This window comes from Armatimonadota bacterium (genome assembly GCA_017993055.1).
In the GTDB taxonomy this organism is placed as follows: domain Bacteria; phylum Armatimonadota; class UBA5829; order DTJY01; family DTJY01; genus JAGONM01.
Map to the genome: position 1 here is coordinate 1 of JAGONM010000032.1, position 44,062 is coordinate 44,062.

The 44,062-nt window shown below is 62.1% G+C and carries 39 protein-coding genes and 1 tRNA gene; 26 read left to right on the forward strand and 14 right to left on the reverse strand.

Translation table 11 applies throughout. From position 1 onward, the window contains the following. The first annotated feature begins 132 nt into the window (after positions 1-132). A complete protein-coding gene (locus tag KBC96_11790; protein MBP6965077.1) occupies positions 133-819 on the forward strand; it encodes a matrixin family metalloprotease in 687 nt (228 codons plus the stop codon). Positions 820-858: 39 nt separating this feature from the next. Then, positions 859-1,863 carry a bifunctional metallophosphatase/5'-nucleotidase gene (locus KBC96_11795; protein MBP6965078.1) on the forward strand — a complete coding sequence of 335 codons (1,005 nt, stop codon included), beginning with the start codon at positions 859-861 and terminating at the stop codon, positions 1,861-1,863. Here KBC96_11795 and KBC96_11800 read toward each other — a convergent pair. From KBC96_11800 to KBC96_11825, 6 genes are all read right to left on the reverse strand, one after another. Beyond that, on the reverse strand, positions 1,860-3,236 hold the full coding sequence (locus KBC96_11800) for a sulfatase-like hydrolase/transferase (protein MBP6965079.1): 1,377 nt from the start codon (positions 3,234-3,236) through the stop codon (positions 1,860-1,862). The two genes, KBC96_11795 and KBC96_11800, sit on opposite strands and share 4 nt — an antisense overlap. 55 nt (positions 3,237-3,291) lie before the next feature. After that, on the reverse strand, positions 3,292-5,193 hold the full coding sequence (locus tag KBC96_11805) for a 1-deoxy-D-xylulose-5-phosphate synthase (protein ID MBP6965080.1): 1,902 nt from the start codon (positions 5,191-5,193) through the stop codon (positions 3,292-3,294). Positions 5,194-5,230: 37 nt separating this feature from the next. Beyond that, the gene (locus KBC96_11810; GenBank protein MBP6965081.1) at positions 5,231-5,995 is read right to left on the reverse strand and encodes a nucleotidyltransferase family protein; all 765 of its coding nucleotides are present in this window, start codon (positions 5,993-5,995) and stop codon (positions 5,231-5,233) included. After that, a complete protein-coding gene (gene ispE / locus KBC96_11815; GenBank protein ID MBP6965082.1) occupies positions 5,988-6,890 on the reverse strand; it encodes a 4-(cytidine 5'-diphospho)-2-C-methyl-D-erythritol kinase in 903 nt (300 codons plus the stop codon). The genes KBC96_11810 and ispE overlap by 8 nt, the downstream gene beginning before the upstream one ends. A gap of 83 nt (positions 6,891-6,973) precedes the next feature. After that, entirely contained in the window at positions 6,974-7,831 is an 858-nt protein-coding gene (rsmA, locus tag KBC96_11820) for a 16S rRNA (adenine(1518)-N(6)/adenine(1519)-N(6))-dimethyltransferase RsmA (protein ID MBP6965083.1), read from the reverse strand. An 82-nt stretch (positions 7,832-7,913) separates the two neighbouring features. After that, a complete protein-coding gene (locus KBC96_11825; protein ID MBP6965084.1) occupies positions 7,914-8,714 on the reverse strand; it encodes a G5 domain-containing protein in 801 nt (266 codons plus the stop codon). A gap of 473 nt (positions 8,715-9,187) precedes the next feature. Between KBC96_11825 and KBC96_11830 the strand changes: the two genes are divergently transcribed. The 4 genes from KBC96_11830 (at position 9,188) to KBC96_11845 (ending at position 13,964) form a co-directional block, all read left to right on the forward strand. Beyond that, positions 9,188-11,923 carry an insulinase family protein gene (locus KBC96_11830; GenBank protein ID MBP6965085.1) on the forward strand — a complete coding sequence of 912 codons (2,736 nt, stop codon included), beginning with the start codon at positions 9,188-9,190 and terminating at the stop codon, positions 11,921-11,923. Between the two features lie 151 nt (positions 11,924-12,074). Then, entirely contained in the window at positions 12,075-12,506 is a 432-nt protein-coding gene (locus tag KBC96_11835; protein MBP6965086.1) for a hypothetical protein, read from the forward strand. Between the two features lie 5 nt (positions 12,507-12,511). Then, complete coding sequence (locus tag KBC96_11840; GenBank protein MBP6965087.1) at positions 12,512-13,252, forward strand: M48 family metalloprotease; 741 nt, start codon at positions 12,512-12,514, stop codon at positions 13,250-13,252. Positions 13,253-13,283: 31 nt separating this feature from the next. After that, entirely contained in the window at positions 13,284-13,964 is a 681-nt protein-coding gene (locus KBC96_11845; protein MBP6965088.1) for a glycosyltransferase family 2 protein, read from the forward strand. Between the two features lie 13 nt (positions 13,965-13,977). On the opposite strand, the gene KBC96_11850 is transcribed toward KBC96_11845, so the two are convergent. Beyond that, positions 13,978-14,715: an NTP transferase domain-containing protein gene (locus KBC96_11850; GenBank protein ID MBP6965089.1), complete on the reverse strand. Its 738-nt coding sequence runs from the start codon at positions 14,713-14,715 to the stop codon at positions 13,978-13,980. A gap of 193 nt (positions 14,716-14,908) precedes the next feature. On the opposite strand from KBC96_11850, the gene KBC96_11855 reads away from it, so the two are divergent. Then, on the forward strand, positions 14,909-15,328 hold the full coding sequence (locus tag KBC96_11855) for a hypothetical protein (GenBank protein MBP6965090.1): 420 nt from the start codon (positions 14,909-14,911) through the stop codon (positions 15,326-15,328). A gap of 20 nt (positions 15,329-15,348) precedes the next feature. Beyond that, positions 15,349-16,107, forward strand: a complete 759-nt coding sequence (locus tag KBC96_11860; GenBank protein MBP6965091.1) for a hypothetical protein — start codon at positions 15,349-15,351, stop codon at positions 16,105-16,107. Between the two features lie 55 nt (positions 16,108-16,162). Here the strand turns inward: KBC96_11860 and KBC96_11865 are convergent, their stop codons facing one another. The 3 genes from KBC96_11865 to KBC96_11875 all read right to left on the reverse strand — a co-directional run bounded on the left by KBC96_11865 (position 16,163) and on the right by KBC96_11875 (position 19,498). Beyond that, positions 16,163-17,254 carry a hypothetical protein gene (locus KBC96_11865; protein MBP6965092.1) on the reverse strand — a complete coding sequence of 364 codons (1,092 nt, stop codon included), beginning with the start codon at positions 17,252-17,254 and terminating at the stop codon, positions 16,163-16,165. A 59-nt stretch (positions 17,255-17,313) separates the two neighbouring features. Continuing rightward, entirely contained in the window at positions 17,314-18,837 is a 1,524-nt protein-coding gene (locus KBC96_11870) for a right-handed parallel beta-helix repeat-containing protein (protein ID MBP6965093.1), read from the reverse strand. 79 nt (positions 18,838-18,916) lie between these two features. Beyond that, the gene (locus tag KBC96_11875; GenBank protein ID MBP6965094.1) at positions 18,917-19,498 is read right to left on the reverse strand and encodes a hypothetical protein; all 582 of its coding nucleotides are present in this window, start codon (positions 19,496-19,498) and stop codon (positions 18,917-18,919) included. 140 nt (positions 19,499-19,638) lie between these two features. Here KBC96_11875 and KBC96_11880 point away from each other — a divergent pair, with 140 nt between their 5' ends. From KBC96_11880 to KBC96_11905, 6 genes are all read left to right on the forward strand, one after another. Beyond that, entirely contained in the window at positions 19,639-20,451 is an 813-nt protein-coding gene (locus KBC96_11880) for a ZIP family metal transporter (protein ID MBP6965095.1), read from the forward strand. Positions 20,452-20,744: 293 nt separating this feature from the next. Further along, positions 20,745-22,655, forward strand: a complete 1,911-nt coding sequence (locus KBC96_11885; GenBank protein ID MBP6965096.1) for a Na+:solute symporter — start codon at positions 20,745-20,747, stop codon at positions 22,653-22,655. A 176-nt stretch (positions 22,656-22,831) separates the two neighbouring features. Continuing rightward, positions 22,832-24,304, forward strand: coding sequence for a hypothetical protein (locus KBC96_11890; GenBank protein ID MBP6965097.1), 1,473 nt, complete (start codon positions 22,832-22,834; stop codon positions 24,302-24,304). Between the two features lie 13 nt (positions 24,305-24,317). After that, complete coding sequence (locus KBC96_11895) at positions 24,318-25,901, forward strand: twin-arginine translocation signal domain-containing protein (GenBank protein MBP6965098.1); 1,584 nt, start codon at positions 24,318-24,320, stop codon at positions 25,899-25,901. A gap of 174 nt (positions 25,902-26,075) precedes the next feature. After that, entirely contained in the window at positions 26,076-26,378 is a 303-nt protein-coding gene (locus tag KBC96_11900) for a DUF2089 family protein (GenBank protein ID MBP6965099.1), read from the forward strand. Position 26,379: 1 nt separating this feature from the next. Next, positions 26,380-26,829: a hypothetical protein gene (locus tag KBC96_11905; GenBank protein ID MBP6965100.1), complete on the forward strand. Its 450-nt coding sequence runs from the start codon at positions 26,380-26,382 to the stop codon at positions 26,827-26,829. Between the two features lie 27 nt (positions 26,830-26,856). On the opposite strand, the gene KBC96_11910 is transcribed toward KBC96_11905, so the two are convergent. The 4 genes from KBC96_11910 to KBC96_11925 are packed head-to-tail and all read right to left on the reverse strand — an operon-like array spanning position 26,857 to position 30,638. Further along, complete coding sequence (locus KBC96_11910; GenBank protein MBP6965101.1) at positions 26,857-28,092, reverse strand: hypothetical protein; 1,236 nt, start codon at positions 28,090-28,092, stop codon at positions 26,857-26,859. Positions 28,093-28,108: 16 nt separating this feature from the next. Further along, positions 28,109-28,921: a hypothetical protein gene (locus tag KBC96_11915; GenBank protein ID MBP6965102.1), complete on the reverse strand. Its 813-nt coding sequence runs from the start codon at positions 28,919-28,921 to the stop codon at positions 28,109-28,111. Positions 28,922-28,967: 46 nt separating this feature from the next. Then, a complete protein-coding gene (locus tag KBC96_11920) occupies positions 28,968-29,789 on the reverse strand; it encodes a hypothetical protein (GenBank protein ID MBP6965103.1) in 822 nt (273 codons plus the stop codon). Positions 29,790-29,825: 36 nt separating this feature from the next. Continuing rightward, on the reverse strand, positions 29,826-30,638 hold the full coding sequence (locus KBC96_11925; GenBank protein ID MBP6965104.1) for a hypothetical protein: 813 nt from the start codon (positions 30,636-30,638) through the stop codon (positions 29,826-29,828). A gap of 191 nt (positions 30,639-30,829) precedes the next feature. Between KBC96_11925 and KBC96_11930 the strand changes: the two genes are divergently transcribed. The 12 genes from KBC96_11930 to KBC96_11985 all read left to right on the forward strand — a co-directional run bounded on the left by KBC96_11930 (position 30,830) and on the right by KBC96_11985 (position 44,012). Beyond that, entirely contained in the window at positions 30,830-32,113 is a 1,284-nt protein-coding gene (locus KBC96_11930) for a neutral/alkaline non-lysosomal ceramidase N-terminal domain-containing protein (protein ID MBP6965105.1), read from the forward strand. An 18-nt stretch (positions 32,114-32,131) separates the two neighbouring features. Continuing rightward, complete coding sequence (locus KBC96_11935; protein MBP6965106.1) at positions 32,132-32,947, forward strand: sugar phosphate isomerase/epimerase; 816 nt, start codon at positions 32,132-32,134, stop codon at positions 32,945-32,947. Positions 32,948-32,984: 37 nt separating this feature from the next. Beyond that, positions 32,985-34,364, forward strand: a complete 1,380-nt coding sequence (gene cysS, locus KBC96_11940; protein MBP6965107.1) for a cysteine--tRNA ligase — start codon at positions 32,985-32,987, stop codon at positions 34,362-34,364. An 11-nt stretch (positions 34,365-34,375) separates the two neighbouring features. Then, positions 34,376-35,077 carry a PIG-L family deacetylase gene (locus KBC96_11945; protein ID MBP6965108.1) on the forward strand — a complete coding sequence of 234 codons (702 nt, stop codon included), beginning with the start codon at positions 34,376-34,378 and terminating at the stop codon, positions 35,075-35,077. Between the two features lie 60 nt (positions 35,078-35,137). Continuing rightward, positions 35,138-36,403, forward strand: a complete 1,266-nt coding sequence (locus KBC96_11950; GenBank protein MBP6965109.1) for a DegT/DnrJ/EryC1/StrS family aminotransferase — start codon at positions 35,138-35,140, stop codon at positions 36,401-36,403. Between the two features lie 103 nt (positions 36,404-36,506). Further along, positions 36,507-37,154, forward strand: a complete 648-nt coding sequence (locus KBC96_11955) for a hypothetical protein (protein MBP6965110.1) — start codon at positions 36,507-36,509, stop codon at positions 37,152-37,154. Between the two features lie 24 nt (positions 37,155-37,178). Beyond that, positions 37,179-38,195 (forward strand): Gfo/Idh/MocA family oxidoreductase, encoded by a 1,017-nt coding sequence (locus KBC96_11960; protein MBP6965111.1) that lies wholly within the window; start codon positions 37,179-37,181, stop codon positions 38,193-38,195. A gap of 200 nt (positions 38,196-38,395) precedes the next feature. After that, a complete protein-coding gene (locus tag KBC96_11965; GenBank protein ID MBP6965112.1) occupies positions 38,396-39,445 on the forward strand; it encodes a Gfo/Idh/MocA family oxidoreductase in 1,050 nt (349 codons plus the stop codon). Positions 39,446-39,693: 248 nt separating this feature from the next. After that, positions 39,694-40,719 (forward strand): zinc-binding alcohol dehydrogenase, encoded by a 1,026-nt coding sequence (locus tag KBC96_11970; GenBank protein ID MBP6965113.1) that lies wholly within the window; start codon positions 39,694-39,696, stop codon positions 40,717-40,719. Positions 40,720-40,830: 111 nt separating this feature from the next. Beyond that, positions 40,831-43,278 (forward strand): extracellular solute-binding protein, encoded by a 2,448-nt coding sequence (locus KBC96_11975; protein MBP6965114.1) that lies wholly within the window; start codon positions 40,831-40,833, stop codon positions 43,276-43,278. 13 nt (positions 43,279-43,291) lie between these two features. Continuing rightward, the gene (locus tag KBC96_11980; GenBank protein MBP6965115.1) at positions 43,292-43,903 is read left to right on the forward strand and encodes an XTP/dITP diphosphatase; all 612 of its coding nucleotides are present in this window, start codon (positions 43,292-43,294) and stop codon (positions 43,901-43,903) included. 41 nt (positions 43,904-43,944) lie between these two features. Further along, positions 43,945-44,012, forward strand: a tRNA-Pro gene (locus KBC96_11985). Positions 44,013-44,062 lie beyond the last annotated feature (50 nt).

Genomic DNA, 44,062 nt, shown 5'->3' on the forward strand with positions numbered 1-44,062 from the left:
GGGCCTGACTCTGCGAGCATCCCGCCGCGCCTGCGCTCAACGTTTGACCTCGCGGGTCTCCCATGGTAGACTGTGTTCGAAGGCATGTTGCCTTGACGCAACGGTGCGACCGGATACCCAGGGAGGCTCTCGTTGACCTCACGCATGACTCGGTACTTGCTTCTTCTCGTCGTCCTGGCGCTTCTCGCGGGATGCGGCGGCACGAACACCGATGGTTGGGTCATAGACGCGACTCTGTTCGTTCCGAACTACGTCGCCGATCTCGACGGACGCCTCTACCACTGGGGCGACCTGCCGATGACGGTTCATTTTGAACTGCCGGTCGCCTGGGCTGCGATATTCGGCTCCGACGCGGATCTCTACAGATGGGCCGCCGCCGAATGGAATGGCGAGCGGGAGATGATCAGAATCCTCTCTTCGTCGTCCAGTGCCGATGTCTCGGTCACATTCGTCAGCCAGGTCGCGCTCGGAGGCACTACATGGGGGCGGACCTCCTTCCACTACTACCCTAGCACCGGCGAGATGAGCGATGCGACCGTCCAGATCGCGCTCTGGGACAGGAGGGGCGATCCCATCGCCGCCGAGGATATACAGGCGATCATCGCACACGAACTCGGACACGCGCTCGGCATAGGCGGCCACAGCATGAATCCGGACGACCTCATGTACCTGACGCACACGTTCGGTTCGCCCAACTCTGTGGGCCTGCGCGACATGAACACCCTCAAGACCGCGTACTCGAGCTACTTCGGCCGCGCCCTGGTTGGTCAGGAAGTCGTTGGTTCGCCGGGGCCGCTCGCGCACGGCGTGATAGAGTAGACCTCCGCCCGCTTCGGGCAGGAGCAACTGAGGTGGTCGGTGAGATACGGGTGCATACTCCTGGCGGCGCTGCTGCTGGTTTCTTGCGCTGCGTCGGCCGAGAAGCCGGCGTACTTCGAGGTCACGTTCCTCAGCACCAACGATCTGCATGCCCACGATGTGCCCTTCACGTTTCCCGGAGACGCTTCCAGGAACGCTGCGCCGATCCGCGACGCGGGAGGGATGGCCCGAATCGCCGGCGTGGTCAAGCGCACCCGGGCCGACATGAAGACACCCGTCGTACTCGTTGACTCCGGTGATACGGCCCACGGCCACACAGCGCTTCCGAAGGCGTTCCGCGGTGAGTCAACCGTGGCCGCGATGAACGCGATGTGCTATACCGTCATGGTGCCGGGCAACCATGAGTTCGAGTGGCACTCCCCCGACACGGTGCGCAACTACAGCCGGTCGCGTTTTCCCTGGATCGCCGCCAACCTGGTAGACGTCGAGACCGGGGAGACGTGGCTTCCTCCATACATCATCAGGGAGATTGGCGGTGTGCGTGTGGCGTTCCTCGGACTGACGAACGACATCATACGCACCGACAAACGCTACGTGGCCGCGAGCGAGCTTGGACTGACGATCATCAACGCGACGGAGACTGCCGCAAGGCTGATACCCGAACTGAGGCGTCAGGCCGATATAGTGGTGGTGTTGAGCCACCTCGGTGTGAACGAGGACGCGAAGTTGGCTGGAGAAGTTCCGGGGATAGATGCGATCTTCGGCGGGCACACGCACACGAAGCTGTCTGTTCCGCGAATGGTGACCGTCGGTGAACGAACGGCCTTCTCGCTCGGTGCGGTGCCCGTCGTCCAGGCCGGCCTGCACGGCCTGCACGTCGGCCGTACCCGGTTGATATTCCGCCGGTCGTCGCACGATGGACGTTACACGCTGATGAGCTGCAGGGGCGATCTGGTGACTATTGACGCCTCGACCAAGAGTGATCCCGAAGTCGCCGGCATCATAGCGGACTTCGAGGCGCGCATTCCTTCGGCGAGCCCTTAGCCTGCGGGGGCCTGCTTCACCTGCCCGCACGGCCGCCGGTTCCTGCCGACCGCGCCGGTGAGGGCATCTCCGAGGTCCTCGCGGCACTTCCGGGCGAGCGTTTCCAGGCGCTTCACGATGCTCGGGTACTTCGCAGAGACGTCGGTGGTTTCCCCGATGTCCTTCTCCAGGTCGTATAGCGCCTGAGGCACGTCGGTCTTGCCGGGGCGGTCAATGTGCTCGAGAACCAGCTTCCACTTGCCGGACCTCACCGCCTGGAGTTCGTCCGCGCGGTAGTAGTAGAAAGCTTCGTGAGGCGACGCAGCGCCCGGCTCGCCCATCATCAAGGGCCGGATGTCCTTGCCGTCAACGATGCGGTCGGTCGGAGCCTTTGTTCCCGCAAGTGCGGCGATGGTGGGCAGGAGGTCCATCGTCGTCGCCATCTCGGAGCATGTCGTTCCCGCTGGGATTCGTCCCGGCCAGCGCATGATCGTCGGCTCGCGCATCCCGCCTTCCCATGTAGTGCCCTTACCGCTCCGAAGCGGTAGCGCGCTTCCACCGTCCTTGCCCTTGACGAGCCACGGCCCGTTGTCCGAGGTGAATACGACCAGCGTGTTGTCGTCGAGTCCCAGTTCCTTTAGCGTCTCCATGATCCGGCCGGCGCTCCAGTCAATGCACTCGACCACGTCGCCGTAGAGGCCGCCTCTGGACTTGCCGAGGAACTCCTCCGACGCGGCGAGCGGGGTGTGCGGGAAAGTGTGGGGCAGGTAGAGGAAGAACGGTTCATCGCTGTGCTTCCTGATGAACCTGATCGCCTCGTCGGTGTACCGCTCGGTGAGCGTCTCGAGCACGGCGGGCTGCTCGATGATCTCTTCGCCGCGGATCAGCGGCACCTTGTCGTCGCCGTACTTCATGTCGTTGCTGTACGGAAGGCCGTAGTAGTAGTCGAAACCGTGTCTGGTCGGCAGGAACTCCTTCTGCCACCCGAGGTGCCATTTCCCGATGCACGCCGTGGCGTATCCCTCACCCCTGAGCAGTTCAGCCAGAGTGATCTCCTTCGAACTGATGCCGATACTGTGGCTGTAGTTGATCACTTGTGGGAGGTTGACTCGCTGCGGATAGCAGCCCGTCAGGAGCGCAGCCCGGCTCGGTGTGCAGACGGGTGCGGCTGAGTAGAAGCTGGTGAATCTCATGCCCTCTGTCGCCATCTGATCGAGTTTCGGGGTCTTGATGTTCGGCGATCCGAAGCAGCCGACGTCCTGGTAACCGAGATCGTCGCAGAAGATTATCACGACGTTCGGTTTCTTCGCCCCGTACGCCGGGAGAGGCAACCCGCACAATCCGAGGCAGGCAGCTCCTGCCAGGGAGCCTCTCAGGAAATCGCGCCTGGTCATTGCATCGGACATCTCGCACCTCCGACCGTCCATGTGATCATCCCTGGCCGCCGTCTTAGGATGAAGCCAGCCGTGAAGCAGTTGCTGTCGCTTCGGCGGCGACTGCGGCGATATGCTCCGCGTCGAGCCCGTAATGTTCCCGCAGGACCGATATCTTGCCGTGGACCGCGAACTCGTCTGGCAGGCCGATAAGGCGTATCTCCACATCGTTGACGCCTGCCTCAGCGAGCAGTTCCATCACTGCCGAGCCGAATCCTCCGCTCGCGGAGTTCTCCTCGACGACGACCAGCCTGCGGCACTTGCGTGCGAATCGGGTGATCACCTCGGAGTCGAGTGGTTTTGCGTACCGGGCGTTCACCAGAGCCGCCGATGTGCCTGACTCGCGGAGTATCTCTCGCGCCTTCAGCGCTGGATGCACCATGGAACCGATCGCCACGATGCAGACGTCATCCCCGTCGCCGATCACTTCGGATAGCCCGAGCGCCAGCCCGCTGACGTCGTCATGGCTCGGGAGCATCGGGTTTGACCCCCGAGGGTATCGAATCGCGACAGGTCCGGGATGCTCCAGGGCCAGTACCAGCATCGCCCGGAGTTCCACCGGATCGGACGGGGCGGCGATCGTGAGGTTCGGCATGTGGCGCAGGTACGAGAGGTCGAAGACGCCGTGGTGGGTCGGGCCGTCCTCGCCAACCAGTCCAGCGCGGTCAATCGCGAAGACCACGGGCAGTCTCTGCAGGCAGACATCATGCAGCACCTGATCATACGCGCGCTGGAGGAAGGTGGAGTACACGGCCACGACCGGCCTCATGCCCGCCGCCGCGAGTCCAGCCGCGAAGGTGACCGCATGGGGCTCGGCGATGCCCACATCAAAGAACCGATCCGGGAACTGCTCCGCGAATGAACTCAAGCCCGTGCCGTCCGGCATGGCTGCGGTGACGGCGACTATGCGTTCGTCAGCGGTGGCCAGCTCGATCAGCGCGTCGGAAAATGCGCTCGTGTAAGTCTGATCGCCCGACGAGGGCTGAGCCTCTCCGTTCGTGATCTCGAAAGGCGGGGTGCCGTGCCAGAGGCGCGAGTCCTTTTCCGCGTGTTCGTAGCCTTTGCCTTTCGTGGTGAGGACGTGTACCATGACGGGGCCGTCCATCGTCTTCGCGGCGCTCAGTATCTCCATCATCAGCCCGATGTCGTGCCCGTCTATCGGTCCGAGGTAAGTGAATCCCATCTCCTCGAAGATGACGCCGGTTTCCGAGCCGATCAGCCTCGTGACGCCGTGCAGGATTCCCTCGGCGGTGCGCGAGAGAGTCCTGCCGCCTACCGGCAGGTTCTCGACGACGCTCTTTGCGCGGTCCTCGACCCTGCGGTAGAGGGGCAGGGCGCGGAGCTTGCTCAGGTGCATCGCCAGCGCGCCGACGTTCGGTGAGATTGACATCTCGTTGTCGTTCAAGATGACCAGCATCTTCGAGCCGAGCTGGCCCGCGTTGTTGAACGCCTCCATCGCCTGGCCGCCGGTTAGTGCGCCGTCGCCGATCACCGCCACGATCTTCTCGTCCGTGCCTCTGAGGTCGCGCGCCTTGGCGAATCCGAGCGCCGCCGAGATCGAAGTACTCGAGTGTCCCGCGCCGAAGGCGTCGTGCAGGCTCTCCGACCGCCGCGGGAACCCGCTTATGCCCTCGTACTGCCTGAGGCTGTCGAAGCAGGCGCACCGGCCGGTGAGCATCTTGTGGGCATATGCCTGATGGCCCACGTCCCAGATGATCCGGTCCTTCGGTGATTCGTATACCGAGTGCAGGGCTATCGTGAGATCCACAGCGCCGAGGCTCGAGGCGAGGTGGCCTCCCGTCCTGGAGACGACCTGGACTATCCGCTCGCGTATTTCCTCGGCGAGCTGCCTTAGTTCTTCGGCGGTCAACACCTTCAGGTCCGCCGGATACTGAATCCGTTCGATGAGTCTGGTCATTCAGATACAACGTTCCTGTCGCGGCAGTGGGTTGCAGTCACATGCATCGTTCGATGTCCGCTGCCTGCTCGAGGTTGTCAACGTCCGCCGCAATCTCCGCCATTGGCGTGGTCACGGCCTTGATCCGCGCGCCGAGTATTCTGCCGGCGACCTTCTCGAGATCCGCAAGGGTGATTGCTCCAGGCCAGACAGCCTGCGCGAGTACCACTCTCAGCAGCACGCCGATTCCGAGCAATCTCGCTAGCCCGACGATGCTCTTCCGATTCTGCGCGACGCTCCGGATCGTGTCGCCGTTCTCCAGAATGAAGCGCCTGCTGAACAGCATGATGTTTCCCCCGGTGAAGGTTCCCTCCGCCATCTTCGCGTAGGTGCGCTTTACTCCCGGGAAGCGCCGCTCGCTGTCTTCTTTCGTCACGATCGGGTAGAAGAAATCCGCGTCGTAGTCGGCGCACCGCCCGACGAAATCGTCTATCGTCTCAGCCGTCGCCGCAGGGATGTCCGACGTGCAGACCAGCATGCGAGCGGCCTCGGCGCAGGTCTCGGCGCCCGCGATCAGGTTGTCAATCAGTGACCCTCGCGACTCGATTCGCTTCAAATCTCCGGAGCATGCCGCATCGCCGATCACGACGATCTCCCCGACATTCGCGGAAGCGATCAGCGCGTCAACGATGCGCTGGATCATCGTCCGCCCGGCGATCGGCAAGTCCGCCCTGTTGACGATTCCGTGCATCTCCGCCATGTCCGGTTCGGCGGGTGCTCCGGCAAGGACGATCGCGGGCAGGCTGCCGTTGGGGCTAGTCAATATCCAGTGCCTCCTCGCGGCCGACCGTCCGGGCGACGAAAACCGCACTCCCGGATGCGTCCGACCTGTCGGACAGATCGCACTCGGCACTCCGCGCCTGCGACTCGTCCTCGAAAAGACCGAACACCGCAGAGCCGCTCCCGCACAACAGCGCCGCCCGAGCGCCGGATTCTCTCAGGGCGTCTCTCATCTCGGCTATATCGGGGTGCTGCTCCATGGCTGGTGGTTCGAGATCGTTATGGACCAGAGAGTGCAGACCGGAGACCGGAGACCCGGACCGGACACACTCTACCATACGCATTGATGCCGTCCCTCGTTCGCTGTCCGGTGTCGGTTGACCGCCTGCCGCCCGCACTTCATCGAGCCTGCGGTAAGCCCACGGCGTCGAAATGCCGAACGGAGGCTTGACGACCACGATCCACATCTCGGGAACCTCTGGCAGAGCATGCACGTATTCTCCTCGGCCGGAAACCTGCGCCGTGCCGCCGACCATGAAGAACGGCACGTCAGAGCCGACCTGCGCCGCAAGACCGAAGACATCGTCCCGGCTCAACTCCAGTAGTAGGCCAAGACCTCTCAGTACGGCCGCAGCGTTGCTGCTTCCCCCGCCCAGCCCGGCCTCGGCGGGAATCCGTTTCTCGATTGCGATCTCCAGTCCCGGCGACACTCCGCTCGCCTCGAAGACCGCCGACGCCGCCCGATGCGCCAGGTTGCGGGCGTCCGTCGGTATGCCGTCCGTATCGCAGGTAAGCCGTATGCCAGAAGAGCCTCCAAGGGAGAGCGAGACTGTGTCATGCAGGCTGACGGTCTGCATGACGCTCTCGATGGCGTGGTAGCCGTCAGGCCGTTTCCCGAGCACGTCCAGGGTCAGGTTGACCTTGGCGAATGACCGCACAACAACCGATTTGCCGTCCAAATCCACTGGTTCAGTATACGTTTACACGCGTGAAATGTCAAACCGCGGGTGGGACATAAGTGTCAGAGTGCCCTTGCGATCGTCGCGAAGTCCTCGAGCGATAGCCGCTCCGCGCGAAGCGCGGGGTCAATCCCCGCTTGGTTCAGTACGCGAGCGACCTCTTCCTTGGAGAGGCCGAGCGCCGGGCAATCCGAGAGACTGTTGAGCAGGGTCTTCCGCCGCTTGCCGAACGCGCAGTGGACGACGTCGAAGAAGGCTGTCTCGCTCGGCACCTCTACCGCCGGTCGCGTCCTCGGCGTCAGGCGCACGATAGCGCTCGAAACATCGGGAGGAGGAAGGAAGACGTTCCTCGACACATGGGCCACCGTCTCGACCTCGGCATGGAACTGCACGAAGATGCTCATCGAGCCGTAGTCCCTCGATCCCGGTGACGCCTGCAGTCGGTCGGCGACCTCTTGCTGGACCATCAGGATCGAACGCTCGATCTGCTCGCGAGATTCAATTATCCGGGCGATTATCGGGCTGGTAACGTAGTACGGAAGGTTGCCGATGACCTTCACTCTCTCGCCGTCGAATCTCTCTTCGAGGAATCCGGGAAGGTCAAGGCCAAGGAAGTCCGCGTTCACTATCTCGATGTTCGGATGGCTGGCCGTGACCTCGTCCAAGATCGGGACGAGCTTCCGGTCTATTTCGATCGCGAGAACCTTCGCTCCGCGCTCGGCTATCCCCTCGGTTAGCGTACCGGCGCCGGGGCCGATCTCGATCACGGCGTCGCCCGGTCGGATGTCGGAGGCATCCAGCACCCGGTTGACGATGTTTCGATCCACCAGAAAGTTCTGGCCGAATCGCTTCCGCGCGTGGAAGCCGTGGCGGTTCAGGAGGTCCTTCAGTTGCGCGGGCGATGTGAGGTCAATGGTCATGGCTGGATGCAGAGCGGGCCGGAGTACGACTCCGGCCCGGAAAGTGCGGTTCGTATAGGGTCCATCCCCATCCGTCCAGCGCTCACTTCAGGATGTGCACGGTCACGTACCTGCGCCCGAAGCGGATTGCTTCGCCGTAGGTGTCGTAACAAAGGTCAATCTTGTTGCCCTTTATCGCGCCGCCGGTATCCGCCGCGACGCAGTAACCGTAGCCCTCCACATAAAGCTTCGTCCCAAGAGGGATGACTCGCGGGTCTACGGCTGCGACCCCCCTTCCGGCCCTCATTCCGGTGGCCGTTCGCCCAGTCGCATAGCGTCCGCAACTCCGTGGGCCGGGCTCGTATGCCGTTGCCATCATTCGCAGCGTCCTGACTCTGGCGCCTCCGCGCGACGCCAGGCTCGCACCCTGGGAAGTTACGACGATCTGATCCTTCGGTTGCCTGGTGATCCTGGTGTCAACTACCCGGCAGGAAGACTGAGCCCCGTCCTTGTAGTAGACCAGCAGTTTGATTTCCTTCTCGCCCGCCTCGCCGGTCTGGATCACGGAATCCTCTCCGCGGTGCCTGACGTCGTATCGGTAAGTGGTCTTGAGAGCGATCGGTTTGGTCTGGACTACGGTCTTCGTGGTGACTCTGGTGATGCGGATGGTCATGCTCGGGGTAGGCTTCACATCCATCTTATGGCTGCATCGGTCGAGCTTCCCGAATGAGACACCCGCCTCCTTCAGGATTCCGCCGACCGTAGCCTGAGTGGAGACATACTCCCACTCCTGACCGTCCGCGATGATCGTGACGGTGACGGCGGGTCCGCTCTGGCTCTGAGCGGTCACTACGATGCACAGGACCATCAGCGCGGCGAGCAGAGCCGCGATCGCTATGCGCAATTTCGTCTTACCTTTGTTGTCAAAAGTCAAAATATCGCCCCCCTCGGCGGTCGAAATACCCACAATGAGGCCCGGACGAAACATTGCCTCTCGGAGCAATACCTGGAAAACTGGACGCCGTGTTTCCGTGTCGGGTGACATCCGGCGTCGAACGGGCCTGTGGAAAAGGCTGTATCTGCTGCTGACTTGTGGATATTGTGTGTCGGCGATCCGACAGCCGTCTGAGTGTACCACAAGTCGTCGGCTAAGTCAACAGCCGCGATGAGTTGTGAGGATAGTCGAGTCCCTTGCCATGGATTGACGGCCGCCGGTCAGTCTCTCGGCGCCCGCCGCTCTCCTTCATTATGGGCATATTATTGCGCATCTGCAGGTCGCCCGGCCGCGGGTATGTGTAACGCGGGCTGCGAAGACCGCCTGGTTCGTGTATAATGGCCTCGGCACTCCATAGATCAGCCGAGTGAGGGAAGAAGACCATGAGATGCCGGAGCGTTCACCTGTCCGTCGTTTTGCTGATGCTGTTCTCGGCGGTCGCGTCGGCGCAGCAGCCTGAAGTGCGTGAGGCCGTCCTGCCAAACGGGCTGAAGGTGCTCACGAAGGAAGTCCACGCCGCGCCGGTGGTGAGCTTCCAGGTCTGGTACAGGGTCGGCTCGCGGAACGAGCAGCTCGGCAAGACCGGCCTGTCTCACCTCCTGGAGCATATGCAGTTCAAGGGCACGAAGTCGCTCAAGAAGGGCGAGATAGACAAGCTGATCCAGAGCAACGGAGGGCTGAGCAACGCCGCCACCTGGAAGGACTTCACCTTCTACTATGAGACCCTCTCCAGCGACAAACTCGAGCTTGCGATGCGCATCGAGTCCGACCGCATGGTGAACAGCCTGATCGACCCGAAGGAGTTTGCCGCGGAGGTGACCGTCGTGCGCTCGGAACTCGAGGGCGACGAGGGCAACCCCGACTCGCTGATCTACTACGAGCTCTACGCGAACGCGTTCAAGGCGCACCCATACCAATGGCCGACGATCGGCTGGACGCACGACGTACAGACGGTCAGCCGAGACGACCTCTATGCCTACTACAAGACTTTCTACAAGCCGAATAACGCGACTGTGGTGATCGTCGGCGACTTCGAGACCGAGAAGGCGCTGGCCCTCGTGAACAAGTATTTCGGCAAGATCAAAAAGGGCCCCGATGTGCCGCAGGTCACCTCGCGGGAGCCGGTCCAGTTCGGCGAGCGGCGCGCCGTCGCCACCAAGGCCGGGAACGCCTACCGGGTAATGATGGGCTTCCACAACCCGGCGATCGGCAGCCCGGATGTCTATCCGCTCGACGTGCTGGAGATCGCGCTTAGCGAGGGGATGAGCAGCCGCCTTTACAGGGCGCTCGTGGACAAGCAGCTTGCGACCGAAGCGTGGGCGAGCAACACCGTCAGCCGGGACCCGGACCTCTTCCTGCTCGGCGGAACGGCGCGCGACGGCGTGAAGATCGAAGATGTCGAGTCGGCGCTGCTGGCGGAGGTCGAGAAAATCAAGTCCGAGGGGATTACCGATCAGGAACTTCAAAAGGCCGTCAACCTGATCGAGGCATCGTTCGTCTACGGGAACGACAGCGTCTCGAACCAGGCGAGGATGCTCGGCAACTTCGAGACGATGTACTCCTGGAAGTACCTGGACGAGTACCTGCCGAACCTGCGTAAGGTCAGCAGGGAAGACGTCTCGCGCGCGGCGAGGAAGTACCTGACGGCAGAAAACCGGACGGTGGTAAAGTTTGTTCCTGCAGAGCCTGGAGTCAGAAGTCAGGAGTCAGAAGTTGGCGCGGAGCAGGACGGACTCAGGGTGCGGGTGCCGGCCTACCGGCCGGCGGATTCACCGCTCACCCCAACTCTCTCCCCCAAGGGGCGAGGGGGTATTGGCGCGGCTCCTGCCAAGTCCCATATCCCAAGCCCGAAATCCGCGGTAGCTCCGACCCGGTTGGTGCTCGAGAACGGCGTGGTCGCTATCTTCTACCCGAACCGGAGCAACGCGACCATCGGCGTGACCGGAAGCCTGAACGCCGGCGCGATGTTCGACCCCGAGGGCAAGAGCGGTGTCGCCGCGCTGACCGCCGGTCTGCTCGTGAAGGGCACAAAGTCGCGCACTGCCGACCAACTGGCGTCCGAGAGAGACTTCCTCGGCATCCGCATGAGCGCCGGCGCTGATACCGAGTCTATGAGCTTCAGCACGTACTCGCTCGCCAAGCACTTCGACAAGTCGCTCGAACTCCTGTCGGACGTGCTCCGGAACCCGGTCTTCCCGGACGAAGAACTTCAGAAGATCAAGGCCCGGCGGCTTTCCGGCCTGAAGCAGCAGCAGGACGACCCGCAGTCGCTTGCGTTCCGTCGCTTCTACGGCATGGTGTTCCCGAGAGGGCATCCGTACCACCAACTGTCTCTGGAGGAAGAGGCGGCGAACACCTCCGCGATCAGCCGGAATGACATCGTCTCGTTCTACGAGAAGTACTACGGCCCGCAGACCGCGATTATCGTGGTGGTCGGCGACGCCGATGAGCAGACGGCGCTGGCCAAGATCAGGCAGTACTTCGGCGACTGGAAACCGACTGGTCCCGCGGTGAAGGTCGAGATTCCCGAGGCTCCGATCCAGGGCCAGGTTGTGAAGGACGTCATCCGGGTGCCGGACAAGACCCAGGTGGACGTCGTGCTCGGATACTCGGGCGGACTCAAGCGGACCGACGCTGACTTCTACGCCGCGACGGTCATGAACCACATACTGGGCGGAGGAGGCGCGCTCGGCAGCCGGATGGGTGACGTGATTCGCGATCAGATGGGGCTCGTCTACAACGTATACAGCGCTTTTGAGGCGCAGCTCGGTGCCGGGTCGTGGCACTCATACCTCGGCACGAATCCGCAGAACCTCGACAAGGCTGTCACCGCGCTCGTCGAGCAGATGAAGCTGATGCAGGAGAAGGGTGCTACGAAGCAGGAGGTACGAGAGGCTGTGGACTACATCGCCGGCTCTTTCCCGGCCCGCCGCCTCGAGACCAGCAGCGCGATCGCGGCGACCCTTCACGGCGCGGAGTTCTACGGCCTGGGAATGGACTACCTGCGCGAGTACCAGAGCCTCTATCGCGCGGTCACCGTGGAGCAGGTAAACGCGGCGGCGAGGAAGTACCTTCACCCGGAGCGCTACACTCTTGTGCAGGCGGGAACGCTTGAATGAGTGTATAATAGACGAGGAAGTACAGGTGTTTCTCCGATGCCGTCTCATGTACGGACGTTTGTGTCGGAGCTGCACCCCGAACCGAGAAACTCGTTTACAAGTTCGAGATAACTGGTAAAACTCATAGCAGTCATCTGATCGGAGGTTAACCATGGCCGCGCGCGCCCGTACGCGCTCGTTCCTCTTCACTCTCTTCATCCTGGCCCTGATGGGACTCACTGTCTACAACGCCTGGCAGATTCGTGTGCTTCGCGCTGAGGTGAGCGACCTGATGGATCGGGTAGCGGCGCTGCACGGCGGCAACGATGCTCCTGCCCGTGGAGCGGTGGAAAAGCTCCAGCAGGCCCGCAGGCATGCCGACCTGGCGCGAAAACACATCGCGAGCGGGGAATTCCGGAAGGCGAAGACCGAAATGGATCGGAGCCTGCAGTTGATGAAGAGCGCCGGGGACACCACCGACAAGTCTTCGAAAGATGCCGCGAACCAGCTTCAGAAGACTCTCAAGGACGCTGGTGATGCCCTGGAGCGCATGTGGCAGGGCGTTACCGAGAAACCGAAAGTTACCGATAACAAAGGAGGATGATCCCAATGCTCAGACGCAGGCATATCGCCGCTCTCGCTCTGCTCCTGGCGGTCGCGATGTCGCTTACCGCCGGTTGCAAGCCGCAGAATATCATCAGCACCAGCGAGGAAGTCGAGATCGGCAAGGAGGCGGCGGCGAAGATCGAGAAAGAGCATCCCGTCAACAAGGATCCGCAGTTGAACCGACTGGTGACCGGAATGGGCCAGAACCTGGTCCGATATTCCAAACGCCAGGATATACAGTACACCTTCAAGATCCTTGACCACGACGAAGTCAACGCGGTGTCTCTCCCCGGCGGTTGGATCTACGTCTACAAAGGTCTGATTGACGCTACCAAGAACGAACCCGACCAACTCGCAGGAGTCATAGCGCATGAGATAGGACACGTCGCGGCCCGGCACCATGCTGACATGATCGGCCGCCAGGTGTTTGCGGGCGTACTTGTGCAGACGCTCACCCGAGGTGACACCCAGCAGTGGGCAGGCCTCTTTGCCAACCTGAGCCTGCTCAGTTGGAGCCGGGAGCATGAGTTCGAGGCCGACAAGCTGGGCGTGAACTACACGTTCCAGTCGAAACAGTACGCCCCTGAGGGCCTGATCGGCTTCTTTGCGGTACTGGAGGGGCGCGCAAAGAGCAACCCTTCCAAGTTCGAGCAGATGTTCCGGACTCACCCGGTGAACTCGGAGCGCATCAAGAGGGCCAACGAATATCTGGCTAAGTTAAAGTCAGGTGCGGTCCGGCCGTAGAGTTCGTGTCGCCTACCAGAGGGAGAAGCAGTTGTCGCTGACGGCCGTGATTCCGGCTTACAACGAGGGAGAGCGCCTGCGCGGGGTGCTGGGCGTCCTTCTGCGCTCCCGCGAGGTTGACGAGATCATCGTGGTGAGCGACGGCTCGACCGACGATACGTGCGAGGTCGCTCGGTCGTTCGACGGCGTCGTCGTTGTCGAGTTGAATGAGAACGTGGGGAAGGGCGGAGCGATGGTTGCCGGTGCCCGGCAGGCTTCCTCCGAGTTCATCGCATTCCTGGACGCCGATCTGCTTGGGATGACGCCCGATCACTTCGAGGCCCTCACGGCTCCCGTGCTCTCGGGCGAGGCGGACATGGCGATCGGCGTATTCAAGGGCGGTCGTCCGCGCACGGACTGGGCGCAAGTGATCGCCCCATTCATCTCCGGCCAGAGGGTCATGCGGCGTGAAGACTTCCTGTCCATACCCGAGCTGGAGGCGACCCGATACGGCGTCGAGGTAGCGATCACCGGCCATGCGCGCAGGGCCGGCCTCAGGATCAGGCCGGTGACTCTCCTCGGCATGACCCATCCGATGAAGGAAGAGAAAATAGGATTCATCCCCGGGACGCTGTCCCGGCTCGTCATGTACTGGGATATTCTTCGGATCGCGTGCATACCGCGGCGCCGGAGGTCGAAAGCCAAGAGTCGAAAGCTCGAAGTTCGAAGCTGAGGTATTCTTCGGGCTAGCGTCCGCTCATGATCCGTTCTGCTTCCGCGAGTTGCTCCGGAGTGTTCACTCCAAGAACCTCTTCCGGGTCGCACGACGCCGATGTCACGCGCTTACCCTGCGAGATCGCGATGTCCACCATCTCCGTCAGGCATTTTTCCCCGGCCTCGTTCTCGCTCATCAGTCCGATGTTCGTCCACAGCCAGCCGGAGTCGAACGCGTAACACCCGCCGTTGATCTCGCGGATAGCCCTCTCGGGTCTTCCCGCCATCTTCTCCTCCACGACACCCGTGATCCGTCCGTCCGTGCCCCGGACGATGCGTCCGTATCCCGTGGGATCGTCCAGAGTCGCGGAGGTCAGGCTGACGGCCGCGCGCCCCAGCAGGTGGGCGTCCATCAGCGCGCGCACGGTTTCGGCGCGGAATAGCGGACTGTCCCCACACATGACTAGGATGTGCCGCGACCGACCTTCCGCCGCTTCGCGCGCGCACATCACCGCGTGTCCGGAGCCGAGTTGCTGTTCCTGGAGTACATAGGCGTATCCTCTGCCGAGTGTCCGCTCGACCAGTTCGGCGCCCCTGCCGACGATGATGATCGGCTTTGCGATGCCGACCGCCTCGAGCGCGTCGAGGACGTGGCATACCATCGGACGCCCACAGAGAAGATGCAGCACCTTGGGCAGGTCCGACCCCATCCTCGTACCCTTCCCCGCCGCGAGGACTATCGCTTGGAAGGCAACTGTGCGTTTCGGCATTGCTCGGCCTCAGTACTGACGGCTGCAGCAGCAGTCGGTTTCATTATAGCCTCCCGTTCGCGAGCAGGACAAGTTCCAGGTGTCCTGTTTGGCAAACCCACAAGTCGGGTACTAGAGTGAAGGAAGCACGGCGCGGATTGTCGCGCCACACAGGATGTGAATGGAGGCAACATCTATGACGGTACAGAGGGTGATGTGTCTGGCGTTGGTGCTCGTGTTCGCGTGCACCGCGACGCTGACCAGTCCGGCATTCTCCGCCAACCTGCTCACGCAGGCTCTGAAGTTGTTTGGGATCGGTTACGTGGTCAGCCAGTTTGGGCCGCAGATTGACAAGTTCGTCACGAACCTGGCCGGCCAGCGCGGAGTCGAGTGGGAGGGCGCGACAAAAGTCGTTCCAATCGTGTCCGTCGGCCAGGGGGTATTCGTGGGTGCGGCGCAGGTAGTCGGTACCCCGGCCCAGGTGGACAAGGTCAAGGCCGTCGGCCAGTTGGAGGCTTCGATATCGAGCTTCCGCGGCAAGCTGCTCATCCCTATAGAAACGAGGAAGCCGACCAGCGACTTGTCTCGGGTCAGCGGGGTAGGCGTATCGGCTCTGCTCGATTTCGACATCTGAAAGCCGGAGGAGGTTTGATCATGATGAACAGCAATCACTCGAGTTTCTTGACGAGAACAGGATTCTTAGTCGCGCTGACAATCATAGCCGCCGGCACGGTCGGGGTGCTGCTGCACGGGATGACCGCCGGCGATGACAGGTTTATATCGCCGGCCTACGCGGTGACCGCCGCTCTCGCCCGCGAGGCTGCTATAGACGGCGCTCAGGTAGGCGAGGTACTGATGGGCGATAAGGTTCTGCTGCGGATCAGGACTGCCGCCGGGGGACTCTCAGCCGCGCAGCGCGGTCAGGTCGTGGCCGAACGGCTCAATGAACTGACTGGCGAAGCGACCAAGCCGGAGAGCATAACGACCGGCAAGGTGAACGGGCAGGATGTCGTGCTGGTGGACGGGCAGATGCTGGTGACGGCCGACCCTGCGCACGCCAGGATCAACGGCACCACCCCGGCCGTTCTGGCGCAGCGATGGGCTGAAAACCTCCGCACCGCCTTCATCCCCGACGAGAAGGCGGGAACGGCGGAGGTGACCGCCTCCGTACCGACCTCCGAGAAGGTAGTCCCGATCATCAGCGCGGGCAAGGGCATCCGGATCGGCGGCGCTCAGGTGACGGGCCCGAGGGATCGCGTGCATGAAGTGGTGGCCGTCGCTCAGCTCGAGGGAGACTACCAGGGCGCAGTGCGGGCTCGAGTCCTCGTGCCGGTATCGAGCGAGAACGTGGTCGAGAAGATCAACCGCGTGCCGCAGACCAGCGTAAACGCGCTGGTAGATATCAAGCTCTGACGAAACCTCCGCGGGCCCCACGGGTGGCACGTGTCCCATGGGGCCCGTTCACAGCCTATCGCCTTGGTCTCATCAGTTGCGCGAAGTAGTTCCATACCGGGGCTTTGGTGCCGTCCGGTCGGACGAGCCAGAAGCCCCGGCAGTCGGTGTTCGTCGGCCGACCCTCGTATTCCCTCGAGGGCTCGTTGCAGTACAGCTCCCAGTAGACGACCCACCGCGCCCCCCAGTCGAGCGCCGTCTCGGTGGCGCCCTTGATGATCTCCAACTGCTTCTCCGGACCGCCGACATTGTTTTCGGGAGCGCCGTATTCGCCGACGAAAACGTTGTCTGAGCCAAAAAGCCTGCTGTCCGGCATCTTGTCATTGAGGTAGTCGAGCGCCGCGCGGAACTTCCCCGGATCGCGCAAGGTATCCCAGGCGGAGTACGAAACCAGGTCGCAGTGGGTCTTCGGGAGCACGTCGTTCGCGACAGTGACTCCACCCTTCATCGCCAGGTCCATCAGGTTGACCTCAGCCGCGTGAGCGACCGTGACGCCGCGCATGCCGAACTCGCGCCGCGCCTGCTCGACCCCGTCCTGGCGCGCGTTGAGCCAGTCTATCATCCCCTGTACGGACTTCGGCTTCGGCTCGTTCTCGATCTTCACGTCCCTCAGCACCCAGTCGCCCTCCCAGTTCTGGAGGATGAACGTCTTGCCGGTGCCCTTGTAGGTTGTGAGCAGGTACTTGGTCAGCTCGTAGAACTCGCGTTTTTCGGCGGCGATCTCCTCGCGAGTCATCCCGCGCTTGTGGTATTGATCGCCTATCCCCGGTCTGAAAGCCTCCAGCATGTAGACCGTGAACGGCTTGTCGAACACTCTGCGGAAGTAGGGTGTCTGGGCGAGTTCGGTGAGGCTGCCGACCTCAGGCCAATCGGAGTTGAACGGGTAGCTGTTTGCAGACCGCTCGGTAAACCAGAGTTTGATCACCCGCGTGCCGAGTGCGAGCAGTTTGTCCGCGCCTTCGTTGACGAAGTCCTTCTCCGTGAAGTTATACTTCCCGCCGGTGTGAGTAGAACCGACGATGTCGCGCAGGTCGCGATCCCTTGCATCAGCGCCCATGGTCGTTCCCCCCGCCATCAGAATCATTGCCGCTAGACAGGCGAGTCTCATTTCTCTGCCTCTTCGCAAGTGGTGACGCCAGTATAGGAGCGGGCGGGATCGAGGTCAAGTCACTGATGAAGGACCAGTTCCGATGCAAGAAGGTCCGCGGCGATTGTATAGACTCCTCTGACGGAGACCAGGCTTCCGTCCGCGACCGCGCCCGACCATCGAATGGGCACACCCGCGACGCCGTCGAAGAGCGTGAAGCCGTCCGGGAGGAGCTCGGTCACGCGGCCCCATGTCTCGACGCGTAGCCCGAGAGCGGCCGGCAGCGATCTTATCGGCATGCCGAGCGGTTTCGGGAAGTGGCCCCCGGATGCGTGGACGACCGATGCGGAGGTCGTCAGTACCCGCTCGCCTGAGAGACTCGTGCCCAACACCCCGGTCACGCTTGCCATCAGGTCCCCGGGCGAACGCCCGACAAGCCCCTGGACCGTTATTGCCGCCGAGCGGTCGGGCGACTGGAGGTAGACTGTCCCGCCGTCAACACAGGTCACCGTCAGGCGGTTCAGCCTGACCTGCGTCCCGTCCGGAAGCAGCTTGGCGATCCCGACGCGGTCGAGATCGTACGGTGGGCCGAGCGGATACGCACCGATCCCGGCGCAAGGGGAGTCGTTTCTGAGCCGGAACTCGTCCGACCCTGGGAACAGGAAGAGAGGGTCTGCGGATATGTTACCGTATGCGGGCGAGGCCGGCCTTATCACTCCTCCGATGTCGCCTCCCTCGTTGCCGTACAGGTCACAGTGAGAATATGTCAGCGCGGAAGTGCTGCCGCCGCCGAAGAGGCCTCCGCCGACCGGAGCGGAGTTGAAGGCGACGATGCAGTAGTTCAGTATCATCGGCGAGCCGTAGTAGTCGTAGGCCCCTCCTCCGCTGACCTCCGCGCTGTTGAACGCAATGGTGCAGTTCTCGAAGTCCGGCCCGGCATGGTACGGCCCGAAAGCACCGCCTCCGCTGACGGTGGCATGGTTGCGGACGATGACGCATCTCCTCAGCACGGGATACGAGTGGTACTCGACGTATGTTCCGCCGCCGTTCGGCGCCCGGTTATCGGTGATGATGCAGTCGTTGATGTTGCCGTAAGAGTAAGGCGCCGTGTAGATGCCTCCGCCCCACTGGGTCGCCACGCAGCGTTCGATCCGGCAGTTGAGAATCTGTGTGGTGGTGTCGGTCCCGCACCGGATGCCCGCGCCCTTGTCTGCCCTGCCGTTTCTGATGGTGAACCCGTCTATGGTTGCGTAGACGCCGTAACCGACGTCAATCCCCCTCCCCGCGCTGCCGGGATCGATCACTGTGCGGAACGCGCCTGCCATCCGCTGGACAAGCGATGTCTCATGGCCGAGGAATCCGCCGTAGAGCCGCTTGTTGCTGGTGATTGCCACCGACTCGCGGTAGATGCCCTCAGCGACGAAGATGTCGCAACCTGCCGGAGTTGAGCCGACCGCCTGTCCGACGCTTCTGTATGCGGTCGCCCATGAAGAGCCGTTGTGCGTCGGGCCGGGCGCATCGGCGTCAACGTAGAAGATAGCCGGCTGAGCCGCTGTTGCGCCGACTAGGCACAGGACAGCAGATATGAGGAGCTTTCGAAGCATGCTTGCTTACCTATCTAGCGTTTGGTCTTACAGGACCATTATGCCCAAGTAAGCAAGCATTCTAACCATCCTCTGCGGTCTATTGCTGTCGGCCCTCGATGGCGGTGAGAAGGATCGCGGCGGCAGTTCCAACGCGCCGGTCGAGCTTGCTCGCGAAATCCGGCGTAAAGTCGAGAGTCATCTTCTGGACGAACGGGTTGAAATGCTGCTTGAACCTGAATACCTCCGCGCCGCCGACCTCGCCGACGAACGTCTGCGGGATCAAGTTGGTAGCGAATCTCCGCAGCACCGCCATCAGCATGCTGTCTTCCTTGATCGTGCCGATGTCATTGTCCTCGGCGTCCATGATCACCCACTCGTCCTTCAGCAGCGACTTCCAGCCCCTGCGTTTCAGGGTCCCGATCTTCTCGCCGGTCACAGAATCCGACACGTCGTAGGCGGCCGACCAGTCAAGGATGCTTCTCGCCTTGATGGCTAGGAGCTCACCGGACTTCGCTTCGTCTGGGTAGAGGGTGATGTCCTCCTTGAGCTTGAAAGCCTTGAGACTGGCGAAGACCGCCAGGTTTCCCATCGGGTCGTAGATCCTGAACGATCCTCCGAAGACCTTGAAGAACTGCTTTCGGAGCAGATACGTGGAGTGCTCGAACGGATTGGTGCTCAATATGATCCTCCTTGGTTGGCGCCTCTACTGCGGATTTTCGGCTTGACAAGAGCATTTCCTCTGTTCCGACGGCAACTCGGGCTGTCCGGCGCTGAAAAGCGTGGCCTCAGTGGGTATAATGCACAAGGAGGTCATACCGATTGATCGAGTTCCTGACTGGTCTCAATCCGGTCGTTCAGGCGCTGCTGGCGACGATCTTCACCTGGGGCGTGACCGCGCTGGGTGCGGCCGGGGTGTTCTTCGCCAAAGAGGTCAACCACAGGCTCATGGACGTCATGCTCGGATTTGCGGCGGGCGTGATGATCGCCGCGAGCTACTGGTCGCTCCTCGCCCCATCCATCAGCCTGTCGGAGCAGTTGGGCTTCGTGGTGTGGCTTCCTCCCGCGATCGGTTTCCTCTCGGGCGGCCTTGTCCTTGCGGCGGTGGACAGGATACTTCCCCACATCCACCCTGAGGACCCGAACGAGCCCGCCGAGGGCTTGAAGTCGCAATGGCGGCGTAGCCTGCTCCTGATTCTCGCGGTCACGATTCACAACTTCCCTGAAGGTATGGCGGTCGGCGTGGCATTCGGTGCGGCAGCCGCGGGTCTCGAGGGCGCGACGATCGGAGGCGCGGTTGCACTGGCGATAGGCATCGGTCTGCAGAACTTCCCCGAGGGGATGATCATCTCGATGCCGCTGCGCCGAGAGGGGCTCTCGCGGTTCAAGAGCTTCTGGTACGGCCAACTATCGGCAGTGGTCGAGCCGATCGCCGGCGTCATCGGCGCGGCAGCCGTCCTGCACGCGATGTGGATGCTTCCGTTCGCGCTGGCCTTTGCTGCAGGTGCGATGATTTTTGTGGTCGTCGAGGAGATCATCCCTGAGGCGCAGTCGGGCCATAACGCGGACATCGCGTCCGTCGGTACGATGATCGGCTTTGCCCTGATGATGGTGCTCGACGTGGCGCTCGGCTGATCGTCACCCATCACCCTCGGGAATCCCCGCTCTCGGTCCTCTTGCGACCGCGCAGGTTGACAGCGCCGAGTCTTTACCTTAGTATCATCTCCGGAGACGTTTGTTCTCCGGATGTTTCTTCCTGCTGAGCCTTGCATAACCATGTGACGGTGCTGTCATTCTGAGCAGAGTGAAGAATCTCCGGCAACGAGGACAGATTCTACGCTCCGTACGGAATGAGGAGTTTCACACCTTCATGCAAAGCTCGGCAGAAGTAGTAGGCGGCTGCCAGACCGCCGATGGAGGGACTGCCAATGACCGGCCATCTACATTATATTGACTGGGTGCTTCTCGTCGCATCCGTCGGTTTCGCCCTCGGAATCGGGCTCTATCACTCGAGGAAATCCCAGACTTCGGTGAAGGAGTACTTCGCATCCGGGCGGGACACTCCCTGGTGGATACTCGGCACATCCATCGTCGCCACCACCTTCGCCGCCGACACGCCTCTCGCAGTAAGCGGACTGGTTGCCAAGCAGGGTATCGCGGGCAACTGGTACTGGTGGAACGGTGCGCTGATGGGAATGGCTGCTGTGTTCTTCTTCTCGCGGTTCTGGCGTCGGGCGAATATCCTCACCGATACCGAACTGGTGGAACTCCGATACAGCGGAAAGCCGGCCGCCGTGCTCCGTGGCTTCCGCGCGCTCTACTTCGGAATACCATACAACTGCCTCATAATGGGTTGGGTAAACCTGGCGATGGCGAAGATCATCGTCGTGACACTCGGCCTGCCGGATACCCTGGAGACAAAGCTGTGGTCGGTGGGGTTCTGCTTCGTGCTGACCTTCGTCTACACCGCGCTCGTCGGGCTGACGGGCGTCATGCTTACGGACTTCTTCCAGTTCATCCTCGCCATGTCCATTTCCATCTTCGTCGCCATAGCGGCGCTCGTCAACGCGGGAGGCATGGGAGCAGTTCTCAGCAAGGCTGTCGAGATCTACGGTCCGGACAAGGTCGCATCCATGACCGCGATAATACCTACGGCTTCCACACTGGAAGGCGCCATGATGCCTCTGAGCTTCTTCCTGGTCTACATCGGACTGCAGTGGTGGACCAGCGGGAACACCGACGGCGGAGGATATGCCGCCCAGCGAATGATTGCGGCGAAGAACGAGAAACATGCGATGCTCGGCTACCTGTGGTACAACATCGCGCACTTCTGTATACGACCCTGGCCGTGGATCGTGGTCGGTCTAGTGGCCGCCGTGCAGTTCCCCTACCTGCCGAACGCGGCGGGAGTGCTTCCCGACCCCGAGCAGGGCTATATCAAGGTGATGGTGGACGTCCTTCCGGTCGGGTTGCTTGGACTCGGACTCGCGTCGTTCCTGGCTGCTTATATGTCCACGGTTGACACGCAGATGAACTGGGGCGCTTCATATTTGATCAACGATTTCTACAAGAGGTTCATCAAGAGAGAGGCCACGGAGCGGCATTATGTGCGCGCCTCGATGGTGGCTACATTGATCATAGCTTTGTGCGGCGCCGGAATGACCATGGCCTTGAGTTCGATTGTCGGCGCATGGGCGCTGCTCACCCAGGTCGTCGCCGGCGTAGGACTGGTCTATATCCTGCGCTGGTACTGGTGGCGCGTGAATGCCTGGTCGGAACTCACAGCTATGATAGCTTCGCTGTTGACGGCATCGGCACTGCAGATTCTCGCAAGCCCGTGGTTTGCAGCGAAGTACCTCACGGCGGCAGAACTGGCATCGATGCCGCACTGGCTCGGCGGCACGCTCACAACGCTCAGCGGACTGAAGTTCCCGCTGACCTTGCTCGTTGTCGTTCCGGTCTCGCTGATCTCCTGGCTCACGGTGACTGCGCTCACCAAGCCCGTCGATGAGAAGAAGCTGATCGAGTTTTACAGGCAGGTGCGTCCCAGCGGGCCGGGATGGAAGCACATCCGTGCCAAGGTTGGTGAAGAGGCCCCTGTAGGCGCGATGCGCCGCAACCTTGTCAGTTACCTCGTGGGGATCGTCTCGATATACTGCGCGCTCTACGGCATCGGAAAGACCATACTCGGCTCCTGGCAGGTAGGAGTCCCGCTCCTGCTCGTGACTGTTGCGGGCGGCTGGTTCATTTCCCGAAGGCTCAGCGATGACAAATGGGATGCAGAGGTTTTCAAAGAGTCCCCGGCCCCGACCTATGCCCCGGGAAGCGATGGGACCTGAGAACCTGAAGATGATCTCCGCGGCCGCCGGTTGACGCGATACTGATGCTTACGCCGGCGGCTGTCGGTAGCCATGTCGCTCCGACATGCGGCAGGAGTCCGTCTTGCGAAACACGGACGACAGTGTTCCGATTCATTTGTGGGGTGTTCCAGTAGATGGTAGCGGAGGAAGTATCAGTGAGTGTGTTGTTGATTATTGCGATGATGATTGGCTCTGCGGCACAGAGCTACTCGTTCGCTCAGACGGATAATACGATCGCCGGGAAGCCTCCGTTTCGACGGCTGTTCCTCGATGCGATGGTCACCGAGGCGTCGCAGGGGCTGAAACGTGTCTTTTACTCTGCGCAGAAGTACCCGGGAAACCCTGTCGTCCCGAAAGACAAGGCATGGGAAGGCTGGGGCCCGTACGTCTACGGCACGGTGATGTGGGATGAGGACAGGCTGAAGATGTGGTATCAGTGCATCGGCGGCGATTCCGGCGGATACGTCTGCTATGCCGAATCCACCGACGGCATCAGCTGGATGAAGCCCAACCTCGGCATCTTCGAATACGCCGGATCGAAGGCCAACAACATCGTGGAGATGAACGAGAGCTTCCACATCCCGAGCGTTTTCAAGTCGGCGGACGATACGTGGGTGATGTACGGCTTCGGCCGCAAGGTCGGCGCTCACATGGCGACATCGAAGAATGGGCTGCTCTGGCAGACCCGCGCGCCGGACGAGAAGCTGTTCGGCTCGTCGGACGTAGTCAACTTCTTCTACGATCCATACCAGGAGCGCTTCGTCTCGACTTTCAAGACCGCCGACCGCAGGCATCGGGCGGCCGGAATCGCGCTCTCGAAGGATGGAATGAGTTGGAGCAAGCCGATAGAGGGAGCGGTATTCGGCGCTGATGATCTCGACCCGGACGCGACGCAGATCTACGGGATGCCGGTCTTTCCCTACCAGGGGACGTACATCGGCCTGCCCTGGATCTACCACGCGCGATGGATGAAGTACGGCGTCTACGACAACGCCAACAAGATGCACGAGGCTCAGGAGGGCAGTCCGCGTACCGTGGATGTCCAGATGGCCTGGAGTTGGAACCTGATCAGTTGGACGCGCACACCCGAGCGCAAGCCTTTCATCCCTCTGGGACCGGAAGGCAGCTTCGACTCGGGGATGATCTACACGGCGCGCGCTCCGGTGGTCGTCGGCGACAAGCTCTACTTCTACTACGGCGGGTTCGACAGGATACACGATTACTACAAGGACGTCAAAGGCGCGATCGGCCTCGCGACTCTGCGGCTCGACGGCTTCTGCTCCATGAGGGCGGGAGTCAGAGAGGGCTGGCTGATCAGCCGCCGCGAAGTGTTTCGAACCCCCCGGATCACCGTCAACGCACGGACCGCCTCGAGCGGCTACGTCGTCGCCGAACTGCTCGACCGGAACGACAACGTCGTCCCAGGTTTCGGGCGGGATGGCTGCATCCCCTTCAAGGGCGACTCGGTCCGCGGCACTATCGAGTGGAAGACGAAGCAGTTCGCAGGCGAGTGGATCGGCGCGGATAAGAAGGTCCGATTCTTCCTCAAGAACGCGGATCTGTACTCCTATCTGCCGGCGGATGTTGACACGGCCAAGGATGACGGCAAGATCTGGCTGGCGAGGTAGCCTGGAGGACGGTATGACCAAACCGTTAAGCAGAAGAGGCTTCATGAAGGGCACGCTCGCCGGGGTTGCGTCTGTGGGTCTCTCCGGCGCATTTGCTCTTGGCTCGCCCGTGGTAGAGCAGGGAGGTAGAAAGATGATTCCGGTTCCCGACGCTCGCTTGGCGAATGGGGAGGTGTCTCGCAGGCTCTTGTTCTTCGAAGAACCGATCAGAGCATACGGCGTTACGCACGTCTACGCGCCGGTGGAGAAGCTCGAGTGCAGGGTAGATGACGGCGGACCGGATTGGGGTTGTATAGACTTCGGCGACCCGTTCAAGCGGGAGGACGGCACATATACATGCTATGGAACGGTACGCCCATCCGACCAGCGGTCCATGGGCATCGCGCTCTGGGAGTCCAGGGACGCCCTGAACTGGACGCCCGTGCGACTCGGGCAGGTCGCTCTTGACGGAAAGGACACGAACCTCGTCCGGTTCGACAACCTGCCTGGCGACCAGAGTTCGATCGGCCTGCCGAACATCGTCCCGATGCGGGACGGCCGACTCCGGATGTACTTCTGGAAGCACAGGGAAGGGCACTTGCGGTACCTCGTCGCCGAGAGCGACGACGGTCTCCGGTGGCGCGTCCTGGATGTCGATAAGCCGGCGCTGTTCCATCCCGCTGACGGCGGTCTCTGGGAGCTTGCAGAAGGACTGGCCCCCGAGAAGGCAGTCAAAGTCGTCCTGCCGAAGGAAGAGGTCCTGCGGCGCAAGCGGCTCTGGAGCAACGACTCGACGCATATCCACTACAATGCCGAGCTCGACCGCTATGAGTGCTATTCCGTGTGGCTGCACCCGGCGATCCCCGACCGGCGAGTCGATGTCGACAACGCGCCGGGGGTCCACCGCCTGATCCACCGTCGGCTGAGCGAGGACGGACTGAACTGGAGCGACGCCGAACTCATCATCATGCCGGACGAGCGCGACCCGTGGGACCTGCAGTTCTACTTCCTGAGCGTCCTGCGGCTGGAGGACTGGATGATCGGCCGACTGGGGTACTACCGCGTGGCGGACGGCATGCAGACGATGGACACCGACCTGTGCTTCTCCCGCGACGGTCGGAAGTGGCAGCGTCCGGTGCGCGGCGGATGGATTTCCCGCTCGGATGACGGCTTCGACAAGATGGGCATCTACGCGGCCGCGTCGTGGATCGATCTGGGCGACCGATGGCTCACCCTCTACAGCGGGACTCCCGTTCCCCACAACGTGACGAAGGCGTATCGGTCGGCGCCGATGGCGGTCTCCTTCGCGAAGAACCGTTTCGTCGGGATGGCGGCCGGCCCGACTCCCGGCGGGTTCATGACCGAGCCGTTCTTCCCGTCCGGGGAGACGATCCGACTTGACGCCGACATCCGGGGTTCGCTGAGGGCCGAGTTGTGCGATGCGTTCGGGCGCAGGCTCCCCGGCTTCCACCTCATGGACTCGCTCCCGGTGCAGGGAGACAGCGAGGCCCACGTGCTCCGCTGGAATAAGGCATCGACAGCCGACCATCGGTTCGAGTGCCTGCGTCTCCGGTTCGAGTACACCGACGGCGCGGTCTACGGGGTGGATTTCTCATAGGCGCCCGCTTCCACCTACCGGCAGGTGCGAGCGCACGCTCGCACCTGATCCTCTTGTCAACCCTCACCCTCCCGGTCCCGGCGACCCATGATTCTACAAATAATTCATATTGACTTTTATTTCATTTGTGGTAAAATCAAACCAGACCTGAATGAAACTGAAAGGATCGTCCCCATGGCGGTGAGTGACCGAGAGCGAAGGTGGGTTGACTGCATCAGCGACGAGGACCTGATGTTCCTCAAGCGCTTCGTGCTGGTCTCCGGCTCTCTCAAGGAGCTCGCCGCGTCTTACGGGATCTCCTACCCGACGGTACGCCTCCGTCTCGACAGGTTGATCGAGAAGATCAGGGTCTGGGACAGCACGGAGATAACCGACGGCTTCGAGAGGCTCCTGAGAAGCATATACGCCGAGGGACGCATTGACATGGGCACGCTCAAGCAGTTGCTTGCGGCCCACAAGGAGGGTGTGGAGGAGTAGAATGAATAGAGTGATCATCGTAGTCGGCATGGTCTTGGCGGCATCGCCCGCTTGGGCTTCCGGGGGGTCCAGTCTGGAAGGTGTAACGGGACAGTGGTGGAGCCCGATGTGGGCCGCAAAATGGGCCGGCCTCATAGGCGGCGGATTCGGTACGCTCTGCGGCATACTCGGCGCGCTGATGGGCTGGCTCGCGCCCAAGGGGAAGGCCCGAGGGTTCGTCATGGGCACGATGCTGGCGTTCGTGGCGGCATCGGCCGTTGCTCTACTGGCAGGCGTCGTCGCGCTCTTTTCGAAGCAGCCCTTCTGGGTCTCCTATCCCCTGCTGCTGGTCGGGTTCATCGGCACCGTCGTCATGGGAGGACTCATTCCCGTGGTCAGGGCGAGGTACCTCGATGTCGAGATGCGCATGATGGACGCTCAGGATGCCGGCGCCGGTTGCGGCCAGGCGTGAAACCGAATGGGCATGTTCTTCCGGCGTTTAGCGTTCGACTGTGAGCAACCGGACGTCCTTGATATGTGACACGCGGATGAGCGGGTAGTATCCCGAGGTCGTTGAGAAGAGCGAGGCGGAGCCGCTGATTTTCACGTACTCACCGACTCTCCTCTCTCCGATCGCGCCGACCACCCGGACCCCGTACGACCCCATTCCGCTGTCTCGACGGGCGCCGTCGTCAACCGTCATCCAGGAGAGGTCATGGGCCACCTCCGTGACCAGTCCCGAAATGCTCACGTCGAGGCCGATGTTGTTCGGGCCGCTGCTCCCAACGCATCCGATCTGCTGTCCGCTCGGCGCCCCTCCTCCCACGGCGAGTGTCGTCATCCCAAGGGGCCGCAGGCCGGTGGAAGCCGTCTGGCTGATGATCTGCGTCAGGTTGATGACTCGCTCGTGGTCGGGGCTGGTTACGCCGATGGTGCCCAGAAGGCTCACGTCTCTGTTCCGGAGCGCGCCCGTCCCCAATACCGCGATACCCGACGACCGGTCGGCCCTCTCGATGTTGAAGCGGTCCGAGTGTACGCGCGTCACGATCAGATCCGAGATAAGGATCTCGGTTCCGGTGGGCAGGGACTTCGCGCCCGCGAGGTCTGCTTTGTACGCGTTCATACACCAGATGGCATTGTCAACGTTGAAGCTGAACACCGCAGCCGGATCGTTGTCGGAGCACAACTCGACCTGCGTAAAGGGATCTCCGCTAATCATGCCGAGGAAATACACGTCGTTACCGTGATCGAGCGAACTGATCGGCTCCGTGTCGCTGAGCACCTCGGCCCCCAGGTCGTTGCGCATCCGCCAGAACGGTATCGGCGGGTCCCCGGTTGGACTCGGATTGCCTACCAGATAAAGGCCGAATGCGTACACAGGACGGGCGAAGGTAAAGGTTATCTTGTCGCTGTTGCCCGCGAGGAACTGGTTGTCCGCCGCCGCGCCGAGTGCGTTTGGAGCGCTGTATGGAGTGAAGACATTCGCGGCGATTGGTTGGAGGTGTTGAGAGCCTGCTCCGTCTGACGCAAGGCCTTCAGCGTTGATCATCGTGATCCCGCGCTCTGTGGCGTCCGCCCCTGCCGTCAGGTCGTCGAAGCTGATCGTGTACCGGACGTTGAACTCACCGGTGTCGTGCTGGAACGCGGTGGGGTCCGTGTATCCCGCCCCTCCGTGCGCGATGCCGAGCAGGCAAGTGAGCATCATCAAGGATAGTATCGCTGTTCTGCGTTCCATGGAATGCCTCCTCGGATCAGTTCACCAGGTACACGTAGCTGTGGCTCAGGATGTTGATGCTGAAGCCGAGATTGTTCCCGACCATTACCTGGCAGGTGTCACCGTAGACTTCGCACATGAATGCGTTGATCGTACCGCCAGGCCAAGGTACGACCTTGACAGACACGAAGTTACCGGTTGGAGTTCGGAACGAAACATAGGCCGTGAGGCCTGCTCCTGAGCCGCTCGGCCACAGCACGACTCTCATCTCTCTGTAGCCGGCTGTGCTGAACGACGGCGCGGCCACAGAGGAGTTGTTCGGCACGGGCGTATCGGTCGCCCAGAGCTGAATGGTGTTGTGCTTCGTCGGAGTATCCACCGCGTTCGTCGTCGCATCTATCTTAACTGTTGGCGAGTTCGACACGCTGACGCTCGGAGCGTTGGCGATGTTCACGCTCGGGGTGTTCGAGACGCTCACGCTGGGCGTCCCGGTGATACCGACGTTCCACGCGCCACTTTGAGCGACGGAGGGCGTACCGGTCAGTCCGACGCTCCACGTCCCACTCTGCGCCGCCTTGACGGTATTGGTGGTCGAGTCTATCTTGACGGTGTTGGTCGTGCCGTCGATCTTGACGGTCGGGCTGTTGGCGACGTTGAAGTTCGGCGTGCCGAGGATGTTCATGTACCAGGGGTCCAACTGGACTGCCTGAACGACGTTGTTGCCGGTCTCGATGCCCACCAGCGGCTTGTTGGTGACCTCGACCGGCGTCGTTCGGGACACCGCCCATACCGGCAGGCATGCCACAATCAGGCAAGCTGTGATCAGTAGAGTATATGCTAGTCTTTGCATTTCCATCTCCTTCTGCAGAAAGTCCGAGGCGTCCCTGTCACACAGGTCAGTTCACCATGTAGACGCAGCTCTGATAGTAGATCACGACGCTCGATCCGGTACTGTTGTAGATATCAATCTTGCAGGTATCGCCGTAGACCGGGCACGTAATCGGCACGACGAGGGGCGACCAAGCGACCTGTTTCACTGTCAGGAATGTGCCCGACGGTGTGCTGAACATGATGTACGCCGTGAGATTCACTGAACTGGTGTTCGCATACAACATGAATCTCAACTCGTCGTAGCCGGCGCAGTTGATCGCTGGTGACACTATGTTGGAACTGGTCGGAACCGTCTGATTCGTGGCCCATATCTGAACCGAGTTGTGCTTCGTGGGGGTATCCACCGCGTTCGTCGTCGCATCTATCTTAACTGTTGGCGAGTTCGACACGCTGACGCTCGGAGCGTTGGCGATGTTCACGCTCGGGGTGTTCGAGACGCTCACGCTGGGCGTCCCGGTGATACCGACGTTCCACGTCCCACTCTGGGCCACCGATGGCGTGCCAGTTAGGCCGACGCTCCACGTGCCGCTCTGCGCCGCCTTGACTGTATTTGTGGTGCCGTCGATTCTCACCGTGTTGGTCGTGCCGTCGATCTTCACGGTCGGGCTGTTGGCGACGTTGAAGTTCGGCGTGCCGAGGATGTTCATGTACCAGGGGTCCAACTGGACTGCCTGAACGACGTTGTTGCCGGACTCAATGCCCACCAACGGCTTGTTGGTGACCTCGACCGGCGTCGTCCGGGACACTGCCCACAGCGGTGTTGCCCCGATCGCCGATAGAACAACAAGGCAACCGATAAGATACATATGAGGTTTGATGTTACGCATGTTTGTCTCCTGTCGTGTGACGCATCCTCCGTGGCATCAGTCGGTTAGATACACATAGCTGGTACCGTAGATTGTGGCTGTCAGGGTGCTGCCGTTCCGGATGCGTATCTGATACAGATCTGAAATCACGTCGCATGAAAAGCTGAGGACGTGCGCTTCCATGGCAAAGCTTCCGCCCTGCGCAAAACCCGACGCCGCGGAAAGCCATCTGGCCTTGCCTATCTCCGCAACAACTCCATCTCCCATTCTGGCGAGAAGTGAAGCGGTGATCTGGTCGCTGGCGGGAGTGCATACCATGATGAAATGCGCTCGGCGGAATCCGCTGGTATAGATCAGCGGAGAGCTTAGCATGGCTCCCGGGGCAACGTCTGTGCCGTTTGTCCAGAGCTGAATCACCTGAGCTACGGCGGGTACCTTGACGGTGTTGGCGGCGTTCGATATACCCACATTCCACGTGCCGCTCTGGGCCACGGATGGAGTGCCGGTCAACCCGACGTTCCACGTGCCGGACTGGCTCACGGCGTGCGTGTTGACGTTCACGGTTGGCATGCTCGAGACTCCGACGTTCCAGGTCCCGCTCTGGGCCGCCTTGACCGTGTTGGTCGTGCCGTCGATCTTCACGGTCGGGCTGTTGGCGATGTTGAAGTTGGGAGTGCCGAGGATGTTCATGTACCACGGCTCTACCTGGACCGCCTTGACCGTGCTGTTGTTGGGGTCAATGCCCACCATCGGCGTGTTAACGACCTCGACCGGCGTCGTTCGGCCCACGGCGAGGAGCGGCCGGGCGGAGATGATGAGCAGGACTGCGGCCACGGTGATGGCAGACACAAGGCGTATTGTCTTCAGCATGTTCGTCTCCCAGGGTGTTGCGTAAGGCGCACTGATTCTTACAAGCTCAACCGTGCAAGAAACGGGCCAATCATGCTAAGTGCCGGCAGAACTGGTACTATCACCAGGTTGCGCATCCGGCGGTCTTACAGGAAACTCCCCGCGCCGCGTCCAACCGTATCCGTGGATATCTCACACGAAGGAGAAGCGCCATGGGCAACCTCAGAGCAGGAATCGCGCGAACCGTCATCACCCCACCGGAGGGCATAGACCTCTGCGGCTATGCAGGCCGAATCCCCGGGAACGTCGGCGTCCACGACGACCTCCAGGCGAAGGCGATCGTACTCGACGACGGCAAGACGAAGGCCGCGATCGTCACCCTCGATCTCGTCGGCCTCAACGACCAGCAGGTCGCATGGATACGGCAGGAAGCGTCGGGCAGGACCGGCATCCCGGAGGCGAACATCCTCGTCGGCGCGTCTCACACTCACGCAGGACCGGCTTCCCAGACGATCCGGGCGTGCGGAAATGCGGTCGAAGGCTACGTCGGCAGCCTCCTGCGCTGGATCGTCGAGGTCATCGCCGCCGCGTCGGAGAACCTCCGGCCGGTGAAATTCGGGTTTGGCTCGGGGCAGTCCACTATGGCGATCAACCGCCGCCAGACGCGCAGCGGATCTGGCATAGACCTCGGCGAGAACCCCGACGGCGCCGTAGACAACGAGGTCGGCGTCTGGCACTTTACCGACGAGAGCGGCAAGCCGTTCGCCACCCTGTTCAACTACGCCTGCCATGCGGTCGTCATGGGCGGAGACAACCGGCTCGTCTCAGCGGATTGGCCCGGCGTCTCTCAGCGCATGATCGAGGAACAGGTCGGCGGGCAGGCGATGTTCCTTCAGGGCTGCTGCGGCAACATCAACCCGCGCTACCGCGGCACCTTCGAGGAAGTCGAGAGGGCAGGGGGCGAGGTCGCTGAGGCGGCCATCGGCGCGATTCCGGGGATCAAGCTGGTGGGCGACGCCGAGATCAGCATCGCGTCCGAGACCGTCCAACTCCCGCTCGAGCCGCCGATGAGCCGGGACGAGGCCGAGCAGACGATCCGCGACGCCAATGAGAAGCTGTCGAAGGATATCCCGCTGGGGGAGAAGCATATCCAGCAGGCGTATCACGATTGGGCCGAGACGGTCCTCGCCATGGATGGCAGGGGCCGGGAGAGCGTCCCGTTCGAGATCCAGCGAATGTCGATCGATGATGCACATCTGGTCGGACTCCCGGGCGAGGTCTTCGTGGACTACGCCCTAGCCCTCAAGAAGATGCGTCCGCATGTGACTGTTTCAGGCTATACGAACGGCAACGTCGGTTACGTCCCGGCGAAGTACGCCTTCGCGGAGGGCGGCTACGAAGTAGACCTCGCCTACAAGCTCTACGCCGAGCAGATGTTCAAGCCCGAGGTCGAGGATGTGATCCTCGAAGCCTCCGCCCGGCTGCTCAGGATATGATATAATGCGCTCACTGTCATGAAGTTCGCCATCTGCAACGAGACGTTCCAGGGCTGGAAGATCGAGGACGTCTTCCATGCTGCGAAGGAGATCGGCTACGACGGAGTAGAGATCGCTCCGTTCACGCTCGCCGATTCGGTCGAGGAGATCACTCCTGCCCGCCGCCGGGAGATCGTGCAGTCGGCCGCCGACAGCGGGATCGAAGTCGTCGGCCTCCACTGGCTCCTTGTGAAGCCCGAGGGGCTGTACATCAACCCCCCCGACGCCGATGTCCGCCGGCGCACGAGGGACTACCTCGACGCGCTGATCCGGTTCTGCGGCGACCTCGGCGGCAGGGTGCTCATCTTCGGTTCGCCGAAGCAGCGGAGCGTCCACCCCGACCTGACGTACGATCAGGCGTGGGGATACGCATGCGAGACCTTCGCCCACTGCGCGGACACGGCGGCGGAAGTCGGCGCATACCTGTGCATCGAGGCGCTCGCCCGGCGCGAGACCGACTTCGTGAACACGGTGACCGACGCCCTGCGCATGGTTCGCGAGGTCGGAAAACCGCACTTCCGGACTATGATAGACACCAAGGCGATCAGCGACGACGGCCGCCCGCTCCCGGAGATCATCGAGGAGGCGGACGGAATGGCGATGCACGTCCACGTGAACGACGCGAGCGGCCGAGGACCCGGCGCCGGCGGTACGGATTTCGTCGAGATCGCGAGAGCGCTGAAGAAGATCGCGTACGATGGGTATTGTTCGGTCGAGGTCTTCGACTACGAGCCCGATCCCGTGACGATCGCCAGGGACAGCTTGGCGTACCTGAGAACGGTATTCGGCCCATAGGTCCCATCCGTCCCATATGTCCCATCTGGAGGCCAAGATGCCCATAAGATACTTCAATACCATGACCCGCGAGAAGGACGAGTTCCGGCCGATCGAGGACGGCAAGGTGCGTCTCTACACCTGCGGGCCGACGGTCTACGACTACGCCCACATCGGCAACTGGCGGACCTACCTCTTCGAGGACCTCCTGCGCCGTCACCTCGAGTATCGCGGCTTCGAGGTCGTGCACGTAATGAACCTCACCGACGTGGACGACAAGACGATCCGCGGCGCGAACACTCAGCATATCAGTCTCAACGAGTACACGGCCCCGTTCATCGAGGGCTTCTTCGAGGACCGTGACACGTTGAACGTCCTGCCCGCGCATGTCTACCCCCGCGCCACGGAGCACGTCCCGGAGATGATCGCGATCATCAAGGCGCTGCTCGACAAGGGTTTGGCATATAAGGCCGACGACGGCTCGGTGTACTTCGATATCTCGAAGTTTCCCGGCTACGGCAAGCTATCGCACTTCCGCATGGACGAACTGAAGTCCGGCGCGCGCGTCGCTTCAGACGAGTACGAGAAGGCGCAGGTCTCCGACTTCGCCCTGTGGAAGGCTTGGGATGAGGCCGACGGGAGCGTCTTCTGGGAGACCGACCTCGGGAAGGGACGCCCCGGTTGGCACATCGAGTGCTCGGCGATGAGCAGCAAGTACCTCGGCCAGCCGTTTGACATCCACACCGGCGGCGTGGACAACATCTTCCCGCATCACGAGAACGAGATCGCCCAGTCCGAGGCGTCCTGCGGCTGCGGGTTCGTCAACTACTGGCTCCACTCAGAGCACCTGCAGGTGGACGGCCGCAAGATGAGCAAGTCGCTCGGCAACTTCCACACCCTGCGCGACGTGATCGCCCGGCAGTACGATCCCCTGGCCTTCAGGTACCTCGGCATCTCGGCCCACTACCGGTCCAAGCTGAACTTCACCTGGCAGACGATGGATGCCGCCCAGACGACTGTCGAGAACCTCTACGACTTCATGGGCCGCCTCGACAGGGAACAGTCCGGCGGGATGGAGGACGCAGTCGAGCGGGCAAAGAACGAGTTCGGTGAGGCCCTGGACGACGACCTGAACAGCCCGGTCGCCCTCGCGGCAGTATTCACTCTGATCAAGGAAGTGAACTCCCGCGGCGGCGGGGGCAGAGAGGTCTACGATGCGATGGTCTCGTTCGACCGCGTTCTGGGGCTCGATCTCGTCGAGCGCGCGGCCCCGGCCGAGGCCGAGATCCCGCCGGAGATCGAGTCGCTGGTGGCCGGGCGCGAGGTCGCGCGGCAGATGCGCGACTGGGCCACGTCCGACCACATAAGGGACGAACTTGCGGCCAAGGGATACATCGTCGAGGACACGCCCGACGGTCCGCGGGTCAAGCGGAAGTGAGGAGGTCAACAATGCGTGTACTGGCAGTCGGGGCGCATCCCGACGACATCGAGATCCTGTGTGCGGGCACGCTCGCAAAGTACGCGAGTCAGGGCCATGAGATCGTCATGTGCCACGCCTGCACCGGCGACAAGGGCCATTTCCATATACCGAACGAGGAGTTGGCCGCACTCCGGCGCAAGGAAGCCCAGCTCTCCGCGAGCCGGATCGGCGCAGAGAGCCTCTGCGTCGGCATCCCCGACTGCGAGATCTTCAACGACCGACCGACGCTCGCACTGTTCATAGATATGATACGGACCGCGCGCCCGGACGTGATCATCACCCACTCGCCGACGGACTACATGCCGGATCACGTCGTCGTCGGCCAGTTGGTGTACGACGCATCATTCCACGCGACGCTCCCGAACTGGAATACTTCCCAGCCGCCGCACGATAAGGTTCCGCCGATCTACCACATGGACAACGTCGCCGGCGTGGACTTCCAGCCCGGCGAGTACGTGGATGTGACCGAGTTCATCGAGATGAAGAAGGCGATGATGGAGTGCCACCAGAGCCAGGTCGTCTGGCTCAAGGAGCACGATAACCTTGACATAACCGATTTCATCGCGACCTGTGCGAAGTATCGAGGGCAGCAGTGCGGAGTGCCGTTCGCCGAGGCGTTCCGGGTCTGCGACCGCTGGCCCCGCCTCCGCACGGAGAGGTTGCTGCCATAGCCCTAGGACACATGGGTCGTGTAGGTCCTATGGGTCCCATTTATCTGAGGAGGATACACAATGTCTGCATCCAAGCTCGCGATCAACGGGGGGACGCCCGTTCGAAACACACCGTTTGCGCCTTGGCCCCATTTCTGGGACGAGGACAAGAAGGCCGTCATGGAGGTCCTGGACAGCGGCAAGGTCAACTACTGGACCGGATTCCGCGGGATGAAGTTCCAGGAGATGTACGCCGAGTTCTGCCGCGTGAAGCATGCCGTCATGGTGAACTCGGGCACGAGCGCCCTGCACGTCGCCCTCGCGGCGCTGGAGATCGGCCCCGGTGACGAGGTCATCGTACCCAGCTACACCTTCATTGCCACCGCAGCCGCCGTTCTTCACCAGAACGCTATCCCCGTCTTCGCCGACGTCGAGGAGAAGACGTGGAATATCGCCCCGAAATCCGTCGAGTCGCTCATTACCGAGCGCACCAAGGCGATCATCGCCGTCCACCTGCACGGCCATCCCGCGGACATGGACCCGATCAAGTCCATCGCGGCGAAGCACGGCATCAAGGTTATGGAGGATGCCGCGCAGGCTCACGGCGGGGAGTACAAGGGCAAGATGGTCGGAGGGCTCGCCGACATCGCCGCGTTCAGCCTCTGCCAGGACAAGATCATGACCACCGGCGGTGAGGGCGGCGCGGTCACCACCGACGACGAGTACATGGCCGAGATCGCCCGCAGCTTCAAGGACCACGGCTACTACGAAGAGGAGCGCAGAGACCTCCTGCAGATGGAGGCGCTCTATCCCTACATCCACCACCGCATGGGCTTCAACTACCGCATGACCGAGATGCAGAACGTCATCGGCATCGAGTGCGTGAAGCGCCTCGCGGCCTGGGTCGAGAAGCGCCGTGCGAACGCGCACTACCTCTCCGCCAAGCTCGCGCAGATCCCGCAGGTCGAGCCGCCGTACGAGTCGCCGGACGTGAAGCACGCATTCTACAAGTATGCGTTCAAGGTGAAGCCCGAGACGCTGACCTGCACGCGCGACGAGTTCATCCAGGCGCTCAGGGCCGAAGGCATCCCGTCGGCCGCCGGCGTCCCGCCCGAGAACTACAAGGAGGAAGTCTTCCTCAAGATGGTCGGCTACGGCAAGACCACCTGCCCGTTCGAATGCCCGTGGTACAAGGGGAAGGTGGACTACAACAAGGTCCACTGCCCGACCGCGGTCAAGATCGGCGCGCAGACCGTCTGGCTGCTCGTCCACCCGACCCTCGGCGAGTCCGACATGTCCGACGCGGCCGAGGCCGTCGCCAAGATCGCATCAGCCTACGCGAAGTAGACAACACGGTTACCGCTGATGCTTTGGGAGCAGTTCCTGTCACCGCCAAGACACCGCCTCTGGATAGGCTAGGCGATGCTCAGAAGGGAACAGAGGCTAGGTAATGACGAGCGACGAGTTGGCAATCTACTGCATAGATATTGGATCGGTCGCCGCGGGCAATTTTGCCTGGGCAAGGGGATTGCAGGGGAACCTGGTCAGTTCGCAGAACCCGGCAGAGCTAGTGACCTCGCTGGCAGGGGATCTTAACAGAGGACTTCGGGTCACTTTGGGTCTCGAATGTCCACTGTTTGTTGCCGTTCGCGAGAAAGCATCGGACTTGACGAAGTGCAGGGACTGCGAGGTTTTTGCAGACAAGGGGGGCAAACGGAGAGTCGCCCCATGGAGTGCAGGTCCTGGATGTGGCTCCATGGGAACAGGAATCGTGCAGTCTGTCTGGGTGCTGAAGGAAGTCAGAAGATTGCTGCACGAAACAGTGCCTGTGTTTCTCGACTGGGGTAAGTTCGAGGAGTCACCATCGGGTTTGTTCCTCTGGGAGGCATTCATCAATGGTGTCGCCAAGGCTACCACCCATGAGGGCGACGCATTGATAGGCGTCAAGGAATTCTCGTCCAACCTGCCCAACATTATTGGAGCAAATGTTTGCCACGAAAAATATGTCCACTCGCTTATCGGAGCAGCGCTGCTCAGGACGGGTTGGAGTCAGGATCTGTCGCTACTCAGTGCGCCCTGTATCGTGATCAGAGCGTGATAAGGCGCACATGGAGGTGAACCAATGAAGAAGAAATTCGGAGCGGCCGTGTGGGGCGCGGGATGGGTTGCCGGTGAGCACATTCGGGCCTACGTGAACAACCCGCACTGCGAGGTAGTCGCCATCGGAAGCCGGAAGGCCGAGAGCGCGAAGAAGGCCGCTAAGACCGCCGGCCTCGAATGCGCCATCTACACCGACTACGATGAGCTGATGGCGGACGAGCGAGTCGCCATCGTCTCGATCTGCACGCCGAACCACCTCCACGCAGGGGAGACGATCAAGGCCGCGAACGCCGGGAAGCACATCCTCATCGAGAAGCCGGTCGCGCTCAACCTCGAAGACCTGATCGCCATGCGCGACGCCGTCCGGAAGGCCGGGGTCAAGACCGTCGTCAGCTTCGTGCTGAGGTGGAATCCGCTCTTCGAGTGCATCAAGGGCCTGCAGAAGACGCCCGCGCTCGGGAAGATCTTCCTCGCCGAGGTCGACTACTGGCACCCGCTCGGCCGCTGGTACATGGGCTATGACTGGGTGACCACGAAGGAGTGCGGCGGGAGCATGCTCCTCTCGGCCGGATGCCATGCGGTTGATGCGATCCGGTACTTCATCGAGTCGGAGGTCACCGAGGTCACCGCCTACTCGAATAACGCCGGCCCATGCGAGTATGACGCGAACATCATCGCAATCCTGAAGTTCGAGAACGGCACGATCGGCAAGGTCTCCGCGAGCTGGGACATTCGGTCGCCGTACGTCTTCAACATCGAGCTGCTCGGCGATCACGGCACGCTGCGGAACAATCAGCTTTACTCGAAGGTGCTCCTGCCGGGCCAGACGAAGCCCGCGGAGATACCGACGATCCTGCCGGACAGCGGCGACGTGACGCATCACCCGTTCCAGGGCGAGATCGATCATCTGGTGAACTGCGTGCTGACCGACACCGAGTCGCACGTGAACCTTGAGGATGCGGTCAAGACGCACGAGGTCTGCATCGCGGCGGACATCTCGGCGGCGGAGGGCCGCCCGGTCAAGCTGCCGATCCTATGAGAGCGTAGTGATGCAATATCGGAGCAATGGAGTGATCGAATAGGAACCGCCCAGTCCTGAGTGCGCGTTCTGACGCGTGTATCGAAGGACGGTCAGGGATAGCCCAAGGTTGTGCGACAAGGCCGCCCTTCGATACATTCGCCGGAGCGAACACTCAGGGCTGACGGGTTCCAATACTCCAGTTGCCCAAGGAGGTTTCTATGTCCAAAGTCAAGTGGGGAGTCATCGGGGCCGGCGGCATCGCCGACCGGCGCACGATCCCCGAGGGGATAATGCCCGCGTCGAACTCGGAACTCGCCGCCATCATGGATGTGGACGAGCCGCGGGTCAAGGAGCTTGCGTGGAAGTACAACGCCCCCAGGTGGTACGCATCGGACGCCGAGCTGCTCGACGATCCGGCGGTCGAGGCGGTCTACATCGCCACGCCTGTGAACGTCCACGTTCGGCAGGCAGTCGCCGCCGCCGAGAAGGGCAAGCACGTCCTCTGCGAGAAGCCGCTCGCGCTCACGCTCGACGAGAGCCGGCGAATCGTGGACGCCTGCAAGGCCGCCGGAGTCAAGCTCAGCGTCGGCCTGATGATGCGCTACCACGCCTGCCACCAGGGGATTCGGAAGGCCATCGAGGACGGCGAGATCGGCAGGCCGGTCATGGCCCGCGCCCAGCTCACCTGCTGGTATCCGCAGATGCCCGGCGCATGGCGTCAGATCCCCGAACTGGGCGGCGGAGGCGCTCTGATGGATCTCGGTGTTCACAGCGCCGACCTCCTTCGCTGCTTCCTGGGCGAGGTCGAGGCCGTGACCGCCTTCGTCGATACCACCGTGCAGGATTACCCGGTGGATGACAGCGCCCTGGTGCTAATGAAGTTCAAGTCCGGCGCCCAGGGAGTCGTCGAGAGCTACTTCAGCATCCCCGACGCGGCGGCTCAGAACGCGCTCGAGATCTACGGCACCAAGGGATGCATCCTGGCGAAGGGGACAATCGGCCAGGGCTCGGAGGGCAGCTTCACGGTCTACTCCTCGGCCGAGGACAAGGGCTACGAGGCCGCGCAGACCCGCGACGCGAGCGGGATGGCGGTCCGAGTCGTGACCCCCGACCCGGTGAACACCTACTGCGCGGAGATCGAGGCGTTCGCCGACGCGATCCTGAACGACGCCGTCCCGCCGATCACCGCCGAGGACGCGATCGCATCTTTCGCCGCGGTCCTGGCGGCATACAAGTCCTCCCGCGAGGGCAGGGCGATCAAGCTGTAGGACATATACCTTGCGGGATGCGTCTCCAGACGGCGATGGGTGTGGTTAGCCTCTCGTTATGCCACCAGAGTGGCTACTCTAGGAGGTCGGTTGTGCTGTTCCGCGGTTAGAACCGTCCAGTCTCGAGTACGCTCTCTGGAGCGTGTATCGAGAGACGGCCTGGGGAGTGCCACAAGAGCGTCCTTCGATACACGCCGTCATTCACCGGCGCACTCAGGACTGACGGTTGTAGGGATACGAGGCGAAATATGAAACAAGTATTCATTGACGGCAGGGGCGACATCGTCATCCGGGAGGTCGATCCCCCCGCGCTCGACGACAACGGCGTGCTGGTGGATACCGCATACTCGGTCGTCAGCACGGGCACCGAGACCATGGGCATCCGTGCCCGGCGCAAGGATCCGAATCCTGAGCGGGCAGACTCCGCCACCGGGTATACGAACTCCGGCACGGTGATCGCGGTCGGCAAGAACGTCGCGGGCGAGTTCGCGGTCGGCGACAGGGTGGGGAACTACGGGGCTCCATCCGCGTTCGGCGGGCACGCTGGGACGTGCTTCATCGGCCGAAACCTTGCCGTCAAGCTGTCAGAGAACGTGACACTTCAGGACGCGGCGTTCACCGGCCTCGGGGGGATCGCGATGCAGGCCGTCCGGCGCGCGAACCTGACGCTCGGCGAGGTGTCGGTCGTCACCGGCCTTGGGGTGCTCGGCCAGATCATCGCCCGCATCTGCCAGGCCGTAGGGTATCGCACCATCGCCAGCGACTTCCTTGATGACCGCCTGACGCTCGCCGCGAGCGCCGGGATCACGACCATCAATGCCGCCGAGGATGTCGTCTCCGCCGTGAAGAGTGCCTCGGATGGTCATGGCGCCGATGCCGTGCTGATCGTCGCCGCCACCGACTCCGCCGAGCCGATCACCCAGGCGCTCGACATGATCCGCTTCGGCGGGCGGATCGTCATGGTCGGCGTCACGAAGATGGAGGTAGACCGCACGAAGTTCTTCGCCAAGGAGGCCGAGTTCGTCATCTCCCGCGCCGCCGGTCCGGGGCGATACGATGCCTCCTACGAGCACGATGGCGTCGATCTGCCGTATCCCTACGTGCGCTGGTCGGAGGGGCGTAACCTCCGTGAGTTCATACGCATGATCTCCGAGAAGCGCGTGCGGGTGGACGATCTCGTCAGTCACGAGCTCCCCGTCGAGCAGGCAGCCGATGCCTACGAGCAGATCCTCGACCGCCCGAAGGAAACCCTAGGGGTTCTGTTGAAGTACTAGGCTGAGTTTGCGTGCGGGGTTGTCCCATATGTCTCATAGGTCCCATGGGACCGATGTGACCGATAGGACATGTTCGACGGCCCCGACCAACCCCCTCTTGCAGGTGAAGGTGTGCCCCGAATAGCAAAGCTGCTAACCCTGATATCGGTGTGTCTGCTGGTCGTGACCGGCGCTTTCGCCGCCGAGCAGGAACAGCTCACCCTCAAGGTGTACAAGCTCCCGCTCAAGGAAGCCCGAAGCGTGCCGGACAAGGCGAACTGGGCGATCGTCGAGCGGTTCATGCAGCTCCATCCCGAGATCAAGCTCGAAGGGTTCCAGGGGATCACCGCCGCCGGGCTCGATATGGAGGTCGGCCCGCTCCTTGCCATGGCCGGCGGAGTCGCGCCCGACGTCCTCTACGTCAACTTCCGCATATCGGACAGCTACATCCAGCAGAAGTTCCTCTATCCGCTCGATGAGTATGTCGACAAGTGGGCGAAGGAAGAGGACATCTCGCAGTACATCTACGAACCGGTCTGGCCGGTCATCAAGCGCGAGGGGCACGTTTGGGCGATCCCGTATCAGACCTACGTCATGACGCTCCAGTACCGCAAGGACCTCTTCCGCGAGGCCGGTCTCGATCCGGAGCATCCGCCCAGGAACTGGGACGAGCTCTATGAGTACGCGCAGAGGCTCACCATCCCCGAGAAGGGCCAGTACGGGATGGCCGTCTTCGCCGGTCCCCACGCATCGTGGTGGTTCATAGACTTTCTCTGGTCCGCCGGCGGCGATGCCGTTGCGCAAGACAAGGACGGCAACTGGAAGGCCGTCTTCAACGACGAGGCGGCCGTCACCGCGCTGAAGTTCTACCAGAAGCTCGGCCGCCAGAAGTGGACTCGCAACGGCAAGACCTACCGCGGTGTCGCCTATCGAGACACCGACTACTCGAAGCTCTGGGCGCTCGGCAAGATCGGCATGGTCTTCGGCTACATGAACGACCAGATGATGTCGAGCGTGAACCCGAACCTGATCGGCGTCGCCCCAATGCCTATGGGGCCGACCGGCGTCCGGGGCAACGAGCTGAACTGCGCCATGATGGGCATCAACTCCCAGTGCAAGGACAAGCGCATCCGCGACGCCGCCTGGGAGTACATCAAGTTCTGGGCTAGCGACGAGGCGATCCGTATCCGCTGCAAGGTCTACGCCGAGTCGGGGTTCGGCAAGTTCATCGCGCCGAAGTACCTGGTGAAGTACGGGTACACTCAGTACCTGCGCCAGGTCCCCAGGGGCTGGGCCGAGACGCTCGAGGAGGCGCTCCGCTCCGGCCGCCCCGAGCCTTACGGCCGCAACTGCGAGAACATCTATTCCGAGATGACCCCGCCGCTTGACGCCGCGTGGCTCAAGGACGACCTGAACCACAAGCGGGAACTCGACAAGGCCGTCGCCCACTGCAACGAGAAGCTGATGGGCGTCATAGACCCCAACGTCCTCGAGTTCCGCCGCCGAGTCGCGCTCGCGGTAGTCATCGCTCTGATGGTCATCTTCTTCCTGGTCTTCCGGTCCGTGATCAGGAGCTTCACCCGCGACTACGAGTCCGGCTACGACAAGAAGCTCGACCGCATAAAGAAGCCCATCGTCTGGCGTAAGGTGATCGTGCCGTTCCTGCTCATGGCCCCGGCGCTGATCTCCGTAGCGATCTGGGCCTACTACCCGCTGGCGCGCGGATCGCTCATGGCCTTTCAGGACTACAAGATCGTCGCCGGCACCACGTGGGTCGGGCTCGACAACTTCAGCGAGGTGCTCTTCACGCCGCAGGTCTGGAAGTCGTTCATGAACAGCTTCATATTCATGCTGCTCAACCTCGGTCTGGGTTTCTGCGGCCCGATCATTTTGGCGCTGATGCTGCACGAAATCCCGAGAGGCAAGGTGCTCTACCGCACGCTCTACTACCTTCCGGCGGTCACCACCGGGCTGGTCATCATGTTCCTGTGGAAGTTCTTCTACAACCCCAGTCCGGCCGGCCTGCTCAACAAGCTGCTTACGAGTTTCAACGAGTCGGTGCTCGGCAACATCAACTCGGCGTTGGCGTGGCTGCATTTACCGGCCCAGATACCCGTCTTCAGCACACAGACCTGGCTGCAGGACCCTAAGCTGGCGATGCTCTGCGTCATCCTGCCGATCATCTGGGCGCACGTCGGCCCGGGATGCATCATCTACCTCGCCGCGCTGAAGAGCGTCCCTGAGGACGTCTACGAGGCGGCCGACCTGGATGGCGCGGGGGTGCTGAGCAAGGTCTGGCACATCACCATCCCGTACCTGCGGCCGCTGATCATCATCAACTTCGTCGGCGCGTTCATCGCCGCGTTCCGGTCGTTCGACTTCATATTCGTCATGACGGGCGGCGGACCGATGTTCGCCACGCACGTCGCCGGGCTCGAGATCTGGTACAACGCGTTCCTGTACCTGAAGTTCGGCTACGCGGTCGCGATGGCGTGGCTGCTCGGCTCGCTCGTCGTCGGATTCACCGTATTCCAGTTGAGGATTCTCTCTCGCCTGCAGTTCAAGACGGCCGGAGCGTGAGGTTAATGCGCCTGTGGATATAGTTCTGGCGACAAGGAATCCCGGCAAGGTGGGGGAGTTGAGGGCGCTCCTCGCCGACATGGACGTGAACGTCCTCTCCCTGGGCGATTTCCCGGACATCCCGGGAATAGAGGAGACCGGCGCGACGTTCGCCGAGAACGCGCGAATCAAGGCTGAGGAGGTCTCGCGCATCACCGGCATGCTTGTCGTTGCCGACGACTCCGGCCTGGAGGTGGACGCGCTCGGCGGCGAGCCGGGAGTCCGGTCGAATCGGTTCGGTGGCCCGGGGGCGGCCGACCGCGATAAGTACCTCCGCATCCTCGAACTCCTCGAAGGCGTGCCCGACGAGCGGCGCACCGCCCGCTTCCGCGCGGCCGTCGCGGTCGCCGCTCCCGGCCGGGAGACGGTCATCGTCGAGGGTTCATGCGAGGGCGTGATTGCGCGCGAACCCGCTGGAGGGGGCGGTTTCGGCTACGACCCCGTCTTCTTCATCCCCGAAGCAGGCCAAACGATGGCCGAAGTCCCCTCCGACATCAAGAACCGCATCAGCCACCGCGCGAAGGCGATGCAGAAGGCCAGGTGCATCCTCGAGGACTACCTCTCCCACAGATCTGCCGCGCCTTGAACCATGTTTATCGAACTGCTATAATCAGTGTGTCGCCGGGGTGTAGCGCAGCTGGCAGCGCGCATGCTTTGGGAGCATGAGGCCGCCGGTTCGAATCCGGCGCGGACATCCGTGCTCAATATGCGCTCATGTAGCGAAGGCATGTGCGGTAAGAAACGG

Excerpts from the sequence above, each read along its gene's own strand:
- KBC96_11800 (MBP6965079.1), bottom strand. The coding sequence starts at position 3,236 with ATGACCAGGCGCGATTTCCTGAGAGGCTCCCTGGCAGGAGCTGCCTGC.
- KBC96_11805 (MBP6965080.1), bottom strand. The coding sequence starts at position 5,193 with ATGACCAGACTCATCGAACGGATTCAGTATCCGGCGGACCTGAAGGTG.
- rsmA (MBP6965083.1), bottom strand. The coding sequence starts at position 7,831 with ATGACCATTGACCTCACATCGCCCGCGCAACTGAAGGACCTCCTGAAC.
- KBC96_11830 (MBP6965085.1), top strand. The coding sequence starts at position 9,188 with ATGAGATGCCGGAGCGTTCACCTGTCCGTCGTTTTGCTGATGCTGTTC.
- KBC96_11835 (MBP6965086.1), top strand. The coding sequence starts at position 12,075 with ATGGCCGCGCGCGCCCGTACGCGCTCGTTCCTCTTCACTCTCTTCATC.
- KBC96_11840 (MBP6965087.1), top strand. The coding sequence starts at position 12,512 with ATGCTCAGACGCAGGCATATCGCCGCTCTCGCTCTGCTCCTGGCGGTC.
- KBC96_11850 (MBP6965089.1), bottom strand. The coding sequence starts at position 14,715 with ATGCCGAAACGCACAGTTGCCTTCCAAGCGATAGTCCTCGCGGCGGGG.
- KBC96_11855 (MBP6965090.1), top strand. The coding sequence starts at position 14,909 with ATGTGTCTGGCGTTGGTGCTCGTGTTCGCGTGCACCGCGACGCTGACC.
- KBC96_11860 (MBP6965091.1), top strand. The coding sequence starts at position 15,349 with ATGATGAACAGCAATCACTCGAGTTTCTTGACGAGAACAGGATTCTTA.
- KBC96_11865 (MBP6965092.1), bottom strand. The coding sequence starts at position 17,254 with ATGAGACTCGCCTGTCTAGCGGCAATGATTCTGATGGCGGGGGGAACG.
- KBC96_11870 (MBP6965093.1), bottom strand. The coding sequence starts at position 18,837 with ATGCTTCGAAAGCTCCTCATATCTGCTGTCCTGTGCCTAGTCGGCGCA.
- KBC96_11885 (MBP6965096.1), top strand. The coding sequence starts at position 20,745 with ATGACCGGCCATCTACATTATATTGACTGGGTGCTTCTCGTCGCATCC.
- KBC96_11895 (MBP6965098.1), top strand. The coding sequence starts at position 24,318 with ATGACCAAACCGTTAAGCAGAAGAGGCTTCATGAAGGGCACGCTCGCC.
- KBC96_11900 (MBP6965099.1), top strand. The coding sequence starts at position 26,076 with ATGGCGGTGAGTGACCGAGAGCGAAGGTGGGTTGACTGCATCAGCGAC.
- KBC96_11905 (MBP6965100.1), top strand. The coding sequence starts at position 26,380 with ATGAATAGAGTGATCATCGTAGTCGGCATGGTCTTGGCGGCATCGCCC.
- KBC96_11910 (MBP6965101.1), bottom strand. The coding sequence starts at position 28,092 with ATGGAACGCAGAACAGCGATACTATCCTTGATGATGCTCACTTGCCTG.
- KBC96_11915 (MBP6965102.1), bottom strand. The coding sequence starts at position 28,921 with ATGCAAAGACTAGCATATACTCTACTGATCACAGCTTGCCTGATTGTG.
- KBC96_11920 (MBP6965103.1), bottom strand. The coding sequence starts at position 29,789 with ATGCGTAACATCAAACCTCATATGTATCTTATCGGTTGCCTTGTTGTT.
- KBC96_11925 (MBP6965104.1), bottom strand. The coding sequence starts at position 30,638 with ATGCTGAAGACAATACGCCTTGTGTCTGCCATCACCGTGGCCGCAGTC.
- KBC96_11930 (MBP6965105.1), top strand. The coding sequence starts at position 30,830 with ATGGGCAACCTCAGAGCAGGAATCGCGCGAACCGTCATCACCCCACCG.
- KBC96_11935 (MBP6965106.1), top strand. The coding sequence starts at position 32,132 with ATGAAGTTCGCCATCTGCAACGAGACGTTCCAGGGCTGGAAGATCGAG.
- cysS (MBP6965107.1), top strand. The coding sequence starts at position 32,985 with ATGCCCATAAGATACTTCAATACCATGACCCGCGAGAAGGACGAGTTC.
- KBC96_11945 (MBP6965108.1), top strand. The coding sequence starts at position 34,376 with ATGCGTGTACTGGCAGTCGGGGCGCATCCCGACGACATCGAGATCCTG.
- KBC96_11950 (MBP6965109.1), top strand. The coding sequence starts at position 35,138 with ATGTCTGCATCCAAGCTCGCGATCAACGGGGGGACGCCCGTTCGAAAC.
- KBC96_11955 (MBP6965110.1), top strand. The coding sequence starts at position 36,507 with ATGACGAGCGACGAGTTGGCAATCTACTGCATAGATATTGGATCGGTC.
- KBC96_11960 (MBP6965111.1), top strand. The coding sequence starts at position 37,179 with ATGAAGAAGAAATTCGGAGCGGCCGTGTGGGGCGCGGGATGGGTTGCC.
- KBC96_11965 (MBP6965112.1), top strand. The coding sequence starts at position 38,396 with ATGTCCAAAGTCAAGTGGGGAGTCATCGGGGCCGGCGGCATCGCCGAC.
- KBC96_11970 (MBP6965113.1), top strand. The coding sequence starts at position 39,694 with ATGAAACAAGTATTCATTGACGGCAGGGGCGACATCGTCATCCGGGAG.